This window comes from Kitasatospora sp. NPDC057692, from assembly GCF_042799475.1.
Classification (GTDB): Bacteria; Actinomycetota; Actinomycetes; order Streptomycetales; family Streptomycetaceae; genus Kitasatospora.
Map to the genome: position 1 here is coordinate 1 of NZ_JBHVIV010000015.1, position 56,341 is coordinate 56,341.

General features: G+C 74.7%; 47 protein-coding genes and 1 pseudogene (1 of these 48 cut by a window edge). 23 read left to right on the forward strand and 25 right to left on the reverse strand.

Annotated elements, in window-relative coordinates:
- Positions 1-92: 92 nt before the first annotated feature.
- From ACFVFS_RS11695 to ACFVFS_RS11705, 3 genes are read right to left on the reverse strand one after another with little or no spacing between them, the layout of a single operon-like run.
- On the reverse strand, positions 93-1,043 hold the full coding sequence (locus ACFVFS_RS11695) for an ROK family protein (protein WP_380622814.1): 951 nt from the start codon (positions 1,041-1,043) through the stop codon (positions 93-95).
- Positions 1,040-3,160 (reverse strand): beta-galactosidase, encoded by a 2,121-nt coding sequence (locus ACFVFS_RS11700; protein WP_380622816.1) that lies wholly within the window; start codon positions 3,158-3,160, stop codon positions 1,040-1,042. Before ACFVFS_RS11700 ends, ACFVFS_RS11695 begins: the two co-directional genes overlap by 4 nt.
- Positions 3,157-4,194, reverse strand: a complete 1,038-nt coding sequence (locus ACFVFS_RS11705; RefSeq protein ID WP_380622818.1) for a zinc-binding dehydrogenase — start codon at positions 4,192-4,194, stop codon at positions 3,157-3,159. Before ACFVFS_RS11705 ends, ACFVFS_RS11700 begins: the two co-directional genes overlap by 4 nt.
- 49 nt (positions 4,195-4,243) lie before the next feature.
- Between ACFVFS_RS11705 and ACFVFS_RS11710 the strand changes: the two genes are divergently transcribed.
- On the forward strand, positions 4,244-5,110 hold the full coding sequence (locus tag ACFVFS_RS11710; RefSeq protein WP_380622820.1) for an SDR family oxidoreductase: 867 nt from the start codon (positions 4,244-4,246) through the stop codon (positions 5,108-5,110).
- Positions 5,111-5,143: 33 nt separating this feature from the next.
- Here ACFVFS_RS11710 and ACFVFS_RS11715 read toward each other — a convergent pair whose 3' ends face one another.
- The 4 genes from ACFVFS_RS11715 to ACFVFS_RS11730 all read right to left on the reverse strand — a co-directional run bounded on the left by ACFVFS_RS11715 (position 5,144) and on the right by ACFVFS_RS11730 (position 9,583).
- Positions 5,144-5,317, reverse strand: a complete 174-nt coding sequence (locus ACFVFS_RS11715; protein ID WP_380622822.1) for a hypothetical protein — start codon at positions 5,315-5,317, stop codon at positions 5,144-5,146.
- 124 nt (positions 5,318-5,441) lie between these two features.
- Positions 5,442-6,680 (reverse strand): phosphotransferase, encoded by a 1,239-nt coding sequence (locus ACFVFS_RS11720; RefSeq protein ID WP_380622824.1) that lies wholly within the window; start codon positions 6,678-6,680, stop codon positions 5,442-5,444.
- Between the two features lie 12 nt (positions 6,681-6,692).
- Positions 6,693-7,601 carry an inositol monophosphatase family protein gene (locus tag ACFVFS_RS11725; protein WP_380622826.1) on the reverse strand — a complete coding sequence of 303 codons (909 nt, stop codon included), beginning with the start codon at positions 7,599-7,601 and terminating at the stop codon, positions 6,693-6,695.
- Positions 7,598-9,583, reverse strand: coding sequence for an aminotransferase class III-fold pyridoxal phosphate-dependent enzyme (locus ACFVFS_RS11730; RefSeq protein ID WP_380622828.1), 1,986 nt, complete (start codon positions 9,581-9,583; stop codon positions 7,598-7,600). The genes ACFVFS_RS11725 and ACFVFS_RS11730 overlap by 4 nt, the downstream gene beginning before the upstream one ends.
- A gap of 219 nt (positions 9,584-9,802) precedes the next feature.
- Between ACFVFS_RS11730 and ACFVFS_RS11735 the strand changes: the two genes are divergently transcribed.
- The 3 genes from ACFVFS_RS11735 to ACFVFS_RS11745 are packed head-to-tail and all read left to right on the forward strand — an operon-like array spanning position 9,803 to position 12,290.
- Positions 9,803-10,696 carry a PfkB family carbohydrate kinase gene (locus tag ACFVFS_RS11735; protein WP_380622830.1) on the forward strand — a complete coding sequence of 298 codons (894 nt, stop codon included), beginning with the start codon at positions 9,803-9,805 and terminating at the stop codon, positions 10,694-10,696.
- On the forward strand, positions 10,693-11,406 hold the full coding sequence (locus tag ACFVFS_RS11740) for an HAD family hydrolase (protein ID WP_380622832.1): 714 nt from the start codon (positions 10,693-10,695) through the stop codon (positions 11,404-11,406). Before ACFVFS_RS11735 ends, ACFVFS_RS11740 begins: the two co-directional genes overlap by 4 nt.
- Positions 11,403-12,290: a glycosyltransferase family 2 protein gene (locus tag ACFVFS_RS11745; RefSeq protein WP_380622834.1), complete on the forward strand. Its 888-nt coding sequence runs from the start codon at positions 11,403-11,405 to the stop codon at positions 12,288-12,290. The genes ACFVFS_RS11740 and ACFVFS_RS11745 overlap by 4 nt, the downstream gene beginning before the upstream one ends.
- 41 nt (positions 12,291-12,331) lie before the next feature.
- Here the strand turns inward: ACFVFS_RS11745 and ACFVFS_RS11750 are convergent, their stop codons facing one another.
- The 5 genes from ACFVFS_RS11750 to ACFVFS_RS11770 all read right to left on the reverse strand — a co-directional run bounded on the left by ACFVFS_RS11750 (position 12,332) and on the right by ACFVFS_RS11770 (position 16,970).
- A complete protein-coding gene (locus ACFVFS_RS11750; RefSeq protein WP_380622836.1) occupies positions 12,332-13,312 on the reverse strand; it encodes a formylglycine-generating enzyme family protein in 981 nt (326 codons plus the stop codon).
- A complete protein-coding gene (locus ACFVFS_RS11755; RefSeq protein ID WP_380622838.1) occupies positions 13,309-15,141 on the reverse strand; it encodes a sulfatase-like hydrolase/transferase in 1,833 nt (610 codons plus the stop codon). Before ACFVFS_RS11755 ends, ACFVFS_RS11750 begins: the two co-directional genes overlap by 4 nt.
- Positions 15,142-15,340: 199 nt before the next feature.
- A complete protein-coding gene (locus tag ACFVFS_RS11760; protein WP_380622840.1) occupies positions 15,341-16,219 on the reverse strand; it encodes an adenosylcobinamide amidohydrolase in 879 nt (292 codons plus the stop codon).
- A 43-nt stretch (positions 16,220-16,262) separates the two neighbouring features.
- On the reverse strand, positions 16,263-16,457 hold the full coding sequence (locus tag ACFVFS_RS11765; protein WP_380622842.1) for a hypothetical protein: 195 nt from the start codon (positions 16,455-16,457) through the stop codon (positions 16,263-16,265).
- 156 nt (positions 16,458-16,613) lie between these two features.
- Positions 16,614-16,970, reverse strand: a complete 357-nt coding sequence (locus tag ACFVFS_RS11770) for a hypothetical protein (RefSeq protein WP_380622843.1) — start codon at positions 16,968-16,970, stop codon at positions 16,614-16,616.
- A 165-nt stretch (positions 16,971-17,135) separates the two neighbouring features.
- On the opposite strand from ACFVFS_RS11770, the gene ACFVFS_RS11775 reads away from it, so the two are divergent.
- On the forward strand, positions 17,136-18,134 hold the full coding sequence (locus tag ACFVFS_RS11775; protein WP_380622845.1) for a helix-turn-helix domain-containing protein: 999 nt from the start codon (positions 17,136-17,138) through the stop codon (positions 18,132-18,134).
- A 74-nt stretch (positions 18,135-18,208) separates the two neighbouring features.
- On the opposite strand, the gene ACFVFS_RS11780 is transcribed toward ACFVFS_RS11775, so the two are convergent.
- Entirely contained in the window at positions 18,209-19,522 is a 1,314-nt protein-coding gene (locus ACFVFS_RS11780) for an FG-GAP-like repeat-containing protein (RefSeq protein WP_380622847.1), read from the reverse strand.
- 127 nt (positions 19,523-19,649) lie between these two features.
- The gene (locus ACFVFS_RS11785) at positions 19,650-20,993 is read right to left on the reverse strand and encodes an FG-GAP repeat domain-containing protein (protein WP_380622849.1); all 1,344 of its coding nucleotides are present in this window, start codon (positions 20,991-20,993) and stop codon (positions 19,650-19,652) included.
- A 714-nt stretch (positions 20,994-21,707) separates the two neighbouring features.
- On the opposite strand from ACFVFS_RS11785, the gene ACFVFS_RS11790 reads away from it, so the two are divergent.
- On the forward strand, positions 21,708-23,660 hold the full coding sequence (locus tag ACFVFS_RS11790) for an ABC transporter ATP-binding protein (protein ID WP_380622851.1): 1,953 nt from the start codon (positions 21,708-21,710) through the stop codon (positions 23,658-23,660).
- A 112-nt stretch (positions 23,661-23,772) separates the two neighbouring features.
- Here the strand turns inward: ACFVFS_RS11790 and ACFVFS_RS11795 are convergent, their stop codons facing one another.
- A complete protein-coding gene (locus tag ACFVFS_RS11795) occupies positions 23,773-24,771 on the reverse strand; it encodes an alpha/beta hydrolase (protein ID WP_380622853.1) in 999 nt (332 codons plus the stop codon).
- 336 nt (positions 24,772-25,107) lie between these two features.
- On the reverse strand, positions 25,108-25,965 hold the full coding sequence (locus tag ACFVFS_RS11800; protein WP_380622855.1) for a helix-turn-helix domain-containing protein: 858 nt from the start codon (positions 25,963-25,965) through the stop codon (positions 25,108-25,110).
- A 533-nt stretch (positions 25,966-26,498) separates the two neighbouring features.
- Here ACFVFS_RS11800 and ACFVFS_RS11805 point away from each other — a divergent pair.
- From ACFVFS_RS11805 to ACFVFS_RS11830, 6 genes are all read left to right on the forward strand, one after another.
- On the forward strand, positions 26,499-29,246 hold the full coding sequence (locus tag ACFVFS_RS11805; RefSeq protein WP_380622857.1) for an AAA family ATPase: 2,748 nt from the start codon (positions 26,499-26,501) through the stop codon (positions 29,244-29,246).
- 147 nt (positions 29,247-29,393) lie between these two features.
- A complete protein-coding gene (locus tag ACFVFS_RS11810; protein WP_380622859.1) occupies positions 29,394-30,128 on the forward strand; it encodes an alpha/beta fold hydrolase in 735 nt (244 codons plus the stop codon).
- 156 nt (positions 30,129-30,284) lie between these two features.
- Positions 30,285-31,535, forward strand: a complete 1,251-nt coding sequence (locus tag ACFVFS_RS11815) for an extracellular solute-binding protein (RefSeq protein ID WP_380622861.1) — start codon at positions 30,285-30,287, stop codon at positions 31,533-31,535.
- Positions 31,507-32,445: a carbohydrate ABC transporter permease gene (locus ACFVFS_RS11820; protein WP_380622863.1), complete on the forward strand. Its 939-nt coding sequence runs from the start codon at positions 31,507-31,509 to the stop codon at positions 32,443-32,445. Before ACFVFS_RS11815 ends, ACFVFS_RS11820 begins: the two co-directional genes overlap by 29 nt.
- On the forward strand, positions 32,442-33,260 hold the full coding sequence (locus ACFVFS_RS11825; protein ID WP_380622865.1) for a carbohydrate ABC transporter permease: 819 nt from the start codon (positions 32,442-32,444) through the stop codon (positions 33,258-33,260). Before ACFVFS_RS11820 ends, ACFVFS_RS11825 begins: the two co-directional genes overlap by 4 nt.
- An 89-nt stretch (positions 33,261-33,349) precedes the next feature.
- Positions 33,350-34,336: a helix-turn-helix domain-containing protein gene (locus tag ACFVFS_RS11830; RefSeq protein WP_380622867.1), complete on the forward strand. Its 987-nt coding sequence runs from the start codon at positions 33,350-33,352 to the stop codon at positions 34,334-34,336.
- Between the two features lie 33 nt (positions 34,337-34,369).
- On the opposite strand, the pseudogene ACFVFS_RS11835 reads toward ACFVFS_RS11830, so the two are convergent.
- Positions 34,370-34,954 (reverse strand): annotated as a pseudogene (locus ACFVFS_RS11835) (FAD-dependent oxidoreductase); the annotation flags it as partial.
- 242 nt (positions 34,955-35,196) lie between these two features.
- On the opposite strand from ACFVFS_RS11835, the gene ACFVFS_RS11840 reads away from it, so the two are divergent.
- Together ACFVFS_RS11840 and ACFVFS_RS11845 are read left to right on the forward strand one after the other, a co-directional pair.
- Positions 35,197-35,733 (forward strand): hypothetical protein, encoded by a 537-nt coding sequence (locus ACFVFS_RS11840; protein WP_380622869.1) that lies wholly within the window; start codon positions 35,197-35,199, stop codon positions 35,731-35,733.
- A 355-nt stretch (positions 35,734-36,088) separates the two neighbouring features.
- Positions 36,089-37,096 (forward strand): class I SAM-dependent methyltransferase, encoded by a 1,008-nt coding sequence (locus ACFVFS_RS11845; RefSeq protein WP_380622871.1) that lies wholly within the window; start codon positions 36,089-36,091, stop codon positions 37,094-37,096.
- Positions 37,097-37,120: 24 nt separating this feature from the next.
- Here the strand turns inward: ACFVFS_RS11845 and ACFVFS_RS11850 are convergent, their stop codons facing one another.
- The 3 genes from ACFVFS_RS11850 to ACFVFS_RS11860 all read right to left on the reverse strand — a co-directional run bounded on the left by ACFVFS_RS11850 (position 37,121) and on the right by ACFVFS_RS11860 (position 39,866).
- A complete protein-coding gene (locus ACFVFS_RS11850; protein WP_380622873.1) occupies positions 37,121-37,684 on the reverse strand; it encodes an SMI1/KNR4 family protein in 564 nt (187 codons plus the stop codon).
- A 94-nt stretch (positions 37,685-37,778) separates the two neighbouring features.
- Entirely contained in the window at positions 37,779-38,105 is a 327-nt protein-coding gene (locus tag ACFVFS_RS11855) for a putative quinol monooxygenase (protein ID WP_380622875.1), read from the reverse strand.
- Positions 38,106-38,303: 198 nt separating this feature from the next.
- Positions 38,304-39,866: an IPT/TIG domain-containing protein gene (locus ACFVFS_RS11860; protein ID WP_380622877.1), complete on the reverse strand. Its 1,563-nt coding sequence runs from the start codon at positions 39,864-39,866 to the stop codon at positions 38,304-38,306.
- Positions 39,867-40,082: 216 nt separating this feature from the next.
- On the opposite strand from ACFVFS_RS11860, the gene ACFVFS_RS11865 reads away from it, so the two are divergent.
- Positions 40,083-40,694: a hypothetical protein gene (locus tag ACFVFS_RS11865; RefSeq protein WP_380622879.1), complete on the forward strand. Its 612-nt coding sequence runs from the start codon at positions 40,083-40,085 to the stop codon at positions 40,692-40,694.
- A gap of 159 nt (positions 40,695-40,853) precedes the next feature.
- Positions 40,854-44,405 (forward strand): hydantoinase B/oxoprolinase family protein, encoded by a 3,552-nt coding sequence (locus ACFVFS_RS11870; RefSeq protein ID WP_380622881.1) that lies wholly within the window; start codon positions 40,854-40,856, stop codon positions 44,403-44,405.
- Positions 44,406-44,910: 505 nt separating this feature from the next.
- Here the strand turns inward: ACFVFS_RS11870 and ACFVFS_RS11875 are convergent.
- Positions 44,911-45,516 (reverse strand): hypothetical protein, encoded by a 606-nt coding sequence (locus ACFVFS_RS11875; protein WP_380622883.1) that lies wholly within the window; start codon positions 45,514-45,516, stop codon positions 44,911-44,913.
- 259 nt (positions 45,517-45,775) lie between these two features.
- On the opposite strand from ACFVFS_RS11875, the gene ACFVFS_RS11880 reads away from it, so the two are divergent.
- From ACFVFS_RS11880 to ACFVFS_RS11900, 5 genes are all read left to right on the forward strand, one after another.
- Positions 45,776-46,651, forward strand: a complete 876-nt coding sequence (locus ACFVFS_RS11880; protein ID WP_380622885.1) for a universal stress protein — start codon at positions 45,776-45,778, stop codon at positions 46,649-46,651.
- Positions 46,652-46,752: 101 nt separating this feature from the next.
- Positions 46,753-47,286: a flavodoxin family protein gene (locus tag ACFVFS_RS11885; protein WP_380622887.1), complete on the forward strand. Its 534-nt coding sequence runs from the start codon at positions 46,753-46,755 to the stop codon at positions 47,284-47,286.
- A 184-nt stretch (positions 47,287-47,470) separates the two neighbouring features.
- Positions 47,471-48,262, forward strand: coding sequence for a 3-hydroxybutyrate dehydrogenase (locus ACFVFS_RS11890; protein WP_380622889.1), 792 nt, complete (start codon positions 47,471-47,473; stop codon positions 48,260-48,262).
- Positions 48,263-48,466: 204 nt separating this feature from the next.
- Entirely contained in the window at positions 48,467-49,747 is a 1,281-nt protein-coding gene (locus ACFVFS_RS11895) for an esterase/lipase family protein (protein ID WP_380622891.1), read from the forward strand.
- Positions 49,748-49,758: 11 nt separating this feature from the next.
- Positions 49,759-50,787 carry an alpha/beta fold hydrolase gene (locus ACFVFS_RS11900; protein ID WP_380622893.1) on the forward strand — a complete coding sequence of 343 codons (1,029 nt, stop codon included), beginning with the start codon at positions 49,759-49,761 and terminating at the stop codon, positions 50,785-50,787.
- Between the two features lie 257 nt (positions 50,788-51,044).
- Here ACFVFS_RS11900 and ACFVFS_RS11905 read toward each other — a convergent pair whose 3' ends face one another.
- Positions 51,045-51,608: a carboxymuconolactone decarboxylase family protein gene (locus tag ACFVFS_RS11905; protein WP_380622895.1), complete on the reverse strand. Its 564-nt coding sequence runs from the start codon at positions 51,606-51,608 to the stop codon at positions 51,045-51,047.
- A 53-nt stretch (positions 51,609-51,661) separates the two neighbouring features.
- Here ACFVFS_RS11905 and ACFVFS_RS11910 point away from each other — a divergent pair, with 53 nt between their 5' ends.
- Positions 51,662-52,000: a winged helix-turn-helix transcriptional regulator gene (locus ACFVFS_RS11910; protein ID WP_380622897.1), complete on the forward strand. Its 339-nt coding sequence runs from the start codon at positions 51,662-51,664 to the stop codon at positions 51,998-52,000.
- Between the two features lie 298 nt (positions 52,001-52,298).
- Complete coding sequence (locus ACFVFS_RS11915) at positions 52,299-53,375, forward strand: NAD(+)/NADH kinase (protein ID WP_380622899.1); 1,077 nt, start codon at positions 52,299-52,301, stop codon at positions 53,373-53,375.
- On the opposite strand, the gene ACFVFS_RS11920 is transcribed toward ACFVFS_RS11915, so the two are convergent.
- The 3 genes from ACFVFS_RS11920 to ACFVFS_RS11930 all read right to left on the reverse strand — a co-directional run.
- Positions 53,299-53,799: a MarR family winged helix-turn-helix transcriptional regulator gene (locus ACFVFS_RS11920; RefSeq protein WP_380622901.1), complete on the reverse strand. Its 501-nt coding sequence runs from the start codon at positions 53,797-53,799 to the stop codon at positions 53,299-53,301. The genes ACFVFS_RS11915 and ACFVFS_RS11920 overlap by 77 nt on opposite strands.
- 160 nt (positions 53,800-53,959) lie before the next feature.
- Positions 53,960-55,444, reverse strand: a complete 1,485-nt coding sequence (locus tag ACFVFS_RS11925) for an AMP-binding protein (RefSeq protein WP_380622903.1) — start codon at positions 55,442-55,444, stop codon at positions 53,960-53,962.
- Positions 55,441-56,341: the 3' portion of a thiolase family protein gene (locus ACFVFS_RS11930; protein ID WP_380622905.1), read on the reverse strand. It continues 329 nt past the right edge of the window; only the last 901 of its 1,230 coding nucleotides appear in the window; its start codon lies beyond the right edge, outside the window; it ends in the stop codon at positions 55,441-55,443. The genes ACFVFS_RS11925 and ACFVFS_RS11930 overlap by 4 nt, the downstream gene beginning before the upstream one ends.

Genomic DNA, 56,341 nt, shown 5'->3' on the forward strand with positions numbered 1-56,341 from the left:
GCTCCGCACCGCCGCCGCCCTGCTCGCCGACCCCGCCACGCCCCGGCCGGTGCGGGGCCGCTGAGCACCCTTCGGCCGGCCGGCCGCGGGCGTCACCGCGCGCGGTCGACGGCCAGCAGCGCCGCGCCGACCGCCCCGGCGTCGTTGGCGAAGCGGGCCGCGCGCACGGGCACGGGCGGGCGGTCGCCGGCCGCGTACAGCCGGCGGGCGAACTCGGCGCGCGCCGGTGCGAGCAGCAGTTCCCCCGCCGACACCGGACCGCCGCCGACGATCATCACGGCGGGGTCGAACAGGTTGGCCAGGGCGGCGAGGCCGACGCCCGTGAGCGTTCCCACCCGGTCCAGGATCTCCAGCGCCCGCTCGTCGCCGCCGAGCGCGGCCTCGGTGACGGCCTCTCCGGCGTCCGACCCGCCCTCACCGATCAGCCGGCCGAGCAGGGAGGCCGGGCGGGCCGCCGCGGCCTGGCGGCCGAGTCCCGCGATGGCGACGCCGTGCGCCGCGACGCCCCAGCACCCGTACCGCCCGCACTCGCACAGCGGGCCGCCGGGTTCGACGGTCAGGTGGCTGGCCTCGGCGGCGAAGCCGTGCGCGCCGTGCAGCAGCCGCCCGGCGACCACCACCCCGCACCCCAGGCCCGTGCCCAGCGTCACCAGCACCAGGTGCTCGTGCCCCCGCCCCGCCCCGAGCCGGTACTCGGCCCACGCGGCGGCGTTGGCGTCGTTGTCCGTCACCACCGGGAGTCCGACGGCGTCCGCGATCAGGTCCCGCAGCGGGGCGCGCGCGAACTCCAGGCCGGGGGCGAAGGCCAGCGCCCCGGTCCGGGCGTCGACCATGCCCGGCAGCCCGACGCCGACCGCCGCGGTCCGCTCGCCGCGCACCCGCGCCACCAGGCCGGCGACGGCGGCGACCAGCCCGTCCGCCGTACGGCGCGGCGTGGCGCAGCGGGCGCGCGCCGCGACCTCGCCGTCGGCCGTCACCCGGACCGCCGCGATCTTGGTGCCGCCGACGTCGATGCCGACCGCCTCGGCCGGGGCCTCGGTCACGGCGCCTCCGGCAGGAGGACGCCGGCCCCGCCGGGCGCCGCGTCGGTCCGCACGGCGAAGCCGCCCGGCTCCCTGAGGGCGGACAGGTCGCACGGCCGGTCGGACCTCAGCAGGTCGTCGCCGACCCGGACCCGGACCGGCAGCCGGGCGCCGGTCCGCTCGTTCAGGCCCTTCACGTAGCAGGCCCCGAGCCGTCCGCCCGACACCTGGACGACGGCGCAGCCGCCCCCGACCAGGTCCGCCGTCACGAGCTGTCCGCCGCACGCGGTGCGGGCCCGCAGCGGGGCGTCGGAGCGGTTGAAGAGGAAGACGAGCGCCTCCTCGGGGTCGGCGGTGGTCCGGCGCAGTTCGATCCAGGGTCCCGGCCGGGCCCGCGGGCCGGGGAGGTCGCGCAGCCAGCTCTCCACGGCCGCTCCGAGGGGCTGCCCGGCGAGGGGCGCCGTGCGCACCCGGCCGGTCCGGCACCGCCGCACCGCCTCGGCCAGCTCGGCGCAGGGTTCCAGGTCCTCGTCCAGCAGGGGTGGTTCGCCCACCAGGAGCAGTGCTCCGCCGTGCTCGGCGAAGGCGGCGAGCCGCCGTTGCAGGGCGCGCTCCATGAAGCGGCCGGAGACGGCGACCAGCGGCCCGGCGGAGGGGTCGAGGGCCGTGCGGCCGGTGAGTTCGGCCAGCCGGAAGGGCAGGTTGCGCCGCAGGCAGTGGGCGACGAAGGGGACCAGGGTGCGCGCGGCCGAGGGCACGGGCCGGTCCCCGTTCCCCGTCCGGTCCCACGCGCCGACGGCCGCGTAGGGCGGGTGGACGCCCCAGCACACGCCGGGCTCGGCGCGGGAGACGGCCAGCGCGTCCTGGCGCCCGGCCAGGAAGTGGGTCAGCACCCGTACCGCCGCGAAGGCCGGGCCGGGCCCCGCGTCGAGCCGGATCGGGGCGGCGTCGCCGTACGGCGGGGCGAACGGCACGGGGTCGCCGCCCGTCGCCGCCAGCCAGCCGCGGTCCACCGCGAGGTGCCCGCCCCAGCCCTCGGTGGCGCAGGCCGGGTAGACGCTGATGCCGGTCGCCCCGCAGGCCACGCCGAGCAGGGTGTGATGGACCGGCACCACCGGGAAGGCGCAGCCCTCCTCCGCCCAGCGGAGCCCCCAGTTCTCCTCGATGTGGGGGCCCGGTCCGGCCTTGGCCGCCAGCACGTGGTTGACCAGGGCCTCCTCGTCGGCGAGCACGTTGCCCGTCCAGCCGGTGTGGGCGCGGGGCAACGCGGTCGCACCGCCGACCCGGTTCCTGGCCAGCCAGGCGTCATGGCGCCCGGCCTCCCGGCCGGGGACCCGGTCGGCCCTGGCGGGCGGCGCGTGGGTGGTGAAGGCGGGCAGGTGGGGACCGAAGGCCTCGGCCAGCCCCGCCATCCCGGTGGCCAGCACCTCGGCCGACCACCGCCCCCAGCCGACCAGCGAGCGCAGCCCGTCGGCGGAGAGCCGGTCCTCCGCCCGGGTGGGCGGGTCCACGCCGGGTGCGTGGCGGGCGAAGGCCTCGGCGCCGGGCGCCGAGTAGTCGAGCGCGTCGATCGGCAGGGCGCTCTCCCCGTAGTGCCCCTCGTTGCCGATCTGGGCGGCGACGACCGGCCCGTGCGGATGCGCGAACGGCCGCAGGAAGCGGCCGACGGCGCGCAGCCAGCCGGTCGCGTCCGCGAGGAAGCCCGGGTCCAGGGCCGAGGGCAGGGCGTACTGCTGGCAGGGCAGCCGCCGGCCGTCGGCGGAGCGGGCGGCGGGCCTGGCCGGGTCGAACGTGGGGCTGACCCGGTCGGGCAGCCCGCCGAAGGGCAGTTCGGCGTGGACGAAGGGGCCGGGCTTCACCACGGCGAGCAGTCCGGCCGCCGCGACCAGGTCCAGGAAACCGCCCAGATCGCGGTTGCCGTCCCCGTCGAAGCACCACCGCAGGCCGTCGCCGTCGGCGATCTCGTGGTGCCGCCAGGGGACGTAGCAGGTCACCACCTCGATCCCGGCCTCGCGGATGGCCGCCAACTTGGCCGCCCAGCGCCCGTGGTGGTCACGGTAGTAGGGGTACTCGCCGGTGATCAGGAACCGGGGCCGCCCGTCGAGCCACAGCGTGCCGTCCAGGAAGCGGGGCGTCATGGGGCGAGGGCCCCGTCCGCGGCGAGCAGGACCTTCATCGCGCGGTATCCGTCCGCCGCCGGCCGGCCCGGCCCGGTCGGCGCGACGGCCAGCATCGCGAGGGCCTCGGCGTACCGGTCGAGCGGCAGCACATGGGTCACCAGGTCCTCCAGCGGCAGTTCCGTCGCGAGCTCCACCGCCAGTTCGAAGTCCGCCGGGCGGTACGGTCCCGCCCCCACCAGCCGGATCCCCCTGGTCACCAGGGACCGCAGCGGCACGGTGGCGACACCGGCCTCCTTCTCGCCCATCACCACGACGGTGCCCCCGGGCGCCATCGCGGCGAGGACGTCACCCGGCAGCGACCCGGTGGTGTCGACGGCCACGTCGGGCGCGCCCGCCCCGGCCGCCTCGCCGGCGGCCAGCACCAGGACCGTGGGCGGCAGCAGCTCGCGGGCGAGGGCCACCCGGCCCGGATCGCGCTCGGCCAGCGTGACCCTGGCGCCGCGCCGGGCCAGGACCAGCGCGCACAGCGCCCCGATCGGGCCCGCGCCGACGACGAGCACCCGGTCGTCCCAGCGCGGCCGGGCCGCCGCCAGGTTGTTCAGCACGCAGGCGAGCGGCTCCACCAGGGCGCCCCGCCGGTAGGACACCGAGGCGGGCAGCCGGTGGACGAAACGCTCGGGCACCACGGCGAACTCGGCCATCGTCCCGTCCCGGTCGACGCCGACCTCGCGACCCTCCTTCGCCCCGCAGTGGGCCGGCAGCCCGCGCCGGCAGGTACGGCAGCGGTCGCAGTGGTACGTCGGGTTGATCACCACCCGGTCGCCCGGCGCCGACGAGCCGACGCCCGCCCCGACCGCCGCCACCGTGCCGACCGCCTCGTGCCCCAGCACCACCCCCCGCCGGGCGGGGAACTCGCCCAGCAGGATCGCCCGGTCCGTCCCGCAGATGCCGGTGGCCGCCACCCTGACCAGGACCTCGCCCGCGCCGACGGAGGGGACCGCACGATCGTGGAGGCCGGGCAGGCCCACGTCCTCGAACACGACGGCCTTCATCGCTGCCTCCCACCGGTTCGTGCCCCAACCCTGCCATAGGGTGTCCGTTATGAACCGATATGGTCGGCCGAGCGGGTGGGAAGCACCGCCGGACTCCGGCCCGAGGATCCTGCTGCTCGGCGCGTCGGGGTTCGTGGGCGGCGGCCTCTGGAGCCACCTGGCCCCCCGTCACCCGGTGGTCGGCACGTACGCCACCCGCCCGGTGCCGGGCCTGGTCCGGCTGGACCTGCGCGACGAGACCCGGCTGGCGGCGCTCGCGGCCGACGGCTTCGACCTCGTCGTCCACGCGGCCGGCCTGGTTCCCCTGGAGGCCGCCGAGGCCGACCCGGCCCTGGCCCACCGCCTCAACGTCCGCCCCGTCGAGGTGCTGCTGGACGCCCTGCGCGGTACGGCGGCGAAGCTGGTCCTGCTGTCCAGCGACAACGTCTTCGACGGCACCCGCCCCCGGTACACCGAGGCCGACCCGCCCTCCCCCGTCAACGTCTACGGGCGCACCAAGGCCGCCGCCGAGGACCTGCTGCTCGCCGAGGGCGGCCATCTGGTCGTCCGGCTCCCCCTGGTCTTCGGGCGCGGCCCCTGGGCGAACACCTTCCTGTCCCGCCTGGCCGCACCGACCACCCCCGCCCGCACCGACCTGGTCTGCGCCCCCGTCTACCTCCCCAGCATCGGCCCGGCCCTGACCCGCCTGTGGCACCACACGGGCGTCCTGCACTACGGCGGCGCCGACGTGGTGACCCGCTTCGAGCTGATGTCCCGCGTCCAGCGGGCCCTCCACCTGCCCACCCGGGTCCTCCCCACCCGGGGCCCCCGACCCCACGCCGACTGCCCCCGCCCACCGCACCTCGTCCTCCGCAGCACCCGCCACCCCCTCCTGGGCCCCGGCCTCGACACCGCCCTCGCCCATCTGGCGGGGTAGGCGTCGGCCCGGCGGTCGGGGAGGGAGTCCTGTTCACGGTGCTTCCGGAGGTGATGCGGGGGTGTGCGGGGGATCGTCCGGCACGCCCCACAGCGGGCGGCCGGTCGCGGTGTCCCGCAGGACGCTGCCCACGATGCCCGGCACCACGATGCAGGCGTCCCTGGTCCGGTCGTCGAACACCGGCGGCACACCCGAGTAGGGCACCACACGGCCGGTCCTGTCCCCCACGCTCCCCGTGCCACCCGACGAGAGGGGAGCACACCCGCCGCCCGGGCTTCACCGAGAACGGCCGCGGCCCGCAGGCCGGCCGCACACCCGGCGGCGGGTCCGCCTAGTGAGGCAGGTCGGTCACCAGGGCGAGGTGGGCCGTGGGGTCCACGCCGGTGGGGCGGGCGAGTTGGGCGGCGAGGTCGTTGATCAGCAGGGTGCCGAGGAGGTAGTGGCCGAGGGCGAGCTCGGCGGGGGTGGAGTTGCCGCCCCGCAGGTCGGGCTTGGGTTTGCGGTCGGAGAGGCGGCACGGCGCCTCGGCCAGGACGTGCAGGTCGTGGGTCAGCAGCAGCCGCTCCCACCACAGCGGATCCTCCCGGAACAGGCCCGCCAGGCCCCCGTGGGCGGCCAGGTGGGGCAGGAAGGCGTGGATCGCCGCGCGGTAGCCGGGGAACACCGGCTGCCGGAAGCCCACCCGGTAGCCGTGCCGCGCGCTGCGGCGCACCGTGAAGCCGGTGCGCAGGGCGGGGTCCCAGACGCTGAGGCTGAAGAGCGTCTTCGCCAGGTCGTAGACCGGGTCCCAGGGCTCGACGGAGCCGCGCGGGTCGATGAGGCGGAAGTCCGCGGCCGCCGTACCCGGGCCGGTGGAGAGCAGGACGTTGCGGGTGTTGGCGTCGCCGTGGGCGGGGGCCATCAGGCGGGCCGGAGCCAGTCGCGCCAGCCGGCGGGCCAGCCGTTCCAGGACCAGGTGCGGGGCCCGGCACTGCACGCCGTTGACGGTGAGGCGCTCGGCGGCCATCAGCTCCGCAGGCAGGGCCCGGGCGAGCAGGGGCAGCCGCCGCAGGAAGCGGCCCACGACGACGTCCGCGAGGTGGGCGGCGGGGGCGGGGTGGGAGCGCGCCGCGTAGCCGTCCAGGACCAGGGCCTGGAGGACGGCCGGGTAGCGGCGGAAGAACTCCCGGGTGCCCTGCGGCGACTCCCGCAGCGGTGCCGCCAGGTCCACCGAATCGTAGAACGGCGTGGTGCAGGCCGCCCAGCCGTCGCCGTCGAGGACGTGCAGGACCGGCAGGTAGTGGGCGGCCAGCCGCGGGGCGACGGTGCGCAGCAGGTCGATCTGGCGCAGCTTCTGGCGGAAGGAGGCCAGGTCGTGACCGTCCACCGCGCCCGGCGCGGGCACCAGGACCTTGACCACCAGCTCCTCGCCGGCGGGGCCGGTGGCCCGGTGGACCCGGGCCGGGGAGCCGCCGTCCAGGATCTCGGCCCCGACGGTGAGGCCGAGGGTGTCGGCAACGGCCGCCAGGGCCGCCGCGTCGGTCCATCCGCCGGGCGGGCGGGGCGGGGTGACGTGCCGGTGGTCGGTCACGGCGGCCGCCTCCTACCAGCGGATCGAGTCGATCAGCGCCGCGTGCAGCTGGGGGGTGCAGGCGGCGATGCAGGAGCGCTGGTTCAGCGGGCCGATGTCCAGCAGCAGGGTGTCGTGCAGCGGCTTGCCGTAGGCGTCGGTGATGGTGACGCCGGCGCGTTCCGCCAGGTACACCGACGCCGCGATGTCGTACGGGAACAGGTGCAGGATGCTGCCGTGGCCGACCCGGCGGAAGTCCGCCTCGGTGGCCGGACGGTCGCGCAGAAGCCGGTTGCCGATGTCGACGTAGGCGTCCATCTGGCCGGTGATGATGCGGGAGATGGAGAAGGAGGCGCTGTTGAACACGTACACGCCGCCGGTGTTGGCCGAGGCGTCGATCAGGTGGCCGTAGGCGCCGGTCATCAGCGCCGCCGGGTGGCCGTTGAACTCCAGCGACCAGAACATCCGCTCGGGCTCGGTGGCGGCGGACAGCCGGGGCACCGGCACGGGGTGGCCTCCGGACTCGATCCCGGTGCCGTGGGCGTCGGCGTACAGCCAGTGGCCGGTCTTGATCTCCTGGAGCATCGCGTACCGGATGTCGCCGATGACGGGCGCCTCGGTGAAGGGGGCCGCGGCGATGGAGACGCAGGCCATCTCCAGGTCGGCGGCGGCGCCGCGGGTGCCGTCGATGGGGTCGATGATCAGCACGTACCCGGGTGCGCGGCCGATGGTGCGCAGCCCCTCGCTCTCGGTGTAGACGGCCACCGGCTCGCCGCGCTCCCGCAGGAAGTCCCAGGCGGCCCGCTCGGCGAGCACGTCGACGGGGAACTCCGCGTCGCCGCCCTTCGCCGTTCCGGCCACGTAGCGGCTGCCGACCTCGTGCAGTCCCTCGCGCACGGCTGTCCGGATCCGCCCGGACAGCTCCTGGACGAGGCCCCTCATGACGGCACCGACAGGAAGAGCCGTTCCAACAGGTCGCACATCTCGTCCGCCTCCTGACGGGTCATGACCAGTGCCGGGCGGACCTTCAGCACGTTGCCGTGCCCGTACAGCGAGGTCCGCAGCAGCAGTCCGTGGTCCATGCCGCGTTCGGCGAGGTGGTTGGTGAGCCCGGGGTCGGGCCGCCCCTCGCGGTCGACGACGTCGATGCCGATCATCAGCCCGACGCCGCGGACCTCCCGGACGAACGGCACCTTGCGGGCCAGGCCGCGCAGCCGCTCCAGCACGTACGCGCCGACGTCCCGCACGTTCTCCAGGAAGCCGGGGCGGCCGATGACCTCCAGGGTCTTCAGCGCGGCCGCGGCGGCCAGCACGTTGCCGCCGAAGGTCGAGTTGATGTGGTGCCCCTCCACCCCGGTCAACCGCTCCTCGGTCAGGATGCCGGCGATCGGCATCCCGGCGCCGCCGAGGCCCTTGCCGAAGGTCATCAGGTGCGGGGAGACACCGAAGTGGTCGGCGGCGAACATCCGGCCGGTGCGCCCGAACCCGGTCTGGATCTCGTCGAAGACCAGCAGGATGCCGCGTTCCTCGCAGAGGTCCTTGAGCGCCCGCAGGTAGCCGTCCGGCGGCACGACGTTGCCGCCGTTGCCGCTGATCGGCTCCAGCACCACGCAGGCCACCCGGCCGGTGCTCGCGTAGTCGATGAAGTCGTTGATCCGCTCGACGCAGAGCAGCCCGCAGGTGGCCCGCTCCTGCCGGTAGAAGCAGCGCAGGCAGTGCGGGTCGGGGACGTGCACGACGCCGGGCAGGTGGGAGGGGAAGGGCGCGCGCCGGAACGCGGCGCCGGAGGCCCCGATCATGCCGAGGGTCTGGCCGAGGTGGCCGCGGAAGAGGGTGACCACGTCGGACTTGCCGGTGTGCACCTGGGCGATCTTGACGGCGCCCTCGTTGGCGTCGGAGCCGCTCGCCGACTTCAGGTGCACCCGGGTGAGGTTCGCCGGCGAGACCTCGGCCAGCTTCGCCACCAGCGCGTTCAGCGGGTCGGTCTGGAACTTGGAGGTGACGTGGATGAGCCGGCCCGCCTGTTCGCGGACCGCCTCCACGATCTCGGGGTGCGCGTAGCCCAGGCTCAGGTTGAACGTCCCCGAGGAGCAGTCGAGGTAGCGCCGGCCGTCGTCGGCGTAGAGGTACACGCCCTCGCCCCGGACCACCCGCAGGTCGTCCGGCAGGTAGTAGTAGTGCCGGAGCGCGGTGTCCTCGCCGGACGCGTCCGCGCCGGACGGGGCCTTCGGTGCAGCGGCGCCTGCCGCCGGGCTGGCCTGTCGCATCGGTGTTCCTCCGATAATTCCTGGCAGATCGACCTGCTCGAACGATTCGAAGCGCAGATCCGCCTCCTGGAGATCGAGTTCCGCGGTCATCGCGTTCGGTATCGCGACGCAGCGGATTCCCGCTCTCTTCGCGGCCCGCACGCCGTTGGGCGAATCCTCGAACGCGACCGCCCGCTCGGCGGGAATTCCCAGCGATTCCAGCGCCGCGACGTACAGGTCCGGTTCCGGTTTCGCACTGGCCCGGTCCCCGTCGGCGCACTGCACGGTGCTCCAGCCCTCGGCGAGACCGCACTGCCGCGCGTAGCGGGCGACCCATTCCCGGGTGGAGTTGCTGACGATCCCGCGGGAGATCCCCAGCGCGTCGACCGCCCCCAGGATCCGGTGCACGCCAGGTCTGCCGCAGAGCCCGCCGAGCAGTTCCCGCTGGCGGCGGCGGACCCGTTCCTGCAGCTCGCGGCGGTCCACCGCGCATCCGGTGGCCCGTTCGAGCTGCGTCCACAGATCGGACCCGATGGTGCCGACGAGCGACGACCACACCTCTGCCGGGAGCCGGTGACCGAATTCCAGGAATATCTCCGCGTGGGCGCGGAATATCTCGGTCTCCGGATCCCACAGCGTCCCGTCGAAATCGAAGAGAACCGCATCTACGTCCTTCACGGGCACCTCCGTCGAGCGGCGGACGGCCGCGCGGCCAGGGGTTCGGTGCACGGAGCCAGGGCACCGGGTGTCCCATCATGGCGTAGCCCCGACGGGCCCGCCATTCATGGTTCGTCAACGTACCCACAACAGCCGTACAAAAGAGTGCGCGCCCGGGCCGGCGGTGATCGGCTGGGAGCGAGACCGGCGGAGGACCGCCGGCGCGGGAGGCGAGGGACGATGGACGGACACACCCGCCCCGCCGGGGCGGCGGCTCCCCCGGGCGTGCCGCGGGTCGCCGTGGTCGGGCACGTCGAGTGGACCACGATCGCGGGTCTGGAGCGGGTCCCCGCCGCCGGCGAGGTGACCCATGCGAACCGGCTCTGGCAGGGCCCGGCCGGCGGCGGCGCGGTCGCGGCCGTCCGGCTGGCCGAACTGACCGGCGGCTGCACGTTCTTCACCGCCCTCGGCGACGACCACGCCGGTCGCCGCTCGCGGGCCGAGCTCGAACGCCGCGCCGTCCGGGTGGTGGCCGCGGCCCGGTCCGGCCCGACCCGCACGGCGGTGAGCCTGGTCGACCGGTCCGGTGAACGCACCACCGTCACCCTGGGCGAGCGGCTGGAGCCGACCGCCGCGGATCCGATCCCGTGGGGTGAACTGGCCTCCTTCGACGCGGTGTTCTTCACCGCCGGGGACGCGGCGCTGCTGCGCCGGGCCCGGCGGGCGGGCGTGCTGGTGGTGACGGCGCGCGAGTTCGCCACCGTGCTGGAGTCCGGGGTGCGGGTCGACGCGCTGGTGGGCAGCGGCTGCGACCCGGCCGAGCGCTGCGACCCGGCGCTGCTGCGGACGCTGCCGGACCTGGTGGTCAGCACCGAGGGCCGGCACGGCGGCGTGTTCACCCGCTGCGGCCGGCCCCCGCGGCGCTACCGGCCCGCCCACGCGCCCGGCCCCCTGGTGGACACCTACGGCGTCGGGGACAACTTCGCGGCCGTCCTCACCTACGCGCTCGCCACCGGCTCGGGCACGGCCGACGCGCTGGACCTCGCCGCCCGGCACGGTGCGGCCTGCACCGCGCAGCGCGGCCCGTTCGCCGCCGGGCCCGCCCCCCGGCGACGGGCGGCGGTGCGGGTGTGAAGCGGCTCCTCGTCCTGTGGGACATCGACGGCACGCTGATCGACGGCGACCGCGCCTGCGCGGCGGTCTACCCCCGCGCCTTCGAACGGCTCACCGGTCGGCCGGCCCTCCACCGCGTCGCCACCGCGGGCCGCACCGAGCCGGACATCATGGCCGAGCTGTTCGCCCGGCACGGCGCCGGCGAGGTCGAACCCGAGCTGCTCAACGCCGAGTTGGCCACCCAGCTGGACGCTCTTGCCGCCGAACTGCGGGCCGTCGGGCGGGTGCTGCCCGGCGCCGTCGAGACCCTGCGGGCGCTGGGAGCGGAGCGCGAGGTGGCCCAGTCGGTGCTGACCGGCAACGTGCGGGCGAACGCCGCCCGGAAGCTGGGGCTCTTCGGGCTGGCGGAGTTCATGGACCTCGCGGTCGGCGCCTACGGCGACGACGGGCGTGAGCGGGCCGCGCTGGTCCCGGTGGCCCGGCGGCGCGCGGCGGCCGCGTACGGGCACGGGTTCGACGCCGCGGCGACCGTCCTGATCGGCGACACCCCGCGGGACGTGCACGCGGGACGCGTCGGCGGGGCTCGGGTGGTCGCCGTCGCCTCGGGCGGGAGCAGCGCCGCCGAGCTGCGGGAGGCGGGGGCGGACGCGGTACTGGCGGACCTCCGCGACACCGCCGCAGTGATCCGCGCCGTCCGGGGGCCGCGGCCGGCCGCGCGGGGCTCCGGATGACCAGGGGGCTCCGTCCGGTGGGCCTGGTCTCGGTCGTCATCCCGGCGCGGAACGCCGAGACGACGATCGCCACCCAGCTGGCGGCCCTCGGACGGCAGGGCTATCCGGATCCGTGGGAGGTCATCGTCGTCGAGAACGGGTCGAGCGACGGCACCGGCGCGCTGCTGCGGCACTGGCAGGACCGGATGCCGCGGCTGCGGGTGGCCACCGTACCCGAGGGCCCCGGCGTCAACCGCGCGCGCAACATCGGCTGCCGGCTCGCCCTCGGCGAGTACGTGCTGCTGTGCGACGCGGACGACGTGGTGGCCCCCGGCTGGGTGGCGGGCCTGGTCGACGTCCTGCGCACCAGCCCGGCCGTCGGCGGCGCCCTCGAACGCCGGCTGCTCAACGGTCCGGTGGCGCTCGCCGCGCGTCCGCCGAAGAAGTCCGCCGCCCTGCTGAACACCTTCGGCTTCCTGCCCTACCCGGCCGGGGCCAACTGCGGTTTCCACAAGGAGGTGTGGAGCCGCCTGGGCGGCTTCGACGAGAGCTACCGCGGCGGCGGCGACGACACCGAGTTCTTCTGGCGCGCCCAACTCGCCGGGTTCCCGCTGGCCTTCGCCCCCGACGCCGTCGTGCACTACCGGCACCGGGGCGACGCGCCGGGCATCGTCCGCCAGTCCTACGGCTACGGGCGCTCGCACCCCAAGCTCTACCGCGACTTCGCCGGCGCCGGCATGCCGTCCTCGCCGTTGGCCGACGCCGCCGGCGCCTGGTGGAGCCTGCTGGTCCGCACGCCCGACCTGCTCGGCTCCGCCGACCGGCGCGCCGCGCTGCTGGCCCAGCTCGCGCTGCGCGCCGGCCGGGTCGTCGGCAGCGCCCGGCACCGGCGGTGCTACCTGTGAGCGCCGACTCCGTCGGCGGGCCGCCCGGCTCCTCCGGCGCCTCAGCGGGCGTCGGCCGCGCAGCGGAAGCCGGTGTGCCCGCTGGAGCTGTCCGGGGTGTTCGCGGTGCGGGCGCCGACCCGGTAGCGGTTGCAGTAGGAGCGGTGGCACAGGTGCGAGCCGCCGCGGATGACCCTGCTGCCGCCGTGCGCGGGACCCCGGGGGTTCACCGCGCCGGGGGCGTGTTCCGTCGACCACCGGTCGGCGCACCACTCCCAGACATTGCCGGAGACGTTGTACAGGCCGAAGCCGTTCGGCGCGAACGCGTCGACCGGCGCCGTGCCGCGGTAGCCGTCGGCCGCGGTGTTCTTCGCCGGGAACGTGCCCCGCCAGATGTTGCAGCGGTAGGCGCCGTCCGGGTCCAGGTCGTCGCCCCACGGGTAGCGGCGCTGTTCCAGGCCGCCGCGCGCCGCGTACTCCCACTCCGCCTCGGTCGGCAGGCGGGTGCCCGCCCAGCGGCAGTACGCCTGCGCGTCGTGCCAGGAGACGTGCACCACGGGGTGGTCGCCCCGCCCCGCCAGGGAGCTGCCCGGGCCCTCGGGCACGTGCCAGGCCGCGCCGGCCACGCCGCACCACCACGGTGTGCGGTCGGGACGCGGCGCGCCCCGGCGCAGCGCGGCGGGCAGGAAGCCGGCGAACACGTAGGACCAGCCGAGCCGTTCGGCCTCGGTACGGTGGCCGGTGGCGGCGACGAAGGCGGCGAAGCGGTCGTTGGACACGGCGTGGGCGTCGATGCGGAACGGGTCCACCCGGACGGTGCGCACCGGTCCCTCGCCGTCGGCGGCGAAGCCGTCCGGGTCCTGGGAGCCCATCAGGAACTCACCGCCCGCCAGGTCGACCATGGTGTCCTCCCGGGGGCGGCCGCCGGTGGGGCGGAGGCCCGGCAGGAGGACGGGGCCGGGCCCGGTGGCGGGGGTGACGGCGGTCCGGGCGGGCCCGCAGCAGGCCCGGGGTGCGGCGGGGTCCTGGACCGGCCCGGTCACGTGGCGAGGGGGTGGCCGGCGGCGGTGGCTCGGGCGATCATGGCCTCGATGTCGAAGACCAGGCTCTGCGGGGTGTAGCTGCCGTCGATGCGCAGCAGCAGGTACCGGGCGGCGTTGCCGAGGTACTCGTGGGGCTCGGCGGCGGTCCCGGCGACCACGTCGCGGTGCGGGGCCGCGGCCTGCGGACCGAGCGCGGTCAGGGCGTTGAGGGCGGCGAGGCGGACGGTCGCCGGGTGCGCGGGGTCGGCGAGGGCTGCCAGCAGGGCGGCGCCCGCCGGGTCGCCGGTGTGCTTGACCAGCGCCTCGGCGCACGGGATGCGCACCTGCGGGTCGGGGTCGTACCTGGCGGCGGTGCGCAGCGCGGCGACGGCCTCGGCGGTCAGGGTGCCGGTGCCCAGCGCCAGCAGGCCGACGGCGCCCCAGTGGCGGACGGTGGGGTCGGGGTCGGTGAGCGCGGTGCGGAAGTCCGGGATCCTGGCGGGGTCGCGCAGGCCGACGGCGTCGGCGAGGTCGAGGATCCGCGCGAGGGGGTAGGCGTCGGCGGCGCGGGAGGCGTGGTAGCCCTCGGCGGGCGAGCCCTCGGGCAGGAAGCCGTTGTCGTGGACGGCGAGGAGGTGGGCGCGCAGGGCGTCGTCGAGCCGCTTCTCGACGGCGGCGTACGCCGGGTCGCCGGCCAGGTTGTGGATCTGGTCCGGGTCGGCGGCGCAGTCGTACAGCTCCACGCCCGGCTTCTCGTGCCAGAAGGCGTCCTGGACGCCGTCGAGGCGGCCGGCGAGGTGCTCGGTCTCCCAGGACCGGTAGCCGGCCGCGAGCCAGCCGAAGGCCTGGTGCGTTCCGTAGGGCCGGTGCGGGTGGTAGTTGCGGATGTAGCGGTAGCGGGCGTCGCGGACGGTGCGTATCAGGTCGGGGCGCTCGTCCATGCGGCCGCGCATCGAGAAGGCGAGTGCGCCGTCGGTGTCGAAGGAGGTGCGGGCGAGGCTCTCGCCCTGGTGGTGGGCGGGCACCGCGCCGCCGGCGAGTTCGACGAGGGTGGGCGGGATGCGGAGGGTGGAGACGGCGGCGTCGACGCGGGTGCCGGGGGCCGGGAAGCGGTGGGCGTGGCGCTCGGGGGCGGCGACGATCAGCGGGACGTGCAGGCCCTCGTCGTAGCACCAGCGTTTGGAGCGGGGGTTGACGCCGCCGTGGTCGGAGGTGTGGATGACGACGGTGTTGTCGAGTTCGCCGTCCTCCGCCAGTTCGGCGAGGAGCCGGCCGAGGAAGGCGTCCATACCGGCGATGTGGCGGTAGTAGTGCGCGAGGTCGCCGCGGATCTCGGGGGTGTCGGGCAGGTAGGCGGGCAGCCGGACGGCGGCGGGGTCGACGGTGAACTCCTCGCGGCGGAACACCGCGCTCTCGTGCGTCGGGTCGTAGTTGAACACCGCGAGGAAGGGGGCGCCGTCCGGCCGGTTGCGCCAGTGCGCGGTGCGGGAGGAGTCGTCCCAGAGGGCCTGGGGGTCCACATCGCTGTTGTAGTCGGTCTTGGCGTTGTTGGTGCAGTAGTAGCCGAGGCCGCGCAGCAGTTCGGGGTAGGTGGCCATCCCCTCGGGGAGGGGCGGAGTGGCCCGCTGGTGCAGGGCGGGGCCGTGGCTCTCCGCGGCGACGCCGGTGAGCAGCGCGAAGCGCGAGGGCGCGCAGACCGGCGCGGGGCTGTAGGCGTGGGTGAAGAGGGTGCCCCGCTCGGCGAGGGCGTCGAGGTGGGGGGTGGTGGCGAGCGGGTCGCCGTAGCAGCCGAAGCGGGGCGGGCAGTCCTCGCTGACGGTCCACAGGATGTTGGGCCGGGACGTGCTCATGGGGGCCTTTCGGGAACGCGGTGCTGGTGGGGGCGGGCGCGCGGCGGCCCTCGTGCCCGAACCGAATCACGCCCCGTCGGGCGTTCTCAAGGCCCGGCGCGGGCTTTCGGCATCCCGTCGCCCAATGTTTGCACTCCTGCCATTTGGCAGTACTGCCACTTTCACCGAAGAGTCGCGACCGACGGGCGTGGACGACCGGTCAGCCGACGGGCGTGACGTTGCCCGGCCCCGCTCCGTCCGGGCGGCGCCGGGCAGCGGGGCCCGCCAGGACGTTCCCGCGGCGGCAGTCCGCCGCCGGTCCCGGGTGCGGCGCACCGGGCCCCTGGGCGCGCCGCTCGCGGTCGCGGTGCGCCCCCTCGACGACCGCCCGGTGGACCGCCCGGGCCAGCCGGGCGCCCCACGGCGAGCGCGGGCCGCCGAACGGATCGGCCGCCTGCCGCCCGTCCGGCGCGCGGACGGCCACGCACACCGCGTCGGACGGCGTCCCGGAGCAGTCGTAGCCGGCGTCCAGGAGGGCCTGCACCTTGGCCTCGGTGGCGGTCGCGAGCAGGTTGACGAGACCGGCGTCGGTCACCGGCGCCGGGACGACGGCGAGGATGTTGATCGTGCCGGGAACGTACCCGGCGGGTGCCGGTACGGGGGCCGTGGCGGGCTCGGCGGGCGCGGCGGGCGCGGCGGCCGGCGCGGCGGCCCAGGTCGGTACCCCGATGCCGGTCGTCACCACGGCGACGGCTCCGCCGTCCTCGCCCCAGGTGCAGTCGTCGACCTCCGCGGCGGTCATCAGGCCCACGCCCGGGCCGCGCAGCCCCTCGGCCCGCGCCAGCTCCGCCAGGTGCCGGTCGGGGTCCAGCCGGTCGTAGCCGGCCCGGACCTGGGCGTTCACCACCCAGCCGCGTTCGCCGATACCTCCCCCGAGCACCGCGCTGCTGACCATCCGCCACCCCGGGCCCGCCTCCCACACCAGCAGGTGGCGGCAGGAGCCGTCCTCGGACCGCGCGCCGCGCCGCACGACGGGCCACCGGTCACCGGGCAGGAAGCCGTTCGCCTTGATCACCTCATGGGTAGGGGGTCGTACCATCCGAGGAATCGTATGACCTGGCGGTTCAGGACCACCGGGGCGGTCAGCCCCAGATCATGTTGTCCGACGGGCTGGCGGTGGGCTGCGGGGTGACGGTGGTGGTGACGACCGTGGTGGTGCCGACGGTCGGCGTGGCACCGTCGGGGTCGGAGGCCAGTGCCGGGGAGCAGACCGCAGCAGCGGCGGCGAGGGCGAGAACGGCGACCGCGGCGGCCTTGGCAAGAGCGGAGCGAAGCATGGCGGTGTCCTTCGGCAGAAGAGGAGAATGGGGCGACGGCGATCCGGATCCGGCGCGCGTCCCGCGGTGACGCTTCGTCCGGTCCGCCGCCCGGGAGCGGTGCCCCCTGGCGGCACTCACTAGCTTCGTCGCAGCTCAGGGCAGGTGGAAGGGCGTTCAGGTGGACGGAATCGGCCCTGGACCGTTCCGGCCAGCGGGGCCGGGACCGTCCAGCAGCCGCTCATAGAAGGCTTCGACGAGGGGCGCCCGGCCGCACCGCACCCGCCAGCCGACGAGCCCCGGCATCACGGCCGTCGCCCGCCGGCAGAACGCCTGCGCGCGGTCCTCGGCCTCCTCCAGGCGGGCGGCGAGCACGAACACCCCCAGCACGGGGTGCGGCAGGGCGCCGGCGTGGACGCTGACGTGCTCGATCCCCTCCTCGGCGACGGCGGCGGCGAGCAGCAGCTCACGGGTGTCGGCGGGCAGCTCGGCGGCGCCCGCGGGCGCCTGCAGGGAGACATGGACCAGGTACATGGAACGAGCGTGCCGATTCGGGCAATTCCCGTGGAGGGGACAGACCTGGACGGTTCGGGCCACGGCCGGAACCGGCCGACCTCCTCCACGACCCGTCCACCCGGCGAGCACGCTGTGGCATGATTCGGCGGACGTGTGTACGAAACATCCCTGGGGGGACTACTCGTGCTGACCGCACTGGGTCTGGACACCGCCGCCGAGGCCGTCTACCGCGTGATGCTCGCCCATCCGGACGACGGCGTCGCCGCCGTCGCGCACCGCCTCGGCCAGAGCGAACAGCAGGTCAGAGCCGCCCTCGACCGGCTCAGCGAACTCGCCCTGCTGCGGCCCTCCGCCGAACGCCAGGGCGAACTGCGCGCCGTGTCCCCCGACATCGGCATGGAAATCCTGATGGCCCGCCAGCAGGCCGAGCTCGCCGCCCAGCAGATGCGCGTCGAAGCCTCCCGCGCCGCCGCCGCCGAACTCATCGCCGAGTACGCACAGCTGCGCCCCGCGGCCGGCCACCCCGGGGTCGAGCAGTTGGTGGGGCTCGACCGGATCCGCGACCGCCTCGCCACCCTGACCCGCGAGGTCCGCCAGGAGGTGATGACCTTCGCCCCCGACGGGGCCCAGCAGCCGGCCAACATCGAGGCCGCCAAGCCCCTGGACGCGGACCTGCTGGACCGGGGGATCCGGATGCGCACCGTCTACCTGGACAGCGTCCGCAACAGCCCGCACACGGTGGAGTACGTGAACTGGCTCGTCGAGCGCGGCGGCCGGGTGCGCACGGTGCCCTCGCTGCCGACCCGGATGATCCTGGTCGACCGTGCCACCGCCGTCATCCCGGTGCGCGGCGACGACACCGCCGCGGGTGCCGTGGTCCTGACCGGCCATGGCACCCTCGTCGCCCTGTGCGCGCTGTTCGAGAACGTCTGGGCCGGCGCCCAGCCGCTCGGCGAGCAGGGCAGCCGCGACGAACACGGGCTCAACGCCCAGGAGGCGGCCTGCATCCGCCTGCTCGCCGAAGGCCACACCGACGAGGCCATCGCCAAGCGGCTGGGCGTCTCCCCCCGCACCGCGCGGCGCCTCGCCACCGACCTCATGGAACGTCTCGGCGCCCGCAGCCGCTTCGAGGCCGGCGTGCGCGCCGTCCAGAACGGCTGGCTCCCCGCCCACCGGGGCTGACCGGGTGATGCGCGAACCCGCCGGGCCCCGGGCCCGGCGGGTTCGCGCTGTGGCGGCGGGTGCCTCGTCGAGGTCTACCAGTCGGTGCCGATGGCGGTCCGGCTACCGAAGGCGTTCGGGCCGGTGCCGGGGTAGAGGTACATGTCGCCGGTGGATCCCTGGGGGGCCTGGACGGCGGCGACGTCCGTCCGGCCGTCGGCGTTGAAGTCGCCACCGATCAGGTCGCGCATGATGTTCCAACCGCTGCCGGCGCTCACCGGGGCGGCGAACCAACCGGTGCCGGTACCCGGGAACACGTACAGGTTGCCGTCGCCCCTGCCGACCGCCGCGATGTCCGCCTTCCCGTCACCGTTGAAGTCCCCGCCGGTGAAGCGGTCCAGATCGTTCCAGCCGTTGCCCGCGTTGATCGGCGCAGCGAAGTACCCGGTCCCGGTACCCGGATAGACGTACAGGTTCCCGTCCGCCGTCCCGACGGCGGCGATGTCCGCCTTCCCGTCACCGTTGAAGTCCCCGGCCGAGAACTTGTCCAGGCTGTTCCAGCCCGTACCCGCCGACCACGGCGCGCCGAACGATCCGCTGCCGTTGCCGGGGTAGACGTACAGCTTCCCGTCGGCGGTCGCGACGGCGGCGATGTCCGCCTTCCCGTCGCCGTTGAAGTCACCCGGTGTCACATTGCCGACCGTGTCCCACCCGGTGCCGATGGGACTCGGGCGGCCGAACGTGCCGACGCCCGTTCCCGGGTACAGGAGCATCTTCCCGGTGGACGCCTCCACCGCCGCCAGGTCGACCTTCCCGTCGCCGTCGAAGTCGGCCGAGGCGAAGTTCGTCATGCCGGCGTCCGTGGCGGGGGGCTGGGGCGTGGTCGGGCAGTTGCGGCTCCTGAGCGTCGTGCCGTCGACGAACGCGGAGCCGTTGAGCACGGACTGGAGCACCGTGCCGTTGAGCCTCTGCTCGTAGTGCAGGTGCGGCCCCGTCGAGTTTCCCGTGCTGCCGACCGTGCCGATCCGGTCACCGGCCTCCACGTGCGCGCCCTGGCCGACGGCGAAGCCGGCCAGGTGCGCGTACAGGGTCTGCCAACCGCCGCCGTGGTCGATGACGACGCGGTTGCCGTAGTTGCCCACGCTGGAGACCAGGCTGACGGTGCCACTCGCGCTGGCCAGCACGGCCTGGTTGGCCGTGGTACCGGGGCCACCGCGCGTCCAGTCGACGGACAGCGGCGGATTGTGGTTGCCGCGGACGCTTCCGGTCCAGTTCTGGTCGCAGACGAAGGGCAGTTGGAAGCCGGGCGCGGCCGCGTGGGCGGGCTGCGGGGACACACCGACGGCGGCTGCGGCACTCGCGACGGCGATCGCGGAGACGGCGCGGCGCAGGCGGATGGCGGCGGGCATGGGGGAACTCCAGGTTCGGGGTCGTGGAAGTGGGGGGCTGTGCGGTGGTGTGCCGGACAGCGCGCGGGCCGGGCCGGGAAGGGATCACGGGCCGGGCCGATGGCGCCGTCGGGACCGGGAGGGTCGGCTACCAGTCGGTGCCGATGGTGCTGCGGGAGCCGAAGGTGTTCTGGCCGGTGCCGGGGTAGAGGTACATGTTTCCGGCGGCGCCTCGGGGGGCCTGGACGGCGGCGATGTCGGTCTTTCCGTCGGCGTTGAAGTCCCCACCGACCAGGTCGCGGATGATGTTCCAACCGCTGCCGGCGCTCACCGGGGCGGCGAACCAACCGGTGCCGGTACCCGGGAAGACGTACAGGTTGCCGTCGCCCCTGCCGACCGCCGCGATGTCCGCCTTCCCGTCGGCGTTGAAGTCCCCGCCGGTGAAGCGGTCCAGATCGTTCCAGCCGTTGCCCGCGTTGATCGGCGCAGCGAAGTACCCGGTCCCGGTACCCGGATAGACGTACAGGTTCCCGTCGGCCGTCCCGACGGCGGCGATGTCCGCCTTCCCGTCACCGTTGAAGTCCCCCGCGGAGAAGTTGTCCAGGCTGTTCCAACCGGTGCCCGCCGACCAGGGCGCTCCGAACGCGCCGGTGCCGGTGCCCGGGAAGACGTACAGGTTCCCGTCCCCCGCGCCGACCGCGGCCAGGTCGGTCCTGCCGTCGCCGTTGAAGTCACCCGGCGTCACATTGCCGACCGTGTCCCACCCGGTACCGATGAGGCTCGGCGCACCGAAGGTGCCCGCGCCCGTGCCCGGGTACAGGAACATCTTCCCCGTGGACGCCTCCACCGCCGCCAGGTCCGCCTTCCCGTCGCCGTTGAAGTCGGCCGACGCGAAGCCCGTCATCCCCACCGGAGTCGCGGGGGCCTGCCCGAGGGCGTTGACGATCCGCTGCGCGTCGGCCACCTGGTACTGGTAGCGGTCGGGATAGGCCGAGCGCTGGACGCCCTGGCAGACGTCGCCGACCGGCTTGCTCAGCCAGGAGTTGTTCGGATACGTCGCGAGCAGCGCGTTGACGAACTTGCGGGTGGTCGTCGCCGGGTCGAGCCGCTGCGCGGTGCTGCCCCACGACGCCCTCTGCTGGAACAGCCCGACGCTGTCGTGGTCCTCCATGTTCGGGTTGTTCCGCAGGGTGGACTCCACGATCGCCGTGGTGATCGCGATGACCTCGGCCTGCTGCGGCACTCCGATGGCCCGCACGGTGTTGACGACGGCCCGGGCGCAGGACACCCGGTACGCGGTCATCGCGTTCCGCAGGCTGCCGGTGAGCTGCTGGTTCAGCTGGGCGGCGGCGGCGCTGTCGGCGGACGTGACCGCACCGCAGGACACATCGGGCAGGGCCGCGTACGCGGGGCTCGTCGCGGCCACGCTTCCGCCGGCCAGGACCGTGCCGACCGCCAGGAGTTGCAGGGCCTTGCGCAGGGTCTTCTTCATGGGGGAACGCTTCCTTCGTTCGCAAGCTTCGCTCGCTGGGTCGGATGTGCCGTCACCGGGGATGGGGCCACGGCAGGTTTTCGAAGGTGCTGAGGGAATCGCTGCGTCGACCGGTGCACCGGGCAGGGCAGGAGCAGGCCGGGCCGGGCACTCGTGGGGGGTGGAACGTGATCCGGATCCGGTGCGTCCGCGGTGACGCCGTCCCGGTTGCTCCCGACCGCTCGTCGCCGCCGTCGAGTACGAGCCTGCCCGCCGGCCGGTGGCCGGACCAGGGTTCGGTGCTGGCCCGAACCGTCCTTGGCCAGGTCCGTCCACCGCGGTCGGCCGTGTCCGGCCTCCGGGGTCGATCTCCGACCGGTCGTCAGTACGGGCTCACCGCGATGGTCGTGACGAGGCGGTGGTTCGGGCGCGAGCGTGGCGGCCGAACCCCCGATCGGGTGAATCGGCGGACGCCCGAGCCCCGCGCGGCGCCGTTCCCACCCCGGCGTCCGCGAGCGCATCCGCACCCAAGGGGATGGAAATGTCCCGATTTAACCCGGGATCGCCCGAACGGAAATCCCCTTGAACGCCGCCTTCGAACAGCTCCATCATCGGACCCTCCCCGACCGCACGAGCATCACCAACTCGACCGTCGGACAGCCCACTTGAGGTGTCCCGGCAGGCCGACGCGGTGCCTGCGCGTGCCCGTGCACCGTCCATGCGTCTGGAGGATCCGTGTCCCGTCCCCCCGCCCCGGCGGCAACCGCCGCCTCCGAGGAGCTGCGATGGCTGGCCGACGGCCGCCGCATCGAGGCCATCGAGGCGATCAGCGTCAGCGCGATGGCCCGCCGCCTGCCCATGCTCCTGGTCCGCGCCTTCCGGCTCGGCTGGCGCGTCGACCGGTCCTCCGTGGTCGTCCTGCTCGTCTGCCAGGTCGGGTCAGCCGTCCTCGGTGCCGCCGGGCTGTTCGCGACCACCGGGACGATCGCGGCCCTGTTCGGCCCGGCGGCGGTGGGCGACAAACTCACCCGGGCCGCGCCGTCGGTCCTCGTGATCGCCGGGGCGGCCGGCGCCCGCGCACTCCTCGGCATCGCGATCCGGACCGTCACCGTCCACCTGTCCCCGCGCATCTCCCGGGAGGCCGAGACCGCGGTGCTGCGGGCCACCGTCGCCGCCGAACTCACCGCCTACGACCACGCCGGCTACAACGACCAGCTGGAGGCCGCCGACCGGGGCGCCGAGGTCTGCGCGGACATCGTCGGCGAGGCGCAGCACCTGATCGCCGCGCTCGCCTCGCTGGTCGCCGCCGCCGGCGTGCTGACCGTGCTCCACCCCGCCCTGCTGCCCCTGCTGGTGCTGGCCGCGCTACCCCAGGGCATCGCGTCGGTGTACGTCGCCCGGGTGCAGTTCCTCGCCAACCGGGCCGCGCTCGGCGACCGCAGGGTCATGTCGAAGCTGCGCTGGTACATCCACGTCAAGGGCAATGCCGACCAGGTCCGCTCCGACACCATGGGCGGCTTCCTCCTCGACAAGTACGAGCAGGTCGGCCGGAGGCTGGACGCCACCTCGCGGAGGGCCGCGACGCAGAGCGCCCGGGTCTCGGTGATCGGCGCCGCCGCGACCGGGCTCGGCACCGCCCTGGTGTGGACGGCGATGTACTGGCTCGTCACCACCGGCCGGATGAGCCTGCCGCACGGCGGCGCCGCCGTGTTCGCGCTCGCGGCCGTCGGCGCCGCCCTCCGCGCCATCGTCGACTACGGCGCCGCCCTCTTCCGCACCGGCATGTACCTCGACGACTGGTCCACCTTCCTCGACACCGCCGGCGGCCACCGCCTGCGGCGCGGCACCGCCGTCCCGCCGGCCCCGCGCCGGATCGAGGTCGAGAACCTCCGCTACGCCTACCCGTCCTCCGAACGCACCGCCCTGGACGGGGTGAGCCTGCACGTCGAGCGCGGCGAGATCCTCGCCCTGGTCGGTGAGAACGGCTCCGGGAAGACCACCCTCGCCAAACTCCTCGCGGGCCTGTACCTGCCCGCGGCCGGTTCGGCGCGGTGGGACGGCCGGGAGACCCGGGACCTCGACCCGCAGGGCCTGTGGCGGCAGGTCGCCGTCGTGCCCCAGGACTACGCGCGCTGGCCGATGACCTGCCGCGAGAACATCACCCTGGGCCAGCCCGCGCCCGACGGCGACGCGGCGGTGGTGCGGGCCGCCGAGGCCTCCGGCGCCGCCGAGGTCGTCGCCGGGCTCCGCCGGGGCCTGTCCACCCTGCTGGCGGTGGAGTGGATGGGCGGCGAGGAACTGTCCGGCGGGCAGTGGCAGCGCCTGGCCATCGCCCGCGCCTTCCACCGCGAGGCCGGACTCCTCGTCCTGGACGAGCCCACCGCGGCGCTCGACCCGCGGGCCGAACACCGCATCTTCCAGAACCTGCGGGCCGTCGCACGGGAGCGGGCGGTCGTCCTGGTCACCCACCGCCTCACCAATGTGGCCGTCGCCGACCGGATCGTCGTCCTCGAAGCGGGCAAGGTCCTCCAGGAGGGCACCTTCGCCGAGCTGGTGGCCGACGAGGGCGGGCGGTTCCGCGAGCTATGGGACCTCCAGAACGAGCGCACCGGCATCCCCGCCCAGCGACGGGGCGGGCCGGCGGAGGCCGGCGGAACCACCGAACCGGCCGCCGACCCCACGGGGTGAACCGCCCGCCGTCCGAAGTCCGCCCGACCGCCTTGGAGGCAGCATTGTGGAAGTCCTTCGCCACACCGTGGCCGTCATCCTCCGAGCGCGGCTCCTCCGCCTACGGCCTGCCTCACCAGGGCCGGCGGTGCAGGGCCATGTGGACGGTGTCCACGGCCTGGATCAGCGCGGCCCGGCTGGTCCCGGTGGGGTGGAGTGCGCCGACCAGCAGGAAGCCGTGCATCACCCCCTGGTAGCGGGTCGACACCACCGGGACGCCGGCCGCGCGGAGCCTGGCGGCGTAGGCCTCGCCCTCGTCCCGCAGCACGTCGGCCTCCGCGGTGACCACGAGCGCCGGCGGGAGCCCGGCGAGCTGTTCCAAGGGGGCCCGCAGGGGTGATGCGGTCACCTCCGTGCGGCGGGACGTGTCGGGCAGGTAGTCGTCCCAGAACCGGCGCATGTGCTCGCGGTGCAGGAAGTACCCCGTCGCGAACCGGCGGTAGGACTCGGTGTCGAGGTCCGCGTCGGTCACCGGGCAGAGCAGCACCTGGTGCAGCAGCCGCACGTCCCCGCGGCGGCGCGCGAGGAGCGTCAGGGCCGCCACCAGGTTGGCTCCCGCGGAGTCGCCGACGGCGACGATCCGGTCCCCCGCCAGTCCGATCGCGCGGCCGTGCTCCTGGAGCCAGCGGGCCACCGCGTAGCACTGCTCGACGGCCACCGGGTAGCGCGCCGCGGGTGCCCGGTCGTAGTCCACGTACACGACGGCGGCGTCCGACCCGAGGGCGAAGTCCCGCACCAGCCGCGCGTAGCAGGCGGCGTCGCCGAGCGACCAGCCCAGGCCGGGCAGGAAGAGCACCACGGGGACCGGCTCGGAGGAGCCGGCGGGCCTGGTCACCTGGACGCGCACCCGCCCGGTCGGTCCGCAGGGAAGGACGAGCCACTCCGTCTCGGTGCCGTACGGATCGTCCGACTCCTGGTCGGCGTCCGGCCTGACGCTCGGAAGGCTGTCGAGGGCGAGGAAGGAGAGGTCCGGCAGGTCCGTCGCCGACGCTCCGGCCCGGGCGTCCAGAAACTCCTGGAGCTCCCGGTCGAGCACCAGTCTTCGGGCCCGGTGGGGCGTGGGGTCGGACAACTCTTCGCTCCTGGCGTGATCGGAAAAGCGCTGCACGCGGCACGTGCCCGGGTGTCCACCCGGTCCACACCGAACGGAGGGCCACCCTTCGACGCCACGAGCACGCCACGAGCACGCCACCCGACGCTACTGCCGGGAGTCGGCCCCAGTGGTCTGATCGTGCACGGATTCTATGCCGGGGCGAGCGGTGCGTCATCCGACGCCGGTCCGCAGCGCACCCCGGATCCGGGTTCCCTCTTGTTGCGTGGATCGGGCCGCCCGCCCCGCGCCCCCTCCCGTGGCGCCGATCGTGCGCTGTGGAGCAAGCGCCGGTGCACGGGGAGCACAGTCACGGGGTCAGGAGGACCGACGGACGTCGACCCGCGCGGCGTAGGCCTGCCACTCCCGGGGCGAGACCCCGTAGGTGTCGCGGAAGGCGCGGCTGAAGTGGGAGTGGCTGACGAACCCCCACCGGTGCGCGACGGCGGCCACGCTGATCGGCCGGTGGGAGGGCCGCTCCAGTTCCCGGCGGCAGGCGTCCAGCCGGCGCTGCCGCACCCACTGGCCCACGGTCGTCCCGTCCTGCTGGAACAGCTTGTGCAGGTAGCGCACCGAGATGTGCTGCGACCGCGCGATCGCCTCCGGCGCCAGGTCGGGATCGGCGAGGTTCTCCTCGATGTGGGCGCGGATCCGCGCCAGCAGCTGCGCCGAACCGCTCGGATCCTCCGGGGCCTCCCGCTCCATCAGCTCGGTGACCAGGACCGCGAGGATGTCGGAGGCGCTGCGCGCGAGGTAGTCGCCCGGCCGGGCCCGGTGCGCCCGCTCCCGGGTGGCGAGGGTCCACAGGAGCCGCGAGGCGAGCGACCCGACCCCCTCGTTGCCGCGCACCATCAGCCCGCCCGTCCGCCGGACGTCGTCGCGGCACACGCCCAGGTAGAAGCACGGGACGCGGTAGCGGACCATCCGGCACTCGGCGTCCCACAGCAGGCCCGCCGGATGCGGGGAGGTGCCGATCAGCAGGTCTCCGGGCGCCAGCACCGTGCCGGCGCCGTGGCGGCGGACGACGGCCGGACCGTCGACGTGCAGGACGACGTAGAGGCAGTCTTCGGGGTCGGCGCCGGGAGGCGCGGCGAGGATGTCGATGCAGCCTTCGGCGTCCTGGGCGAGCCGGAGGTGCCGGTTCTCGGGGAGGGAGGAGGGTCCCGACGGGATCACCAGGGGCTCCGATCGGTTCGTGGGGTGCTGGGTCAGGGGGACGGCCCGCTCACCACGCCGGTGATCAAGGTCGTCCCGGCGCCATTCATACAAGGACCGCAACAGGTCGACAAACGTTCAACAATCGTCGTTTCCACAGCTGGGACCGGTCCGGACGAGCCGTCGCCACCGGCGCCGGCGGCCCCTCGGACATGTCCGGGAAGTCGTGAAAGCGCCTGCGGTGCAATGGACTTCGGCCCCGGACGGCACGGCGGCGGCAACCGGGGCGGCCCGCCGGACCGGACCGGCACGACGGCGCAGCGCCCCCGCTCCGGCCCCCTAGGCCGCCGAACGGTGCGCAGACCGGCACGTCGCGGTGCGCCGCCGGAACATCGCCCGCCGGCACCGCTTGCGGTGACGCCGCACGGGGGCCCGCGGCACCCGACGGCTCGGACGGCGTACCCTCGGGAGGCCGCGAACGGCGGCAGGGCAGGATCCTCCGCGGACCGGGCAGAACCGGGCCCGGGCGGGCGGGTGCGAACGGGAAGGCGTCAATGGCAGGGTCGGGCGGTCCGCTGTCCCGCAGCGGCCTCCGCGGGCGGGAGGCCGAGCTCGCGGAGCTCCAGGCGCTGATCACCTCGGTGGCCCGCACCGGAGGCGGCGGGTTGGCCCTGATCCAGGGGGAACCCGGTATCGGGAAGACCACCCTGCTCTCCGAGGCCGTCTCCCGGGCCAGGGCGGCGGGCTTCTCGGTCGGCCTCGGCAAGGCCGACGAACTGCACCACATCGTGCCGCTCTCCTCCCTGGCCGCCAGCGTCCTGCAGGGCGACCCCCCGCTGGTGTCCGGCGACGTCTTCGCCGACCTCGCCCGCCATCACGACCAGCGGATCTGGCTGGTGGAACGCCTCGCGGAGGCGATCGAGGCCAGGGCCGGCAGCACGCCGGTGCTGATCTGCCTGGACGACGTGCAGTGGGCCGACGCGCTCAGCCGGTTCGCCCTGCAACAGCTCCCGACCCGCCTGCGGACCTCGCCGGTCCTCTGGATCCTGACCGGGCGCCGGGAGCCCGCCGGACCGGCGGACGAGGTCGTCGCGGCCGCGACCGGCAGCCTCCCGACCGTCACGGTGTCGCTGGGCCCGCTGTCCGGCGCGGCCATCGGCCAGCTGGCCGACGACACCCTCGGCACGGCGGTCGACGCCTGGGTGCGCGACCTGCTCGACGGCGCCGGCGGGAACCCGTTCCTGGCCGTCGAGATGCTGGCCGGGCTGCGGACCGTCGACACCTCGGCGGAGGTCGTGCCCTCCACGCTCGTGGTGGGCGTGCGCGCCCGCCTCAAGTCCCTGCGGCCGGACACCCTGCGCTTCCTCCAGATGGGAGCGGTGCTCGGACGCCGGTTCGCCTTCCACGACGCCGCCGCACTCTGCGACCGGTCGGCCGCCGCGCTGATCCCGTCCCTGGAGGAGGCCCTGCGGGCCGGGCTCCTGGACGACGACGGCGAGCAACTGGTCTTCCGGCACGACCTGCTGCGCCAGGCGGTCTACGCCGACGTCCCGCCGTCGGCCCGGAAGGCCCTGCACCGCGAGGCCGCGCACCGCCTCGTCGCCGCGGGCCGGCCGCCGGCCGACGCGGTGCCGCACCTCCTGCGGGGCTCGCTGCCCGGGGACGAGGAGGCGGTGGCGCTGCTGCGGCGGGCGTCCGACGACGTGCTGCCGGTCACACCGGGTCTGGCCGCCGACCTCATCACGCGCGCCCTCGACCTGGTCCCGGCGCCGGGGCCGCTGAGGTTCTCGGTGGGCGAGCAGGCGATCCTCACCCTGACCCGGGCCGGCCGGACCCGGGAGGCGCTGTCGGCGGGCGACCGGCTGCTGGCCGACCGTCCCCCGCTGGAGACCTTCGGCCGGCTCCAGGCCGCCGTCGGCGGGACGCTGTGGACCATGGACCTCCCCGAGGAGCTGCGCCGCCGCACCGAAGCCGCCCTCGCCGTGGGCGGCGCCGCCCCGGAGGTCTGCGCGCGGCTGGCCGCCCTGCGCGCCCTGGCGCTGTCCCGGGGCCGCGATCTCGCCGCGGCGTGCGAGGCCGGCGAGGGCGCGCTGCGCGACGCCACCGCGGCCGGGGACCGGGAGGCCCACGTGCTGGCCCTCTCCGGGCTCGGCGAGATCGCCCTGAACGCCGGTGAGAACGCGCTCGCGCTGGAGCGCTTCGCCGCGCTGAGCGCCATCGATTCCGTGTTCCTCCCCGAGGAGATCGTCGCGCACCTGCACCTGGACGACTTCGGGTCCGCCGAGCGCCTGCTGCTGCGGGCATCGGAGCAGGACGGGACGACGCGTCAGGCCATGCTGCTCTGGGCGCAGGGCCAGCACGATCTGGGCCTCGGCCGGCTCGACGACGCCGAGGCCGGCTTCGCGACCATGGAGAGCCTGGAGAACGAGGTGCGGGTCCCCGTCCAGCAGGTGAACGGCCGGGTGATCCGCTCCCGGACCGCCCTGCTGCGCGGCGACCGCGAGGCGGCCCGGGAGCACCTGGCCGCGGCCCGGGAAGGGCTCGCGGTCAAACCGAACCCGGGCAACACGGCCGCGGTCCGCTTCCTGGAGGCCGTCCACGCCGAGGCCGAGGGGGACACCGGGCGCGCCGTCGACCGGATCCGCCAGGTCCAGCGGGAAGGATCCTTCATGCGCTGGCGGCTGCTGCGGGACTGGGTCGACTCCGCGGTCCGGATGTCCCTGCGCGACGGGAACCACGAGCTCGCCGAGGACCTCGCCGCGCAGGCCGAGGCCCACGCCGAGCGCAACCCGTCCGTGCCGACCGCCACCGGCATCGCGGCGCAGGCCCGCGGGCTCGTGCGGAACGACCCCGCGCTGCTCGAACACTCCGTGGAACTGCTCACGGCGAGCCCCCGCCCGCTGGCCCGGGCCGCCGCGTACGCGGACCTCGGGCGGGCGTTCCTGGCGGCGGGCCGCAAGGACCGGGCGGTGGCCGCACTGGCGAACGCGCGCGGCACGTTCGCCGAGGCGGGCGCGCACGCCGCGGCGGCCCGCCTGCAGCGCGACCTGGAAGACGCCGGGGCCGGCAGCCGTCGGACGGCCGCCGCACCGCGTCCCGTCCAGGGCTGGGGGTCCCTCACGGCCTCCGAGGAGAAGGTCGCGCGCCTCATCGCCGAGGGCCACACCAACCGGTCGGCCGCCGACGCGCTGGTGGTGTCCCCGCACACGGTCAACACCCATCTGACGTCCGTCTTCCGCAAACTGTCGATCGGCTCCCGGGTCCAGCTCGCCAACCTGGTCACGTCCTTGCCCGAGGACTGACCGGGACCGGTCGGCACCTGCCGGCACCGCGGGTCGGTACGGGTCGGTACGGGTCGGTACGGGTTGGTACGTTCACGCGATGACCTGACGCACCCGGACCCGCTTGGCTGGGGTGTCCGCTCCCCCACCCAGTCGAAGGTCACCGGCATGCACAGCGCCACCCCCGTTCGGCCGACCGTCGTCCTGGTGCACGGGGCCTTCGCCGACACCTCGTGCTGGACGGGGGTCGCCGAGCGGCTCCGCGCCGACGGACTGACCGTGCGCGCCCCCGCGAACCCGCTGCGCGGTCTGGAGCAGGACGCGGCGCACCTCGGGAACGTGCTCCGGGACGTCGACGGCCCCGTCGTGCTGGTCGGCCACGGCTACGGCGGCGCGGTCGTCACCCACGCGGCGACCGACGCCGAGAACGTCGTGGCCCTGTGCTACGCCGCCGCGTTCGGCCTCGACGCCGGCGAGTGCGTCCTGGACATCTCGAACCGCTTCGCCCCCTCCCCCGTGTCCGACGCGACCGTCGCCACGCCCCTCCCCGACGGGCTCGGCAGCGGGCTGTCCCTCCGCGAGGACCGCTTCCCCCAGCTGTACGCCGCCGACCTGCCGCCCGCGGTCGCGCGGGCGCTGGCCGCGGCGCAGCGCCCGGTCGCCCCCGTCGCGCTGACCGCCCGATCGGGCCCGCCGGCCTGGGCGTCCAGGCCGTGCTGGTACGCCATCGCGACCGCCGACCGCATGCTCAGTCCCGCCGCCCAGCGCTTCATGGCCCTGCGCATGGCGGCCACCGAGTACCTGCTGGACGCCTCGCACGCCGTGGCGCTGTCGCAGCCCGACGCCGTGGCGGCGATGATCCGGGAGGCCGTCGAGCGGAGCGGCGACGACGGCCCGCGGTAGGGCTTCCGGACACCCGGGGCCGAGGGAAACCCGGGGGGTGTTTAAATGGCGTTCGAACGGAAGGGTCCGGTTGGGCCGTTTTGACGGCTCCGCTCTTCCCGCCCCCGCGCGTGACCGACCCCGGTCACCCCCTCACCCCTCGAAGGCACCAGCATGATGTCACCGGCCAGATCGTCGGTGCGGCGGATCGCCGCCCTCCTGACCGGAACCAGCATCCTGGTGCCTGCCCTCGCCGGGTGCGGTGACGGCACCGGCGCCCGGTCCGCCGAGGGCGAGGTCACCTCGATCACCGCGCTCGACTACTACACCGACGCGACCGAGCACGCCCAGTGGGGCGAACTGCTCGACGCGTGCGGCCGGACCGCCGGGGTGAAGGTCGAGCAGACCAGCGTCCCGGGGGCGGCCCTCGTCCCCAAGGTCCTCCAGCAGGCCTCCTCGCGGACCCTGCCCGATCTGCTGATGCTGGACAACCCCGACCTGCAGCAGATCGCCCGGACCGGCGCGCTGGCCCCGCTGGACGGGTTCGGCATCGACGCCGACGGGTTCGCCGAGGGCATCCGGTCGGCGGGCAGCTACCAGGGGAAGGTGTACGGACTGGCCCCCAACGTCAGCACCGTCGCCCTGATCTACAACAAGGACATGCTCGCCGAGGCCGGTGTCACCGTGCCGAGGACCTGGGAGGAGCTGAAGGCGGCGGCCGCCGCGCTGACCCGCCCCGGACGCTACGGCATGGCGGTCGACGCGAACGCCACCTTCGAGGGCACCTGGCAGTTCCTTCCCTTCCTGTGGTCCAACGGCGGCGACGAGCGGCGGCTGGACACCCCCGAGGCCGCCGAGGCGCTCCGGCTCTGGGTCGACCTGGTGAACAGCGGGTCGATGTCGAAGTCCGTGCTGAACTGGACGCAGGCCGACCTGCACGACCAGTTCACCGCCGGCAAGACCGCCATGATGATCAACGGCCCGTGGCGGATCCCGGCCCTGAACCAGCAGGCGGGTCTGAACTGGGACGTGGCCCCCGTGCCCGTCCCGCGGCTGGGGCAGACCCCGGTCACCCCGCTCGGCGGCGAGGTGTGGACGGTTCCCAAGGGCCCGTCGAAGGCCCGGCAGGAGAAGGCCGCCCAGGTCCTCGCCTGCCTGAACACCTCGTCGAGCATGCTCACCCTGGCCGAGGACCACTTCACCGTGCCCTCCCGCACCGCGGTGGCCGCCCAGTACGCCGCGCAGACCCCGTCGATGGCCGCCTTCGCCAAGAGCGTGGAAGCGGCGCGCGCCCGGACCGCCGAGCTGGGCGTCGAGTGGCCCGCCGCCGCGACGGCGATCTACACCGCGGTCCAGTCCGCGCTGACCGGCGAGCGGACCCCGGAGGAAGCCCTCAGGCATGCGCAGCAGCTCGCGACCGGCCACTGACCGCTTCCCCGCGCGGTTCGGGGAGCGGGCGGCGCAATGGATGTTCATCGCGCCGGCCGCGGCCTACCTGGTGCTGTTCTTCGGCGGTCCGCTCGTCAGGAACATCGCGATGAGCTTCCAGCAGTACACCGTCACGAGCTTCCACACGGGTGAGGCGCCGTTCGTCGGACTGCGGAACTACGCGGGGGTGCTCTCCTCGCAGCTGTTCCCCGGGACCCTGCTGACCACGGTCCTGTTCACCGTCGGCTCGGTCCTGGGGCAGTTCGTGCTCGGCCTGGCCCTCGCCCTGTACTTCCGGCGCCGCTTCCCGCTCAACGGCGTGCTGCGCTCGCTCCTGCTGCTGCCGTGGCTGCTGCCGCTGGTCGCCTCGGGCACCGTCTGGCGGTGGATGCTCGACCCCGACACCGGAGTCGTCAACACGGTGCTGCGCGGCCTGCACCTCTCGGCCTCCGGCGTCCCGTGGCTCACCGGCACCTCCCAGGCGCTGGTGTCGGTGATCCTCGTCAACATCTGGGTCGGCGTCCCGTTCGCCACCGCGCTCCTGTACGGCGGTCTGCAGGAGATCCCCACCCAGCTGTACGAGGCTGCGAAGCTGGACGGCGCCGGGCCGGCGGCCTCGTTCCGCCACATCACCTGGCCGCTGCTGAAGCCCGTGGTGAGCGTCGTCCTGGTGCTGGGCACGGTCTACACGCTCAAGGTGCTGGACATCATCCTGGTGGTGACCGGCGGTGGACCCGCCAACGCCACGGAGACCCTCGCCACCCAGTCCTACGAACTGTCCTTCCGACAGTTCGACTTCGGCCGCGGTGCCGCGATGAGCAACCTGCTCGTGGCGCTGTCGTTCGTGTTCGCCCTCGTCCACCTGCGGGTGGGCCGACGCGCCCGGACCGCCCCGGAGGGGGCCCGGTGAAGCGCGCGCCCGGCCGTCGCGGATGGCTGTCCACCCTCGTCGGAACCGCGCTGCTCGCGCTGATGCTCTTCCCCGTCTACTGGATGGTGAACGCCTCCCTCCAGCCGGCCGGCAACACCCTCACCGGCGGGTGGTTCCCGCTCCACCCCGACTTCGGCGGATACGCCACCGCGCTGCACGACCAGGGACCCAACCTCGTCACCAGCCTCGTCGTCTCCCTCGGCAGCGTGGCGCTCAGCCTCGTGCTCGCCGCTCCGGCGGCCTACGGCCTGGCCCGGTTCCGGCTGCGCGGAACGCGGCTCGTACTGCTCGGCGTCCTGGTCACCCAGATGGTGCCGGGCATCGTCGTGGCCAACGCGCTCTACGACGCCTACAACGACCTGGGACTCCTGAACTCCCGCCTCGGGCTGGTCCTCGCCGACTCCACCGCGGGGATCCCCTTCTCGATCCTCGTCCTGCACGCGTTCATGCGGAGCATCCCCGGGGAGATCATCGAGGCCGCGCGCGTGGACGGCGCCGGCCCGCTGCGGGTCCTCCGCTCCGTGGTGCTCCCGCTGAGCAGGAACGCCCTGATCACGGCCGCCGTCTTCACCTTCCTCTTCGCCTGGGGCGACTTCCTCTTCGCCCTGACCCTGACCACCTCGGACACCGTCCGGCCGATCACCCTGGGCGTCTACCAGTACCTCGGCGCCCACACCGACCAGTGGAACGCCGTCATGGCCACCGCGGTCATGGCCTCCGTCCCCGCCGCCGTGCTGCTCGTCCTCGCCCAGCGCCACCTCGCCGCCGCCGCCACCGACGGGGCCCTCAAGTGAGGGATCTAGTAGGTTCACGCGATGTCCCGCCGCCGACCGACTGGCAGGGTGGTGTCCCGGAAGGCACACCAGCGGCAGGAAGGGAGTCCATGGCACCCGGCGTTCAGGATGTCAAGGAGGGGAGTGCGGCCCTCTCCACCGCGCCCCTGGCCGCCTCCGACCGGGCGGAGGTCTGGCACGAGGCGGTGGCCCGCACCTTCATGCCGATGACGGTGCGCTTCCTGGAGGAGGTGCCGTCCCCCGGCACGATCGTCAGCCACCAGCTGGGCCCGGTGCGGATATCGCGGATCGAGGCGGGGCCCCAGATGGTCACGCGCGGCACGCGCATGATCGCCGCCGGCGGGCCCCCGTCGCTCATCCTGAGCCTCCAGGAGCGCGGCACCTCGCTCAAGGAACAGGACGGGCGGGAGTCGCTCATCCGGCCGGGCGAATTCTCCTTCACCGACTCGTCCCGCGTCTTCCGGAAGAAGATCGACGAGGGCTTCGCCTTCACCTCCTTCCACTTCCCCCGCGCGGAGCTGGACGTGTCGGAGAGGGCCCTGCGGGGCCTGACCGCGACGGCGTTCAGCCGCGACGAGGGCAGCGCCGCGCTCCTGGCGACCTATCTGACGCAGATGGCGCGCGAGGCGGAGCGGTTGGACGAGGGCGTCGGACGCCGGGCCGCGGCGACGGCGCTCGACCTGCTGGCACTGCTCGTCGACGACCGGAACGGGCAGTCACGCCCGCAGGAATCGCAGAGCGCGGCCTCGTTGGAGCGGGTCAAGGACTACATCCTGCGGAACCTCCGCGATCCCGACCTCTCGCCGTCCAGGATCGCCGAGGCGAACTACATGTCGCTCCGCTTCCTCCACAAGCTGTTCCAGCAGGAGGGCGTCACCCTCGGTACCTGGATCCGCACCCAGCGGCTGGAGCGCTGCAGCCGGGACCTCCTTCGTCCGATGGCCGAGGATCTCGGGGTGGCGGGGATCGCCCGGCGGTGGGGCTTCGCCAACTCCAGCCACTTCAGCCGCACCTTCCGCGAGGCGTACGGCGTGTCCCCGAGGGACTGGCAGGTCGGCGTCAGGCCGACGGACTGACGCGCTCCCCCGCCTCCCCGCCCCCGGCGGCGGTCAGCGTTGGAAGAACGCGAGCATCACCCGAGCGGCGTCCGGCGAGGCCAGGACGTCCTGGATCCGCGCGGACTGCCGGGCGGCAGCACCGGTGCGCTCGGCCATCTCGTGCTCGTACTCCCGCACGGCGGCGGGGACGTCGTCCCGATGCGCGGCCAGGGCGAGGCCGAGCAGGGCGCCGTCGAGCAGCGCCATGTTGGCTCCCTGCCCCACCGGCGGCATCAGGTGCGCCGCATCGCCGAGCAGCGTGACGTCCCGCGCCGACGGCCAGGTCAGGCCGACCGGCAGTGCGGTGATCGGCCGCGGCACGACCGTGTCCTCGCACGCCTCGATCAGGGCGAGGAACCGCGGGTGCCAGCCGGCGAAGAGGTCGAGCAGTCGCGCCCGGGCGGCCGCCGGGTCGTCGAACGGAATCCCGCTCCCGGCGAACCAGTCCTCGTCGGTGCGGTAGAAGCTGAGGTAGACGCGGACCCGGCCGTCGCCGTTCCGCTGGGCGGCCAGGGACAGTCCGTCGCCGAGCACCCAGTAGTTGCCGCGCCCGACCATCGCCGCGAGGTCGGGGCATGTCCGGTCGATATCCGGAATGCTGGCCGCGGTCGTCCGCGACGGCCCCCACCCGGACGCCGACCGGACCTTCCGGATCGGCCTCGACTTCCTCCTCGACGGCATCGAGGCACGCCTCCCGCGCTGACGCCGGGCCCGCCCCGCACGGGCGGGCCGGGGCGCGGCGGGTCGGCAGGCATCGTGGCCGAACGACCGCGCCCCTGGCCCCGGTTGCCCCTGACGCGTCGTGCTAGCGTCCCCGGTCGAGGGGGAGGGTGATCGGCATGGGGAGATCCGTACGGTGGGTGGGGCCCGCGGTGGCCACCACGCTGACCGCCGCGCTGGCGGTCGCGGGGGTGGCCGGCTACCGGTGGCTCTCCGAGGGCAACGGGCACCCGTTCGGCGACGAACGCGCCTGCGCGGGAACCGATGTGCCGCTGGAACGGGCCCTGGAGGCCCGGGGCATCACGCTGCCCCCGGACGCGACGGACGTGCACTACACCGCCCGCGCCCACCCGGCGGACGGGGAGCCGAGGCTGGCCGTGGCGTTCCGGAGCACCCGGCAGGCGATGAGCACCCACCTGACCGCGAACGGCCTGGACGCCGGTCGGCTCACCCGCCTCGACGAGGGCCCGTTCGCGGTCGGCGACGTGTTCGACGTGCCGCCCGGGACGTGCGGGAACACGGGCCGGGCCCCGGCGGTCGCGATCCCCCAGGGTCCGACGCCGACCGGGACGGCCTACACCGTCGCGGTCGAGTTGGACGGCCACGCGATCCGGAGCACCACCGCGGTCCTCCTGACCGTCCCGTCGACCGGCTGACCCGCCCGCCGGGCGCAGCCGGACGGCGAGGCGTCGGGAGGTCGCGACCTCAGGGCGTCCGGGCCGGGGCTCCCAAGCGGTGGCCGTTCGCCGGACTCGGTCGGCGGCGGGCGGCGCGCGTGGTGAGCCGGAGGCCCTGCCGCGCCGCGCACGGACAGCGCCCTCCTAGCGGAGCGCCCGGAGGGCCCGGAGCGCCTCGCGGACCGCGCGCCCGCCGCCCCGGTGCTCGGCGGCGAGGTCGCGCCGCGAGGCACGGCCCTCCCCCTCCCCCATGACATGCGGACCCGTAGTCACACGATTACGCTCGCATACGAATCGTCGGCAACCGCCAAGGTCCCACGAGGGAGACAGAACCGTGTCCGAGACGACGACCTACCTTCCCGGGCTGTCCGTGGAGCGGTACCTGGCCGAGGTGGAGGCCCGCCACCCGCGCCTGCGGGAACTGCTCGATCCGGAGCGGTTCGGCTGCGGGGCCACGATGAACCGGCTCTGCGCGCTGACGAACGAGTTCGACTCCGACGCCTCCGGCCGGGGCGGCACCTACCGGCGCGCCCACCGCGATCCGCTGGTGCGCTGGACCGGGGCCCAGCAGTTGCTGCGGCTGGCCGCTCCGACCACGCGCGGCCCGGAGGTCCTGGTCCTGGACGTGCTGGGCGGCGACGGCCTCCTCGCCCGGGTCGCGCACCTCCGCCCGGACCAGCTGCCGGACGGCCTGACGGTGCTCACCGGGGACATCTCCGGCCCGATGGTCGCCGCGGCGCTCGCCCACGGCCTGCCCGCCGTACGCCAGGCCGCCGACCAGCTGCTGCTGGCCGACCGGACCGTCGACGCGGTGCTCCTCGCGTACGGCACCCACCACATCCCCGTCGCGGAGCGCCCGCGGGCGGTCGCCGAGGCCGTCCGGGTGGTGCGGCCGGGGGGCCGGGTGGTCCTGCACGACTTCGACCCGGCCAGCCCGATGGCCGTCTTCTTCGGCACCGTCGTCGACCGGTACGGCGCCGTGCCGCACGACTACCCGCACTTCGGCCGGGACCGGCTCTGGGACCTGTTCGCCGACCACCCGGTGCAGACCCGCCTGCTCGACCTCTACGACCCGGTCACCCTGCGGGCCCCCTCACCCGACCTGGCGCGCGCCGCGGCGGTGGCCTACTTCGCCGACAGCTACGGCCTGACCGCGCACTTCGCCGCGCTCGGCCCGGACCGCGCCTGGGACCTGCTCAGTGAGAGCTTCGACCACAGCGACTACCCGCAACTGCCCGCCGGCCGGCCCTCCCGGCCGACGGTGCGGCCGGCGGAGGGCGGCTGGGCCGCCGAGATCCCCCGGGTGGCCCTGGTGGCGGTCGCCGAGACGCCCCGGAGCTGACGCGGGCGGAACCGCCCGGCTCCCTCACGCGCCCGCGTCGAACCACGGCCGGCCGGCGGCCCAGTGCTCCAGCCACCCCGCGAAGCCCGGTGCGGCCGTCGTGAAGCCGAACTCCGCACCGAACGGCATCGCGCCCTCGCCACTGATGTTCCAGACGTGCCCGCGGTGCGGCCCCGTGACGACGAGGTGCCAGTCCATACCGCAGCCGTCGGTTCCCAGCACGATCGATCCGTGGTCGCGGACCTGCGCGATGATCGGGTCGATCTCCTCGGAGGGCCTGGAGTCCTCCTCCCACAGCCACATCGAGGTCAGCGGGAAGGGCCGGCCCGGGTCGCGCTCCGCACGGTCACCGCCCCAGTCGTCGGGCGGTTCGGCCAGCCGCAGGAGCCCGTGGGCCGGCGGCCCGGCGGGCGAGCCGTCCGCGACCTCCGCGACGACCGTGCGGTACGGCTCGGGCAGGACGACGCCGTGCTCCGCCTCGAAGGCACGCACACCGGCCCAGCCCAGCGCCGACCCGCCGTCACCATCGGCGCCGAGGGCCGCGCGAATCACCGCAAGATCGCCGGGGTCGGCGTACTCCGTGTCCATGGCCCATGGATACCACCCGGCTCCGACAGCGCCGCGCGGACCGGAGCGGCCGACCGGTCCGTGGACCGGTCGGCCGCTCCCCGCGGACCGGGCGTCACCGGGGGGTGATCTCGCCCATCTCGCCCCAGCCGTCCATGCCGGGGATGTCGATCGAGACGATCCGCGGCTTGGACGCCACCGCGTAGGACAGGTCGTCCATGGCCTTGACGAAGTGTGCGGACTCCACGTGCTCCTTGCCCGCGTCACCGTCCCGGAACGCCTCGACCAGGACGAACTCGTGGGGGTCGTCGACGCTGCGGGACCACTCGAAGAAGAGGTTGCCGGGCTCGTCGCGGGTGGCCCGGGTGAAGTCGTCAACGAGGTCGAGCCAGTCGTCGGCGCGCTCGGGGCGGACGGCGAACTTGACCGTGATGAAGATCATGGGGACTTCCTTTCCGTTCCACGTTCACACGTGGAGGGACGCGTGGATAGCTGGTCGACCAGCGAGTACGAGGATCATCGTCGCAGGTCAGACCATTGGTCCGCGACACGGGAGGGGACCGGCGCCCCCCCAGCGGCGGCGGCCCGGGAGCGCCTGCGGCGGCACCCCGCGCGAGGAGGAGGCCCGGAGGTCCCCGGCTCAGGTCCCCGTGTAGGTGAACTCGTCGGCCGGGCCGGTGGCGGACGCGATGTCGCCGACCGTCACGGTGATGTCCACCGTCCGGCTGTCGTCGACCTGCAGGGGGGCGACGGCGGTGAGCTCGGTGTCCGAGATCCGGACGACGGTCTTGGACGCCACGTCCTTGAAGTTCACGCCGGCGCCCTCGGGGAAGCCCGAGCCGGTGATGGTGACCGTGGTCCTCCTCGCCGGCCCGCTGGTCGGCGCGACGCCGGTGACCACCAGCGGGGCCGGCCCGCCGTAGGCGAACTGCGCCGGCGGAACGACCGGCGACGTGCCGCGGCAGTTGGTGACCCTGACGTCCACGATGCCGACGCCGTCCGGCACCGTGGCGGCGATCCGGGCGCCGCCCGGGGCGATGAGCGGGTCACGGCACGGAACGGGGCCGAAGTCGAGGACGCTCCCCTCCGTGAAGCCGTACCCCTCGACGACGACCGTGGAGCCGCTCGCGCCGGAGGTGGGGCTGATGCCGGTCACGATCGGTCCCGGAGAGAGCAGCGAGGCCCCGAGCAGACCGAGGTAGGTGTTGTCGGCGTGCTGATAGGCGACCTGCCCCATGAAGTCCGCCAGCGTGCGGTTGACCAGCTCCGGGTCGTGGTCGCCGTAGTCGCCGTCCGTCGGCCACTGCGTGTACACGCCCGGCTGCACGTAGGCCCTGCCCTTCGGGAGCCCGTTCAGGACGTCGAACAGGTGGTGCACGGTGCTGTTGCCCGCCGGGCCGGGTGACGGGTACCACTTGTCGCGGTTCACCTCCAGCAGGCTGTTCCAGGCCAGCGGCACGGCGTCCCAGGCGTTGACGTGGTGGTTGTTCCCGAGCCACGGCAGCCCGTCGAGGTACGTCGCGAAGCTCTGCAGCCCGGCGGTCGGGGCCGCGAAGGTCTCCAGTGCGAACTGCGGGACGTTGGTCCAGCTCTGCGCCAGCGTGTACAGGTACGGGGCGAGCATGGTGGCGACGCAGCCGCCCAGGCTGTGACCGGTCACGTACACGGTCGGCCGCGGGTTCGCGGGCGCCTCCTGGACCAGGTCGGCGAGCGCCTGCGCCAGTGTGGCGCCCTGGCGGGCGAACGCCTCCTCCGGGACCGGCGGACCGGGCACGTCCCCCGGCGGCGGCGGGATCGAGACCACGGTGGCGACCTGGGTGAACGCCGCCATGGCTCCCTTGGAGACGGCGACCGGCGTCGGCGAACCGCTCGCGGTGAAGGGGACCACGGTGCCGACGTCGAAGTCCTCCAGGATGTCGGTCATGCTGCCGACCGTCCCGCGCGCCACCACGGCGAACCGGTTGGAGCCGTCGATGGACTTGGCGATGTACGCCATGTTGGCGTCGTCCGGGCTCAGCGCGATCCAGACGAGCCGCCAGCCGGCCTGGGTCGCCAGCCAGAGGGCGCGCAGCTGCTCCGAGATTCCGGCGGCCACCCGCCACGTCTGCGCGTCCCGGGTCTCCCCCGACGGCCGCGGGGTCGCCGAGGTGGCCGCGAGCGCGGACAGCGTCATGCAGACCTGGGCCGGGGTCGAGTTGGCCATGATCACTCCTGGGGTGTGGATCCGGCCCCCCGGGGGCGGCTTCCGCCGGCCCACGGGGTGGAGCCGGGCAGCCGCGACCGGCTCCCCGGGCGGGCGGGCCGGTCACCCCACCGATTCTCCGCGCGCGTACCGCCCGGCGCAGCACGGACGGCCCTCCGCCCTGCGCGGCCGGTGGCGGCGGGGCGAGACTGGTCGAGGGGGAGGCGGGAGTGTGCGATGTCCGATGGCGTGGAAGCCGGTTGTCGCGTGCTCGTGGAGGAGCTGGCCGGGCTGGTGCGGCTGGCGCACACCGCCCTGGACGGGGTGACTGCCGTGCTGGTGGAGCCGGACGGGGGCGGTGACGGGATCGCGGTCGCGGAGAAGGCCCTGGGCGAGCTGCTGGCCCGGGTCGAGGAGGACGCCGCCGCGATGCCCGGCGGGCGGGCCGGGGTCGTCGTGGGCGTCCACGTGGGGTGCGAGGTGGAGGCGCTCGCGCGGCTGGCCGAGCGGCTGCTGGAGGCGGCGTGGGCACGCCAGGAGCGGGCGCCCTTCGACGAGCGGCTGCGGTCCCCGCTGCGCGGGCTCGCCGGTGCGGCGCTGGACCTGGTCGCGCGGTCCGCCGACGCCCTGCGCTCGGGGACGGCCGAGGAGGTCGCGGACGTGCTCAGCGCGTCGCACGAGGTCGGACAGCGGCAGCGGCTGCTGTACGGGCTGCTGCTCCGCGAGCGGGAGGCCGATCCCGTGGAGGTCACCGACCTGGTCCTGCTGGCCTGCTGCTACCAGCAGTGCGCCGACCGGGCCGGGGCGATCGCGCGCCACGCCGTGCTGTTCGCGCATCCCGGGCGCTGAGGCGGGGCGGCGCCCCCGGCACGCGCGGCGCCCCCGCCGTTCGGACCGCCCCGATTCCTCCGGGATGTTCCGTTTGCCCGGTCGGTTCGCCCGGCCGGATACTCGTGCCCGGGGCCACTCGCGCACGGAACGCCGCACGGCGGGCGGAGGGAGCCGGTCATGGCAGCCAGGGGCTGGCGGTTCTGGGTGGACCGGGGCGGAACGTTCACCGACGTGGTCGCGCTGGCCCCGGACGGCCGCCTGCTCACCCACAAGCTGCTCTCGCACGACCCGGTGCTCGACCGCGACCCCGCGGTGGCCGGGATCCGGGCCCTCCTGCCGCCCGGGGCGGAGATCGACTCGGTCCGGATGGGCACCACGGTGGCCACCAACGCCCTGCTGGAGCGCACCGGCGAGCCGACCGTCCTGGTCATCACCCGCGGCTTCGCGGACGCGCTGAGGATCGGCTACCAGAACCGGCCCGAGATCTTCGCCCGCGAGATCGTCCTGCCCGCACCGCTGTACAGCCGTGTGGTCGAGGTGGACGAGCGGATCGACGCCGACGGCCGGGTGCTCCGCCCGCCCGACCTCGACCGGCTCGCGGACGGGCTTCGCGACTGCCTGCGCGACGGTGTCCGGTCCGTCGCCGTGGTCTGCCTGCACAGCTATCTGCACCCCGCCCACGAGCGGGCGATCGGCCGGCTCGCCGAGCGGCTCGGCTTCGACCAGGTGTCGCTCTCCAGCGAGGCCAGCCCACTGATGAAACTGGTGCCGCGCGGGGACACCGCGGTGGTCGACGCCTACCTCGACCCCGGGCTGCGCCGCTACGTCCGCCAGGTGGCCGACCAACTGACCGGCGTCCGGCTGATGTTCATGCAGTCCAACGGCGGCCTTGCCGAGGCCGGCCATTTCCGCGGCAAGGACGCGATCCTCTCCGGCCCGGCCGGCGGCATCATCGGCATGGTGCGGATGTCGGAACTCGCCGGCCACGGACGGGTGATCGGCTTCGACATGGGCGGCACCTCCACCGACGTCTCGCACTTCGCGGGCGAGTACGAGCGGGTGGTGACCACCCAGGTCGCCGGGGTGCGGCTGCGGGCCCCGATGCTGGCGATCCACACCGTCGCGGCGGGCGGCGGCTCGGTGCTCCGCTTCGACGGTCAACGCCTGCGGGTCGGACCGGACTCGGCCGGCGCCAACCCCGGCCCTGCCTGCTACCGCAACGGCGGACCGCTGACGGTCACCGACGCCAATCTGCTGCTCGGCCGCATCCAGGCCGAACGCTTCCCCCGGGTCTTCGGACCGGAGGGCGACCGGCCGGTCGACCGCGGGCTGACCGAACGCCGGTTCGCCGAACTGGCCGGGGAGATCGGCGACCGGACCGCCGAGGAGGCGGCCGACGGATTCCTGCGGATCGCGGTCGGCAACATCGCCAACGCGATCAAGCGGATCTCCGTCCAGCAGGGCCACGACGTCACCCGGTACACCCTGACCACCTTCGGCGGCGCGGGCGGCCAGGTCGCCTGCCCGGTGGCCGAGGCCCTGGGCATCCGCACCGTGCTGGTTCCGCCGATGGCCGGAGTGCTGTCCGCCCTCGGCATCGGCCTGGCCGACACCACCGTCCTGCGCGAGCGGGCCGTCGAACGCCCGCTGGCCGAGGAGGAGATGGGCGCCGTACGGGACCTCGCGGAGGAACTGGGGCGGGCGGCCGTCGACGAGCTGCTCGACCAGGGCGTCCCCCGGGAGCGGATCCGGCTGGCCCACCGGGTGCGGCTGCGCTACCAGGGCACCGACAGCACCATCGGCGTCCCGCTGGGCGAACCGGCCGGCATGCGGGCCGACTTCGAGGAGCGGCACCGGGCCACCTACTCCTTCCTGATGGACCGCCCGCTCACTATCGAGGCCCTGGCCGTCGAAGGCACCGGCCTGACCGAACAGCCCGGGCTCGACACCCTCTCCCCCGCGGCCGCCCCGGCCGAACCCGCCACCGTCCGCCTGTACACCGGCGGGGCCCGGCGCGCGGTCCCGCTGCTGGAGCGCGAGTCGATGCGCGCGGGCGACACCGTCACCGGCCCGGCGGTGATCGCCGAGGCCAACGCCACCACCGTGGTGGACGCCGACTGGAGGGCGACCGTCACCGCCGCCGGGCACCTGCTGGTCGAGCAGGTCGGCGCCACCTCCGAGGAGGCCGTCCCGACCACCGCGGACCCGGTCCTGCTGGAGGTCTTCAACAACCTCTTCATGGCGATCGCCCAGCAGATGGGCGCCCGGCTGGAGTCCACCGCCCAGTCCGTCAACATCAAGGAGCGGCTGGACTTCTCCTGCGCGCTCTTCGACCCGGACGGCAACCTCGTCGCCAACGCCCCGCACATGCCGGTCCACCTCGGCTCGATGGGCACCACCGTCAAGGAGGTCCTCCGCCGGCGGGGCCCGCGGATGCGCCCGGGCGACGCCTACGCCGTCAACGACCCGTACCACGGCGGCACCCACCTGCCCGACCTCACCGTGGTCACCCCGGTCTTCGACCCGGCCGGCGAGCAGGTCCTGTTCTTCGTCGCCTCCCGCGGCCACCACGCCGAGATCGGCGGCACCTCCCCCGGCTCGATGCCCGCCGACAGCCGCGAGATCCACGAGGAGGGCGTGCTCTTCGACACCTGGCCGCTGGTCGTGGAGGGCCGGCTGCGGGAGGAGGAGACCCGCCGGCTGCTCACCGGGGCACCGCACCCGTCCCGCGCCCCCGACACCAACCTCGCCGACCTGCGCGCCCAGATCGCCGCCAACCGCAAGGGCGTCGACGAGGTCAACGCGATGATCGACCACTTCGGACTCGACGTCGTCCAGGCCTACATGCGGCACGTCCAGGACAACGCCGAACAGGCGGTGCGCCGCGCCGTCGACGGCCTCACCGACGGCTCCTACCGCTACGAGACCGACTCCGGCGCCGTGATCGCCGTCTCGGTGCGCGTCGACCGCCGGGACCGCAGCGCCACCATCGACTTCACCGGCACCTCGCCCCAGCTCCCCGGCAACCTCAACGCCCCGTCCGCCGTCGTCACCGCCGCCGTCCTGTACGTCTTCCGCACCCTGGTCGACGACGACATCCCCCTCAACGACGGCTGCCTGCGCCCGCTGCGGATCGTCGTCCCGCCCGGCTCGATGCTCGCCCCGGAGTACCCCGCCGCCGTCGCCGCCGGCAACGTCGAGACCTCACAGGCCATCGTCGGCGCGCTCTACGCCGCGCTCGGCGTCCAGGCCGAGGGCTCCGGCACGATGAACAACCTGACCTTCGGCAACGCGCAGCACCAGTACTACGAGACCATCGCCTCCGGCTCCGGCGCCGGCCCGGACTTCGACGGGGCGGACGCCGTCCAGACCCACATGACCAACTCCCGGCTCACCGACCCGGAGGTCCTGGAGTGGCGGTTCCCGGTCCTCGTCGAGGAGTTCGCCGTGCGCCCCGGCAGCGGCGGGGACGGGCGCCGGCACGGCGGCGACGGCGTGCTGCGGCGGCTGAGGTTCCGCGAGGCGATGACGGTCAGCCTCCTCTCCGGGCACCGCCGCGTCCCGCCGTACGGCCTCGACGGCGGCCGCCCCGGCGCCCTCGGCGCCAACCGCGTGCTGCGCTCCGACGGAACCGTGGAGGAGGTCCCCGGCTGCGGCAGCGCCGAGGTCGCGCCCGGAGACGCCGTGGAGATCCGCACCCCCGGCGGCGGCGGGTTCGGGGCACCGTGACGCCGGGCCTCCGGAGGCCTGGCCCGTGGAGGTCGGAGCCGTGAAGGTCGGAGCCGTGGAGGCCTCACCCGTGGATCCGGCGCTACACGGGCCCGGTCGCGTACGAGTGCCGCGCGCGGTGGGCGGCCGGGGTCCGGACGCCGGCGGCGCGGCGTGGCCGTCCCCTGACCGTCGAAAGGGTCACGGCCGTGCACGCCTCCCGCGACCCGGCGATCGTGACCTCCTCGGCCGCCTCCCCGTCGGCGGCTGCCCGTCGACGGCTGTCCGGTAGCCCGTCGCCCGGGCCGCAGGCCGCACGGACCTGCTCGCCGAGCACGCCCGACGGCTGGAGCCGGAGATGCGCCACCGGGGCCGCCCGGGCGTGGTGATCACGGTCGACCGGCGGGCGCCGCGGTGGCCTGCCCGAGGACGGCCGCGCGCCGGTGCGGGTCCGTTGCCGCGGCACGGCGGCCACCGTGCGCCCCGGCGAGGTGCGGATGTTCCGGCGCCGACCACCGGGCACGGCTCACCGCCGCTGGGTCCAGAGCGGTTCCACCCGCGCCCAGGCGGGGTCCCAGCTCCGCTCCGCCCGCCGGTCCAGGGCGCCGCGGCGCACCGTGTGGCCGAGGAACGCGAGGGAGGCGAGGCAGATCGCCGTGCCGACGCCGAACGCTCCGGCGTCCGCGAGGAGCGCCGCGCCGTCGCGGGGCCCGTCGGCCGGGACTCCGGCGTCGTCCAGGTGGATGGGGACCTCCGTTCCGGCCGGGGTACCGGCGGTCACCTCGATCTCGCCGGCGCCCGGACCCGCCGGCCAGGTCCACCGGGCGGGCGCGTGCGCCCTCGTGCTCCCCGGCCGGAAGTCGTCCGACGACGCGGGCCCGGCGGTCGTCGCCACGACGGCGTGCCGGTGGCGGGCCGTCTCCCGCTCGGCGCGGGTCTCGACGCGGAACACCAGTACGGAGACCGCCGCGCTCAGCGCGAGCAGGCCGGCGAGGACCAGCGGCAGGGCGAGCGCCAGGCGGCTGCGGGCCCGGTCGACCGGGCGGCACAGCGGGTTGCGGTCCCGGCCGGAGGCGCGGCGGAGCAGGACACGGAGCGGTGTGTGCGGGGCCGGGTGCTGCTGCGCGGTCATGGCGCACCTCCTCGGGGCGGGGCCTGCGGTCCGTCGGCTCCGCCCGAGTCTTCCGGCCCGGCGACGGCGGCCCCAGGGTCCGGCGGGCCCTTCGTCGGGGCCCTCCGGCCCTGCCGGACCCGGGTCGTCGGTGGTGCCATGGAGGTGCGGGGCACGATCGGGTGCCGGCGGCCCCCACGGCCACCGCTCACCGGGCAGCTTGCGCCTCGCACCTTGCACCGGCCGGGCCCGGTCCCGTACGCGAGAGGAGGAGGCCGCCATGAACGGACCCGTCGTCGTCGGTTTCGACGGCTCGCCCGAGAGCCTCGCCGCCACCGACTGGGCGGCCCGCGAGGCGCTGAGCCGCCGGCTGCCGCTGGAGCTGCTCCAGGCCTGGCCGTGGCCGAAGACCGATGTGCTCGGCACGGACGAGGCGATCAGCTGGAGCCGCCGGCGGCTGGCCGACCGGGAGGCCGCGCTGCGGGCGGAGCTCCCCGGGCTCGACGTGACGTCGGCCCACGTGCCCCGGGACCCGGTCGAGGTCCTGGAGTCGGCCGGGAGGACGGCCACCCTGCTGGTGCTCGGCTCCCGCGGCCTGGGCACCGTGCACGGCTTCCTCGTCGGCTCGGTGAGTCACCAGGTGCTGCGCCGGGCGGCGTGCCCCGTCGTCCTGGTGCGCGCCGCCACGGAGGAAGCACCCGGTACGAAGGGGGCACCCGGCGCGGAGGGCGGGGACGTGGTGGTGGGCGTCGACCTGCGGCACCCGTGCGACGAGCTGCTCGCCTTCGCCTTCGAGACCGCCCGCCTGCGTTCGGCGCCGCTGCGGATCGTCCACGGCTGGGAACCGCCGATCGGCAGCGAGTACATGACCACCACCGCGGTCGACGGCACGGCGCGCGACCTGTCGGCCGTGGACGGGGACCTCCTGAACGCCCTGCTGACGGAGTGGCGGAGCCGCTTCCCCACGGTCGCCGCGACGGCCGCGCTGGTGCACGGCGCGCCTGCGGACGCCCTGGTCGACGCCTCGGCGACGGCCGGGCTGGTGGCCGTGGGACGGCATCCGCGCCGGTGGCCGCTCGGCACCCACCTGGGCCCGGTGGCCCACGCCGCCGTCCACCACATCGGATGCCCCGTCGCCGTCGTCCCGCACGACTGAGTGCGGCGCGCCCGCGACGGGCCGAACGGCCTGCGCCCCGGCACCGGCCACCGGCCACCCCGGTGGTGACGGCCGGTGGGAACCGACGAGAGAAGGCAGCCATGCACACCGTGATCGTGTACGAGAGCCTGTACGGCAACACCCGCGAGATCGCCGAGGCCATCGCCGAGGGCGTCCACGGCGCCGACCCCGCCGCGTCCGTCGACTGCCTCCCGGTGGCCGAGGCCTCCGCCGAACGCACCGGGTCCGCGGACCTGCTGGTGGTCGGCGGTCCGACCCATCTGCGCGGCATGTCCTCCGGGATCAGCCGCCGGATGGCCGCCGCGGCGGAGGCGAGGAAGGAGGGCCGTGAGGAGGCCGCCCGGGAGGCCCGGGCGACCGCCGAGGGCGAGGGCCTGCGGACCTGGTTCCGCCACCTGCCCGACACCGGGCCCGGCACCCGGGCCGCCGCCTTCGACACCCGGGGCGCCGACGAGGGCAGCGGCGGCGCGGCGCCCGGGATCGCCCACCGCCTCGAACGCCACCACTACGCCGTCGTCGCCGAGCCCGAGGGCTTCGTCGTCGAAGGTCTCGACGGCCCGCTCCGCCCGGGCGAGCTGGACCGCGCCCGCGCCTGGGGCGCCGCCCTCGTCTAGCTCGGGCATGGCGCCTGCCGCCACCCGGCCGGACGCCGGGTGGCGGCGGGCGCCATGCCGGGGGTGTGCTCCGGCGGACCGGGTCGGGGCCGGGGCGCTGTGGTGGCGACCACCACCATCCGGTGCGCAACTGTGGTACCGGAGGACGTGTGCCCGACCTCGCCGGGTTCCTAGCGTGGCGGCCATGGAAAACATCGAGAGCACCGGCGGCCCGGCCGCCGCGCCGGCCGGCCGCTTCCTGACCGGGCGGAAGGTCCTGGTGACGGGCGCGGCGAGCGGCATCGGCCGGGCGTGCGCCACCGCCTTCGCCGAGGCGGGCGCGCACGTGTACGTCGTCGACCTGGCGGAGGAGGCCGCCGAGGCGGTCGCCGACGAGATCGGCGGCACGGCCCACGTCGTGGACCTGTCGGACGCGGAGGCGGTGGACGCCCTTCCGGACGACGCCGACGTCGTGGTGAACAACGCCGGGCTCCAGTACGTCGCGCCGATCCACGACTTCCCCGCCGAGCGCTTCGTGCTGATCCAGCGCGTGATGGTCGAGGCGCCGTTCCGGATCGTCCGGCGCACCCTGCCGCACATGTACGCGCGCGGATGGGGGCGCATCGTCAACATCTCCTCGGTGCACGGGCTGCGGGCGAGCGCCTTCAAGTCGGCGTACGTGACGGCCAAGCACGCCCTGGAGGGGTTCAGCAAGGTCGCCGCCCTGGAGGGCGCGCCGTACGGCGTGACCAGCAACTGCATCAACCCCGGGTACGTGCGCACGCCCCTGGTGGAGAACCAGATCGCCGGGCAGGCCGCCGCGCACGGCATCTCGGCCGACGAGGTGGTGGAGCGGATCATGCTCGACCGCACCGCGATCAAGCGGCTCATCGAGCCCGAGGAGGTCGCGCGGGCAGCGCTCTTCCTCTGCGGTCCGGACACCGGCTTCATCACCGGCGCGTCCATCCCGCTGGACGGGGGCTGGACCGCCCACTGACGGCCCACCGACCGGCCGCCGCCGCCCGCTTGCCCGGCCGGCGCCACCCCCGCGCCGGGCGGGCGTCGCCCGGGACCGCGTCCTGGCCAGGTGGCCGAGACCCATAGCGCGACGCCCGAGGTATGGGCCGCCGACATAGGGAGGACATTCCGGCCTTCATAGGGTGTCCCGCACTGGACCTCGGCGTGGAGGAGTGAACGCGGCATGTGGGGAAGCGGACCTGGTAGGCGGAGGGGCTTCGGCTGGCTGCTCGCGAGCGTGCTGGCACTGATCGGCGCGGTCGTCCCGGCGGGGACGGCCTCGGCGGCGATACCGTCCCATCTGACGCTGGAGGCGACGTACAACAGCGTCCCCAACGGCTGGGACCGCGTCGAGCGGTACCTCGACACCACCACCGGTTTCAAGCAGGAGCAGTACCCGCCGGACGGCCGCGGCAACCAGGACGGCCAGCGGCTCACCTACTTCGGCGGCGTCAAGCAGCCCTACTCCGGCCGCTTCCTGCTCTACTCGGCCCCGGGCTGGAACACCGGCGCGCACCAGGTCCCGGTGCTGCTGGTGCACGGCGCCAACGACAACCCGGACCGCGCCTGGGCCAACCCCGGCGAGTCCGGCGGCTACGGCTGCGGCGCCCTCTCCTGCCCGAGCACCGGTCTGATGCAGAACCTGGCCGGGCAGGGCTACCGGGTCTTCGCGGTCGGCTTCGCCCACAAGCAGGGCGACAACCTGATGCAGGCCCAGGCGGTCGGCGACGCCGTCGCGCTGATCCGCGCCAAGCTCGGCGTCCCCCAGGTGGACGTGGTGGGCTGGAGCAAGGGCGAGATGTCGGCGCGCTCCTACGTGTCCTCGGTCAAGCCCTCCTGGGGCCGCGCCTACGCGGGAGACGTGCGCAAGCTGATCACCATCGGCGGCCCGAACGGCGGCTACGACTACCCGTTCGCCCACGGCTGGGCGCACGACTTCTCGATCTGGCCGCAGTGCGGCGGCCAGATCAACGCCCCCGCGCCGCACCTGCGGATGACCTGTTACGGCACGTACACCGCACACCCGGAGTTCTCCTTCGCCCCCTCCGGCGGCTACGACGTCTACCCCGGGCAGCGGCAGATGCTGGCCCGCTGGGACTCGGTGTTCGGCATCGACCAGACCCAGCAGGACTGGTACACCACCTACCACGGCGGACAGGGCTTCTACACCGAGGGCGGCGGCATCCAGGCCGCGATCAACGCCGGCTCGCTGATCGCCCCGCTGCACCAGGCCGGGGTGCCCGCCTCGGTGACGACCTACCTGATGGCGGGCGGCACGCCCAGTGTCGTCGGCATCTTCAACGAGAACCGCGGCCCCAGCGACGGCGTGGTCTTCGTGGCCAGCGCCCTGGACACCACGGGCATCGCCACCGTCGGCGGCACCGCGCTGATCACCCTCGCCAACCACCTGCAACTCGGCTGGGACAGCGCGGCGAACGCGCAGGTCGCCGGCTGGCTGAACTGAGGAACCACCCGATGATCACCGATCGACCGATCACCACCGGCCGGCTGACCGTGAACCACGCCGAGATCGAGGGCCGCACGGGCGAGCCCGTGGTCCTGGTGCACGGCAACGTCTCCTCCGGCGTCTTCTGGCACCCGACGATGGCCGACCTGCCCGACCGCTACCGCCCGCTGGCACCCGACCTGCGCGGCTTCGGCGGCACCGAGCCGCTCCCGGTGGACGCCACCCGGGGCCTGCGCGACCACAGCGAGGACCTGCTCTCCTACCTCCGCGCGCTGGACCTCGGCCCGGTGCACCTGGTCGGCTGGAGCATGGGCGGCGGTGTGGCGCTGCAACTGCTGCGCGACCACCCCGAGGCGGTCCGCTCGCTCACCCTGGTCAACCCGGTCTCCCCGTACGGCTTCGGCGGCACCCACGGGGTGGACGGGAAGCTCAACTCGCCCGACGGCGCGGGCTCCGGCGCCGGCAGCGCGGCTCCCGAGTTCGTCCGGCTGCTGGGCGAGGGCGAGCTCGGCGCCGAGTCGCCGTTCGCGCCGCGTTCGGTGCTGGACACCGCCTACGTCAGCGCGCCGCTGGCCGAGCCGGACCGCTACGTGGCCGCCATGCTGACCACCCGGACCGGGGAGGACCACTACCCCGGCGACAGCCGCCCGAGCGACGCCTGGCCGGGCTCCGCGCCCGGCGGGCGCGGCGTCCTCAACTCCATGGCGCCGGTCCACTTCCGGATCGACGACCTGGAGCTGGTCGAGCCCAAGCCGCCGATCCTGTGGATCCGCGGGTCGGCCGATGTGATCGTCTCCGACACCTCGCTCTTCGACCTGGCCCACCTGGGCGCCATCGGCGCGATTCCGGGCTGGCCCGGCGCGGACACCTGCCCGGCGCAGCCGATGGTCGCGCAGACCCGCGCCGTCCTCGACCGCTACGCCGCCGCCGGCGGGCGGGTGCGCGAGGTGGTCGTCGAGGGCGCCGGGCACAGCGTGCACCTGGAGCGGCCGAAGGAGTTCCTGGCCGCGCTGGTGGAGACCCTCGACGGGGCCTGACCGCGGGACGGTCCGGCGATGGGCACCCGGAAGTCACCGGTGGTGACCGCCGGGTGCCCATCGGCGGCCGGACGATCAGCACCCCTCGGAGGCCGCGGACGCGCACGGGAGCGGCACCGGGGCTCCGGTGGCGGCGGCACCCGGAGGTCGCGGACCAGTGGAGCGGAAATGAACACGTGCCGATCAGGGAAGCCCACCACCCGCAGAGATCCCTGACAGCATGTCAAGTGTGCCGACGCGCAATAGCCGGCAGCGGATCACGGCGCGGCGATCGGCTTGGTGCCGGGCTCAAGAGGCAGACGGAGCGCCCTGACGGCGAACGAGACGGCGTGGTACCAGCCGCAGATCAGGACCAGCTCGAGCGCGGCGTCCTCATCGGCGACGGCGACCAGGTTCGCCCAGGTGTCGTCGGAGAGGTCGAAGGTCGTGTGGAGCTCGTCGACGGCTTCGAGCACCGCGCGGTCAGTTGCGTCCCAGCAGCCGTCCGCCGGCCTTCCGGCCGCGAGGGACGCGAGCTGCGCGGCGTCGAGTCCCGCCTTCTCGGCGAAGCCCGCGACGTGCACGGCCCACTCGTAGTCGGCGCCACAGAGCGCCGTCGTCCGATCGATGACCAGCTCGCGCTGACGGAGAGTGAGAGCGGAGCGCCGAGAGAAGTAGTAGCTTCCCCAGCCCGCGATGGAGCGGGCGAGCTCGGGCCGGCGCGCCCACACCCGGAACAGCTGGATGGGCGGATGCCCGAGGAGCGCGAGGGCTGCGCCGGCCTCCTCGTCGTACGGCGGCGAGAGAGGTTCGATTCGCGGGCGCTTCGGTTTTAGAGGCATGGCGGCACGCTAACATTGCCGCTTCGGAAGGAGAAGCAACCGAGGGAAAGCAAATGGCGCGTCCAACCCCCCTCCCGGGCCGACGGGTCCGCGGCTCACAGACGGGGCGCCCGATCATGGCGCTGCTCGACCTCCTGGGCCGGCGCTGGGTGCTGCGAGTCCTGTGGGAGCTACGGGACGACTCGACGCCGACGTTCCGGCAGCTCCAGCAGCGATGCGACGGCATCTCCTCAAGCGTCCTGGCAGACCGGCTTCGCGCGCTCGGACAGGCCGACCTCGTCGAGCACGCCGGCGAGGGCTACCTGCTCACCGGACAGGGCAGGACCCTTCTCGAACGCCTCGCCCAGCTCGACGCGTGGGCCGCTGACTGGCGGCCCAAGGTCGAGGACTGACGACCGTCCCCGATCCTGGCCGGGAATCCCGGCCGAGCACCGTCCGGCCACGGCTGGTCATGCCGAGGACGGCGCCCTGGACCTCCACCCGGTCGCGATCCTCCAGTAGCCGGCTCCCGCTGCCGCGAGGCTTGCGGCGCCCGTGTGCGACGTGGGGGTGTGGGGGGCGTGGGTGCTCAGGCGCCGTGGGGCAGGGGGGACGCGGCGTGGCGGATTGGCTCGCGGGGTCGCCGGGACTCGCGACCGGAGCGCATCCTGAAGAGACCCGCACGTTGCCCCTCGCCGAGGAGGAGACACCATGGCGGTCGAGCGCGTCGGCCTCGTCGTCCACCGGGGACGCCCCGAAGCCGTGGAAGCCTCCCGATCGGTGCGGGCCTGGTGCGACGACCACCGGCTCCGGTGCACCGAGATCGACGTGTGGAACACCAGCGGCCGGCGTCACAGCGCCCGCGAGGAGATGGCCGCGGCCGGGGATCCCGACCTCATCGTCGCCCTGGGCGGCGACGGGACCTTCCTGCGCGGCGCCCGCCTCGCGGCGCACAACGGCTCCCTGCTGCTGGGCATCGACTTCGGCCACCTCGGCTTCCTCACCGAGGTGCCCGCCCACGACGTGCTCCAGGCCCTCGACGCCGTCCTCGAATCCCGCGTCACCGTCGAGGAGCGGATGCTGCTCACCATGCGGGCCTCGCGACCGCTCGCGCTCCCCGGGGAACCCGGTCCGGCGGCCCCGCACGGCCTACGGCCGTCGCTGCCCCCACCGCAGGTGCGCGCGGGCTGCGAGGCCGGCGGCGGCTGGGGGGTGGCACTCGACGTGCTCGGGCTCAACGAGGTCGCCGTGGAGAAGTTCGCCCGCGACGGCCGGGTCGCCGCGGCGGTCTACTTCGCCGGAAGGCTGCTCGCCTGCTTCGCGGGCGACGCGCTGCTGGTGGCGACCCCGACCGGCTCGACCGCCTACAGCTTCGCCGCCGGCGGGCCCGTGGTCTCCCCCAGGGCGGAGGCGCTCGTCTTCACGCCCGTCGCCGCGCACATGGTCTTCGAGCGCTCCGTGCTCGCCGCGCCGGACGAGCCGATCGCCCTGCGACTGCTGTCGAACTCGGGGACCGCCGCGGTCAGCGTGGACGGCCAGCTGCGCGGCGTGCTGGAGCCGGGCGACTGGGTCGGCGTCTACGCCGCGCCGACCAGGCTGCGGGCGGCGCGCCTCGGGCCGACCGACTTCTACGGCCGGGTGCGCCGGCGGATGCGGCTGACGGACGCGCCGGCCGCGGGCACCGGCGGCGAGGTGCCGTCGACCTGGCCGCTCACCGCGCCGCCGCCGCACGACCTGGAGCACCTGAACCTGCCCACCCTGCGGCGTCCACGGCCTCGATCGCGGTGACCAGCGGGGCCAGCTCGGGATTGCGGAGGGCCTCGTCGAGCGCCTCGCGCAGGGCCGCGCCGCTGGTCGGGCGGGCCTCCTCCAGGAGCCCCAGCCCGGCTTCGCTCACATTGGTGTAGATGCCGCGGCGGTCCGCCGGGCACAGGAAGCGGGACAGCAGCCCGCGGTCCTCCAGTCGGCTGACCAGGCGGGTCGTGGCACTCTGGCTGAGCACCACCGCGTCGGCCACCTGGTTCATCTGCAGGTGCCCGCCGAGGCCCTCGTGCTGGCGGCTGAGCACCTCCAGCAGCGCGTACTCCCGCATGCTCAGGCCGTGCCGGGCCTGCAGCGCACGCTCGACGTGGGCCTCGATCCTGGCCTGGAGGAGCGACAGCGCGGCCCAGCCGCCGGCGAGGGCGGTGAGCGCGGGATCCGTGGCGGTCACGGGGCCGGCCTCCTCTCTGCTACGGCGACGGCATCAAATACCAGCGTACGACCATATGCAGCTTATGCAAGCGAAGGCGGCAACGGAGCGGCCCCGACGCGCTGCGGCGACGTCGGGGCCGGGGGTCCGGGGGGCCGGTCGCACGACCGCCCGCCGCCGTTCAGGGCCGGTCGCGGAGCCTCTTCTTGTCGATCTTGCCCAGGGCGGTGAGCGGCAGCGCGTCCGTGAGGTGGATCCGTTTCGGGGCCCAGAGGGCGCCCCTGCGGACCCGGACGTGCTCCGCCAGTTCGGCGGGGGTGGCGTGCCGTCCGGGGCGCAGGACCACGGCGGCGGTGACGGCCTCGCCCCAGCGGGCGTCGGGTGCGCCGTACACGGCGACGGCGGCGACCGCCGGGTGGACGGCGAGGACGTCCTCGACCTCGCGCGGGTAGACGTTGAAGCCGCCGGTGATGATGGTGTCCTTGATCCGGTCGATGATCGTGATCAGGCCGGTGCCGTCCCGGCGGGCGACGTCCCCGGTGTGCAGCCAGCCCCCTTCGAGCGCCGCCGCGGTCTGCTCGGGCTTGTTCCAGTAGCCGTCCATCACGAGCGGCCCCCGGACGCACAGTTCGCCGGGCTCGCCGACCGGCACCTCCCGGCCGTCCGGGTCCAGCAGCGCGATCTCCACGCCGGGCACCGGCCGGCCGCAGCTGCCCAGGACGTGCGGGTCGTCGCGGTGCTCGGCCGGGTCCAGGACGGTCAGCGCGTTGGGGGCCTCGGCCTGGCCGTAGTGCTGGCTGAGCACGGGCCCGAGGATCCGGTGCGCCTCGGCGAGCCGGGCGGGGTCGGCGGGTGCCGCGCCGTACAGGACCCAGTTCAGCCCCGAGAGGTCGGCGGCGGCGAGCCGGGGGTGGTCGAGCAGGGCGTAGAGCATGGTGGGGACGACGAACGTGGCGCTCACCCCGTCGTGCTCGATCGCGTCGATGACGCGGTCGGGGTCGAAGGAGTGGTGCAGCTCGAAGCTCGCGCCGCGCAGCAGGCCGGGGGCGACGAGGAGGCCGGCGGCGTGCGACATGGGGGTGGTGATCAGGAAGTGGGTGTCCGGCGGCCAGGCCCAGGTGGAGCAGGCCCAGGCGTTGGCGAGCAGGGAACGGTCGCCCAGCATGACGCCCTTGGGCTCGCCGGTCGTCCCGCCGGTGTAGAAGAGGTACAGGGCGGGACCGCGCGGATCGCCGGGGCCGGGCGCCGTGTCGGCGGCGAGGCTGTCGAGTTCGGCGAGGGTGACCGTCCCGACGCCCTCGGGGCGGGCGCGGGAGGCGAAGCGGGTGTCGTCCACGACCAGGCACTCGGAGGCGCTGTCGCGCAGGACGGTCCGGTCGGTCTCGGCGGTGGCCAGCGGGTGCAGGGCGGTGTAGCGCAGTCCGGCCAGGCAGGCGGCGGCCATGACCGTGAACGCCCGCGGATCCGGGCCGCACAGCAGGGCGATCCCGTCGCCGGGCGCGAGACCCAGCCGCCCGAACGCGGCCGCGGTGCGCTCGATCCGGTCCGCGGTCTCGCCGTAGGTCCAGGTCTGCCCGGTCCCGTCGTCGCCGGTGAAGCGGAAGGCTGTGCGCCCGGGCCGCCGGCGCAGTGCGGACAGGATCAGGTCGGCGTATCCGGGGCTCATCGCGTTCTCCCCAGGACGGTCACGGCGGCCACCGCCTCCTCGATTCCGTAGAGACCGCCGCCGTTCTCGGCGACGGCGATGCGCGCGCCGGGGACCTGCCGTTCGCCGGCCCGGCCGCGCAGCTGGGTGACCAGTTCGAAGACCTGGGCGAGTCCGGTGGCGGAGACCGGGTGGCCGCGCGATTCGAGTCCTCCCGACGGGTTCACCGGGAGGGATCCGCCGAGTACGCCGGCGCCGGAGGCCGACCAGGGGCCGCCGTCGCCGATCGCGCAGAAGCCCAGGTTCTCCACCTGCTGGATCTCGCCGAAGGCGGTGGCGTCGTGGACCTCCGCCACGTCGACGTCCTGCGGTCCGACGCCGGCCTTCTCGTAGGCGGCGAGCGCGGCCCGGCGGCCGATGTGCCGTTCGGCGTCCTCCGCCGCCCGGTCGGTTCCGGACAGCAGGACGCTGCTCAGCACCGCGACGGCCGATTCGTCGTGGGGGAGGTCGGCCCTGGTCACCACGACGGCGGCGGCGCCGTCGCTGACCGGTGAGCACATCGGCACCGTCAGCGGCCAGGCCACCCGGCGCGCAGCCAGGACCTGGTCCGCGGTGAAGGGCTTGCGGAAGTGGGCCCGGGGGTTGTGGACGGAGTGGGCGTGGTTCTTCGCCGAGACCGCGGCGAGCTGGGCCTCGGTGGTGCCGAAGCGCTGCATGTGGGCGCGGGCCAGGGAGGCGTAGATCTCCATGAAAACGGACCGGTCGCCCTCGGGCACGGACAGCTCGGGCGACAGGGGCTCGGACAGGGCGGCGAGTGCGGCGAGGGTCTCCCCGCGGTGGGCGACGTCCATGGCGCCGTCGAACACCGCGAGCCCCTGGGCGGGGTCGGCGCAGACGAGCTTGTCCACGCCGACGGCC

What these genes read in the sequence shown, in the direction of transcription:
- ACFVFS_RS11745 (WP_380622834.1), top strand. Translation starts at nt 11,403, where the DNA reads ATGACCAGGGGGCTCCGTCCGGTGGGCCTGGTCTCGGTCGTCATCCCG.
- ACFVFS_RS11915 (WP_380622899.1), top strand. Translation starts at nt 52,299, where the DNA reads ATGGCGGTCGAGCGCGTCGGCCTCGTCGTCCACCGGGGACGCCCCGAA.
- ACFVFS_RS11805 (WP_380622857.1), top strand. Translation starts at nt 26,499, where the DNA reads ATGGCAGGGTCGGGCGGTCCGCTGTCCCGCAGCGGCCTCCGCGGGCGG.
- ACFVFS_RS11705 (WP_380622818.1), bottom strand. Translation starts at nt 4,194, where the DNA reads ATGAAGGCCGTCGTGTTCGAGGACGTGGGCCTGCCCGGCCTCCACGAT.
- ACFVFS_RS11725 (WP_380622826.1), bottom strand. Translation starts at nt 7,601, where the DNA reads ATGAGGGGCCTCGTCCAGGAGCTGTCCGGGCGGATCCGGACAGCCGTG.
- ACFVFS_RS11735 (WP_380622830.1), top strand. Translation starts at nt 9,803, where the DNA reads ATGGACGGACACACCCGCCCCGCCGGGGCGGCGGCTCCCCCGGGCGTG.
- ACFVFS_RS11785 (WP_380622849.1), bottom strand. Translation starts at nt 20,993, where the DNA reads ATGAAGAAGACCCTGCGCAAGGCCCTGCAACTCCTGGCGGTCGGCACG.
- ACFVFS_RS11865 (WP_380622879.1), top strand. Translation starts at nt 40,083, where the DNA reads ATGTCCGATGGCGTGGAAGCCGGTTGTCGCGTGCTCGTGGAGGAGCTG.
- ACFVFS_RS11815 (WP_380622861.1), top strand. Translation starts at nt 30,285, where the DNA reads ATGTCACCGGCCAGATCGTCGGTGCGGCGGATCGCCGCCCTCCTGACC.
- ACFVFS_RS11850 (WP_380622873.1), bottom strand. Translation starts at nt 37,684, where the DNA reads ATGGACACGGAGTACGCCGACCCCGGCGATCTTGCGGTGATTCGCGCG.
- ACFVFS_RS11895 (WP_380622891.1), top strand. Translation starts at nt 48,467, where the DNA reads ATGTGGGGAAGCGGACCTGGTAGGCGGAGGGGCTTCGGCTGGCTGCTC.
- ACFVFS_RS11820 (WP_380622863.1), top strand. Translation starts at nt 31,507, where the DNA reads ATGCGCAGCAGCTCGCGACCGGCCACTGACCGCTTCCCCGCGCGGTTC.
- ACFVFS_RS11875 (WP_380622883.1), bottom strand. Translation starts at nt 45,516, where the DNA reads ATGACCGCGCAGCAGCACCCGGCCCCGCACACACCGCTCCGTGTCCTG.
- ACFVFS_RS11900 (WP_380622893.1), top strand. Translation starts at nt 49,759, where the DNA reads ATGATCACCGATCGACCGATCACCACCGGCCGGCTGACCGTGAACCAC.
- ACFVFS_RS11830 (WP_380622867.1), top strand. Translation starts at nt 33,350, where the DNA reads ATGGCACCCGGCGTTCAGGATGTCAAGGAGGGGAGTGCGGCCCTCTCC.
- ACFVFS_RS11905 (WP_380622895.1), bottom strand. Translation starts at nt 51,608, where the DNA reads ATGCCTCTAAAACCGAAGCGCCCGCGAATCGAACCTCTCTCGCCGCCG.
- ACFVFS_RS11860 (WP_380622877.1), bottom strand. Translation starts at nt 39,866, where the DNA reads ATGGCCAACTCGACCCCGGCCCAGGTCTGCATGACGCTGTCCGCGCTC.
- ACFVFS_RS11855 (WP_380622875.1), bottom strand. Translation starts at nt 38,105, where the DNA reads ATGATCTTCATCACGGTCAAGTTCGCCGTCCGCCCCGAGCGCGCCGAC.
- ACFVFS_RS11910 (WP_380622897.1), top strand. Translation starts at nt 51,662, where the DNA reads ATGGCGCGTCCAACCCCCCTCCCGGGCCGACGGGTCCGCGGCTCACAG.
- ACFVFS_RS11710 (WP_380622820.1), top strand. Translation starts at nt 4,244, where the DNA reads ATGAACCGATATGGTCGGCCGAGCGGGTGGGAAGCACCGCCGGACTCC.
- ACFVFS_RS11755 (WP_380622838.1), bottom strand. Translation starts at nt 15,141, where the DNA reads ATGAGCACGTCCCGGCCCAACATCCTGTGGACCGTCAGCGAGGACTGC.
- ACFVFS_RS11770 (WP_380622843.1), bottom strand. Translation starts at nt 16,970, where the DNA reads ATGTACCTGGTCCATGTCTCCCTGCAGGCGCCCGCGGGCGCCGCCGAG.
- ACFVFS_RS11880 (WP_380622885.1), top strand. Translation starts at nt 45,776, where the DNA reads ATGAACGGACCCGTCGTCGTCGGTTTCGACGGCTCGCCCGAGAGCCTC.
- ACFVFS_RS11870 (WP_380622881.1), top strand. Translation starts at nt 40,854, where the DNA reads ATGGCAGCCAGGGGCTGGCGGTTCTGGGTGGACCGGGGCGGAACGTTC.
- ACFVFS_RS11890 (WP_380622889.1), top strand. Translation starts at nt 47,471, where the DNA reads ATGGAAAACATCGAGAGCACCGGCGGCCCGGCCGCCGCGCCGGCCGGC.
- ACFVFS_RS11925 (WP_380622903.1), bottom strand. Translation starts at nt 55,444, where the DNA reads ATGAGCCCCGGATACGCCGACCTGATCCTGTCCGCACTGCGCCGGCGG.
- ACFVFS_RS11700 (WP_380622816.1), bottom strand. Translation starts at nt 3,160, where the DNA reads ATGACGCCCCGCTTCCTGGACGGCACGCTGTGGCTCGACGGGCGGCCC.
- ACFVFS_RS11765 (WP_380622842.1), bottom strand. Translation starts at nt 16,457, where the DNA reads ATGCTTCGCTCCGCTCTTGCCAAGGCCGCCGCGGTCGCCGTTCTCGCC.
- ACFVFS_RS11810 (WP_380622859.1), top strand. Translation starts at nt 29,394, where the DNA reads ATGCACAGCGCCACCCCCGTTCGGCCGACCGTCGTCCTGGTGCACGGG.
- ACFVFS_RS11840 (WP_380622869.1), top strand. Translation starts at nt 35,197, where the DNA reads ATGGGGAGATCCGTACGGTGGGTGGGGCCCGCGGTGGCCACCACGCTG.
- ACFVFS_RS11760 (WP_380622840.1), bottom strand. Translation starts at nt 16,219, where the DNA reads ATGGTACGACCCCCTACCCATGAGGTGATCAAGGCGAACGGCTTCCTG.
- ACFVFS_RS11885 (WP_380622887.1), top strand. Translation starts at nt 46,753, where the DNA reads ATGCACACCGTGATCGTGTACGAGAGCCTGTACGGCAACACCCGCGAG.
- ACFVFS_RS11780 (WP_380622847.1), bottom strand. Translation starts at nt 19,522, where the DNA reads ATGCCCGCCGCCATCCGCCTGCGCCGCGCCGTCTCCGCGATCGCCGTC.